The organism is Blastococcus sp. DSM 46786 (assembly GCF_900109665.1).
GTDB lineage: Bacteria > Actinomycetota > Actinomycetes > Mycobacteriales > Geodermatophilaceae > Blastococcus > Blastococcus carthaginiensis.
The window spans coordinates 367,970-415,331 of record NZ_FOAO01000001.1 but is presented as its reverse complement, the minus strand read 5'-3'; the positions used below and the strand labels follow the sequence as shown (position 1 = coordinate 415,331).

The 47,362-nt window shown below is 70.4% G+C and carries 53 protein-coding genes and 2 pseudogenes (1 of these 55 only partly in view); 53 read left to right on the top strand and 2 right to left on the bottom strand.

The window, feature by feature from the left end; genetic code table 11:
- The 16 genes from BMW62_RS02035 to BMW62_RS01960 all read left to right on the top strand — a co-directional run.
- The coding region (locus tag BMW62_RS02035; RefSeq protein ID WP_139206163.1) for a transposase at nt 1-299 on the top strand (299 nt) is incomplete at its 5' end.
- Nucleotides 300-718: 419 nt separating this feature from the next.
- Nucleotides 719-1,312, top strand: coding sequence for a 50S ribosomal protein L10 (rplJ, locus tag BMW62_RS02030; protein ID WP_091929128.1), 594 nt, complete (start codon nt 719-721; stop codon nt 1,310-1,312).
- Nucleotides 1,313-1,338: 26 nt separating this feature from the next.
- On the top strand, nt 1,339-1,719 hold the full coding sequence (gene rplL / locus BMW62_RS02025) for a 50S ribosomal protein L7/L12 (protein ID WP_348271442.1): 381 nt from the start codon (nt 1,339-1,341) through the stop codon (nt 1,717-1,719).
- Between the two features lie 342 nt (nt 1,720-2,061).
- Complete coding sequence (locus BMW62_RS02020) at nt 2,062-3,198, top strand: ABC transporter ATP-binding protein (RefSeq protein ID WP_091929126.1); 1,137 nt, start codon at nt 2,062-2,064, stop codon at nt 3,196-3,198.
- Nucleotides 3,199-3,227: 29 nt separating this feature from the next.
- On the top strand, nt 3,228-4,010 hold the full coding sequence (locus BMW62_RS02015; protein ID WP_091929188.1) for an MlaE family ABC transporter permease: 783 nt from the start codon (nt 3,228-3,230) through the stop codon (nt 4,008-4,010).
- 74 nt (nt 4,011-4,084) lie between these two features.
- Complete coding sequence (locus BMW62_RS02010) at nt 4,085-4,879, top strand: MlaE family ABC transporter permease (RefSeq protein WP_091929187.1); 795 nt, start codon at nt 4,085-4,087, stop codon at nt 4,877-4,879.
- Nucleotides 4,880-4,964: 85 nt separating this feature from the next.
- Nucleotides 4,965-6,338, top strand: coding sequence for an MCE family protein (locus BMW62_RS02005; RefSeq protein WP_091929125.1), 1,374 nt, complete (start codon nt 4,965-4,967; stop codon nt 6,336-6,338).
- Complete coding sequence (locus BMW62_RS02000) at nt 6,335-7,399, top strand: MCE family protein (protein WP_091929124.1); 1,065 nt, start codon at nt 6,335-6,337, stop codon at nt 7,397-7,399. Before BMW62_RS02005 ends, BMW62_RS02000 begins: the two co-directional genes overlap by 4 nt.
- The gene (locus tag BMW62_RS01995; RefSeq protein WP_091929186.1) at nt 7,399-8,427 is read left to right on the top strand and encodes an MCE family protein; all 1,029 of its coding nucleotides are present in this window, start codon (nt 7,399-7,401) and stop codon (nt 8,425-8,427) included. The genes BMW62_RS02000 and BMW62_RS01995 overlap by 1 nt, the downstream gene beginning before the upstream one ends.
- On the top strand, nt 8,424-9,683 hold the full coding sequence (locus BMW62_RS01990) for an MCE family protein (RefSeq protein ID WP_091929123.1): 1,260 nt from the start codon (nt 8,424-8,426) through the stop codon (nt 9,681-9,683). Before BMW62_RS01995 ends, BMW62_RS01990 begins: the two co-directional genes overlap by 4 nt.
- The gene (locus tag BMW62_RS01985; RefSeq protein ID WP_091929122.1) at nt 9,680-10,951 is read left to right on the top strand and encodes an MCE family protein; all 1,272 of its coding nucleotides are present in this window, start codon (nt 9,680-9,682) and stop codon (nt 10,949-10,951) included. Before BMW62_RS01990 ends, BMW62_RS01985 begins: the two co-directional genes overlap by 4 nt.
- Nucleotides 10,948-12,222, top strand: a complete 1,275-nt coding sequence (locus BMW62_RS01980; protein ID WP_091929121.1) for an MlaD family protein — start codon at nt 10,948-10,950, stop codon at nt 12,220-12,222. Before BMW62_RS01985 ends, BMW62_RS01980 begins: the two co-directional genes overlap by 4 nt.
- 55 nt (nt 12,223-12,277) lie before the next feature.
- The gene (locus BMW62_RS01975; protein ID WP_139206162.1) at nt 12,278-12,886 is read left to right on the top strand and encodes a hypothetical protein; all 609 of its coding nucleotides are present in this window, start codon (nt 12,278-12,280) and stop codon (nt 12,884-12,886) included.
- The gene (locus tag BMW62_RS22410) at nt 12,879-13,697 is read left to right on the top strand and encodes a hypothetical protein (RefSeq protein WP_170852163.1); all 819 of its coding nucleotides are present in this window, start codon (nt 12,879-12,881) and stop codon (nt 13,695-13,697) included. Before BMW62_RS01975 ends, BMW62_RS22410 begins: the two co-directional genes overlap by 8 nt.
- 524 nt (nt 13,698-14,221) lie before the next feature.
- Nucleotides 14,222-17,614 carry a DNA-directed RNA polymerase subunit beta gene (gene rpoB / locus BMW62_RS01965; RefSeq protein ID WP_091929185.1) on the top strand — a complete coding sequence of 1,131 codons (3,393 nt, stop codon included), beginning with the start codon at nt 14,222-14,224 and terminating at the stop codon, nt 17,612-17,614.
- 93 nt (nt 17,615-17,707) lie between these two features.
- On the top strand, nt 17,708-21,613 hold the full coding sequence (locus tag BMW62_RS01960) for a DNA-directed RNA polymerase subunit beta' (protein ID WP_091929118.1): 3,906 nt from the start codon (nt 17,708-17,710) through the stop codon (nt 21,611-21,613).
- A gap of 196 nt (nt 21,614-21,809) precedes the next feature.
- On the opposite strand, the gene BMW62_RS01955 is transcribed toward BMW62_RS01960, so the two are convergent.
- Nucleotides 21,810-22,850, bottom strand: coding sequence for an LLM class F420-dependent oxidoreductase (locus BMW62_RS01955; protein ID WP_091929117.1), 1,041 nt, complete (start codon nt 22,848-22,850; stop codon nt 21,810-21,812).
- 522 nt (nt 22,851-23,372) lie between these two features.
- Here BMW62_RS01955 and rpsL point away from each other — a divergent pair.
- From rpsL to truA, 37 genes and pseudogenes are all read left to right on the top strand, one after another.
- Complete coding sequence (gene rpsL / locus BMW62_RS01950) at nt 23,373-23,747, top strand: 30S ribosomal protein S12 (RefSeq protein ID WP_012950487.1); 375 nt, start codon at nt 23,373-23,375, stop codon at nt 23,745-23,747.
- Nucleotides 23,747-24,217 carry a 30S ribosomal protein S7 gene (gene rpsG, locus BMW62_RS01945; protein WP_091929116.1) on the top strand — a complete coding sequence of 157 codons (471 nt, stop codon included), beginning with the start codon at nt 23,747-23,749 and terminating at the stop codon, nt 24,215-24,217. The genes rpsL and rpsG overlap by 1 nt, the downstream gene beginning before the upstream one ends.
- Before the next feature lie 93 nt (nt 24,218-24,310).
- Nucleotides 24,311-26,410: an elongation factor G gene (fusA, locus tag BMW62_RS01940; RefSeq protein WP_091929115.1), complete on the top strand. Its 2,100-nt coding sequence runs from the start codon at nt 24,311-24,313 to the stop codon at nt 26,408-26,410.
- A 93-nt stretch (nt 26,411-26,503) separates the two neighbouring features.
- Nucleotides 26,504-27,697 carry an elongation factor Tu gene (gene tuf / locus BMW62_RS01935; RefSeq protein ID WP_091929114.1) on the top strand — a complete coding sequence of 398 codons (1,194 nt, stop codon included), beginning with the start codon at nt 26,504-26,506 and terminating at the stop codon, nt 27,695-27,697.
- 149 nt (nt 27,698-27,846) lie between these two features.
- Complete coding sequence (gene rpsJ, locus BMW62_RS01930) at nt 27,847-28,152, top strand: 30S ribosomal protein S10 (protein WP_091929113.1); 306 nt, start codon at nt 27,847-27,849, stop codon at nt 28,150-28,152.
- Between the two features lie 15 nt (nt 28,153-28,167).
- Nucleotides 28,168-28,833, top strand: a complete 666-nt coding sequence (gene rplC, locus BMW62_RS01925; RefSeq protein ID WP_091929112.1) for a 50S ribosomal protein L3 — start codon at nt 28,168-28,170, stop codon at nt 28,831-28,833.
- A complete protein-coding gene (gene rplD, locus BMW62_RS01920; protein ID WP_091929111.1) occupies nt 28,830-29,606 on the top strand; it encodes a 50S ribosomal protein L4 in 777 nt (258 codons plus the stop codon). The genes rplC and rplD overlap by 4 nt, the downstream gene beginning before the upstream one ends.
- Nucleotides 29,603-29,905, top strand: a complete 303-nt coding sequence (gene rplW, locus BMW62_RS01915; RefSeq protein ID WP_091929110.1) for a 50S ribosomal protein L23 — start codon at nt 29,603-29,605, stop codon at nt 29,903-29,905. Before rplD ends, rplW begins: the two co-directional genes overlap by 4 nt.
- Nucleotides 29,906-29,949: 44 nt before the next feature.
- A complete protein-coding gene (gene rplB, locus BMW62_RS01910) occupies nt 29,950-30,783 on the top strand; it encodes a 50S ribosomal protein L2 (RefSeq protein WP_091929109.1) in 834 nt (277 codons plus the stop codon).
- A 31-nt stretch (nt 30,784-30,814) separates the two neighbouring features.
- Nucleotides 30,815-31,096, top strand: coding sequence for a 30S ribosomal protein S19 (gene rpsS, locus BMW62_RS01905; RefSeq protein ID WP_091929108.1), 282 nt, complete (start codon nt 30,815-30,817; stop codon nt 31,094-31,096).
- A gap of 20 nt (nt 31,097-31,116) precedes the next feature.
- Nucleotides 31,117-31,464, top strand: a pseudogene (gene rplV / locus BMW62_RS01900) (50S ribosomal protein L22); the annotation flags it as partial.
- A 119-nt stretch (nt 31,465-31,583) separates the two neighbouring features.
- Nucleotides 31,584-32,525 (top strand): 30S ribosomal protein S3, encoded by a 942-nt coding sequence (gene rpsC, locus BMW62_RS01895; RefSeq protein WP_091929106.1) that lies wholly within the window; start codon nt 31,584-31,586, stop codon nt 32,523-32,525.
- 3 nt (nt 32,526-32,528) lie between these two features.
- Nucleotides 32,529-32,945: a 50S ribosomal protein L16 gene (gene rplP / locus BMW62_RS01890; protein ID WP_014377986.1), complete on the top strand. Its 417-nt coding sequence runs from the start codon at nt 32,529-32,531 to the stop codon at nt 32,943-32,945.
- On the top strand, nt 32,945-33,178 hold the full coding sequence (gene rpmC / locus BMW62_RS01885) for a 50S ribosomal protein L29 (RefSeq protein WP_091929105.1): 234 nt from the start codon (nt 32,945-32,947) through the stop codon (nt 33,176-33,178). The genes rplP and rpmC overlap by 1 nt, the downstream gene beginning before the upstream one ends.
- On the top strand, nt 33,175-33,465 hold the full coding sequence (rpsQ, locus tag BMW62_RS01880) for a 30S ribosomal protein S17 (RefSeq protein ID WP_091929104.1): 291 nt from the start codon (nt 33,175-33,177) through the stop codon (nt 33,463-33,465). The genes rpmC and rpsQ overlap by 4 nt, the downstream gene beginning before the upstream one ends.
- Nucleotides 33,466-33,674: 209 nt before the next feature.
- On the top strand, nt 33,675-34,043 hold the full coding sequence (rplN, locus tag BMW62_RS01875) for a 50S ribosomal protein L14 (RefSeq protein WP_091929103.1): 369 nt from the start codon (nt 33,675-33,677) through the stop codon (nt 34,041-34,043).
- Nucleotides 34,044-34,078: 35 nt separating this feature from the next.
- Complete coding sequence (gene rplX / locus BMW62_RS01870; RefSeq protein WP_091929184.1) at nt 34,079-34,393, top strand: 50S ribosomal protein L24; 315 nt, start codon at nt 34,079-34,081, stop codon at nt 34,391-34,393.
- Nucleotides 34,394-34,428: 35 nt separating this feature from the next.
- Complete coding sequence (gene rplE, locus BMW62_RS01865; protein WP_139206165.1) at nt 34,429-34,983, top strand: 50S ribosomal protein L5; 555 nt, start codon at nt 34,429-34,431, stop codon at nt 34,981-34,983.
- A gap of 19 nt (nt 34,984-35,002) precedes the next feature.
- Nucleotides 35,003-35,188, top strand: coding sequence for a type Z 30S ribosomal protein S14 (locus BMW62_RS01860; protein WP_091929101.1), 186 nt, complete (start codon nt 35,003-35,005; stop codon nt 35,186-35,188).
- Between the two features lie 209 nt (nt 35,189-35,397).
- Complete coding sequence (gene rpsH / locus BMW62_RS01855) at nt 35,398-35,808, top strand: 30S ribosomal protein S8 (protein WP_091929100.1); 411 nt, start codon at nt 35,398-35,400, stop codon at nt 35,806-35,808.
- A gap of 15 nt (nt 35,809-35,823) precedes the next feature.
- Nucleotides 35,824-36,363 carry a 50S ribosomal protein L6 gene (rplF, locus tag BMW62_RS01850; RefSeq protein ID WP_091929099.1) on the top strand — a complete coding sequence of 180 codons (540 nt, stop codon included), beginning with the start codon at nt 35,824-35,826 and terminating at the stop codon, nt 36,361-36,363.
- A complete protein-coding gene (gene rplR / locus BMW62_RS01845) occupies nt 36,363-36,785 on the top strand; it encodes a 50S ribosomal protein L18 (RefSeq protein WP_091929098.1) in 423 nt (140 codons plus the stop codon). Before rplF ends, rplR begins: the two co-directional genes overlap by 1 nt.
- A 49-nt stretch (nt 36,786-36,834) precedes the next feature.
- Nucleotides 36,835-37,449: a 30S ribosomal protein S5 gene (rpsE, locus tag BMW62_RS01840; protein WP_026857030.1), complete on the top strand. Its 615-nt coding sequence runs from the start codon at nt 36,835-36,837 to the stop codon at nt 37,447-37,449.
- A 1-nt stretch (nt 37,450) separates the two neighbouring features.
- Complete coding sequence (gene rpmD, locus BMW62_RS01835; RefSeq protein WP_091929097.1) at nt 37,451-37,630, top strand: 50S ribosomal protein L30; 180 nt, start codon at nt 37,451-37,453, stop codon at nt 37,628-37,630.
- 19 nt (nt 37,631-37,649) lie between these two features.
- Entirely contained in the window at nt 37,650-38,087 is a 438-nt protein-coding gene (gene rplO, locus BMW62_RS01830; RefSeq protein ID WP_280138598.1) for a 50S ribosomal protein L15, read from the top strand.
- Between the two features lie 150 nt (nt 38,088-38,237).
- Nucleotides 38,238-39,548 carry a preprotein translocase subunit SecY gene (secY, locus tag BMW62_RS01825; RefSeq protein WP_091929095.1) on the top strand — a complete coding sequence of 437 codons (1,311 nt, stop codon included), beginning with the start codon at nt 38,238-38,240 and terminating at the stop codon, nt 39,546-39,548.
- Nucleotides 39,548-40,162: an adenylate kinase gene (locus tag BMW62_RS01820; protein WP_091929094.1), complete on the top strand. Its 615-nt coding sequence runs from the start codon at nt 39,548-39,550 to the stop codon at nt 40,160-40,162. The genes secY and BMW62_RS01820 overlap by 1 nt, the downstream gene beginning before the upstream one ends.
- Nucleotides 40,163-40,253: 91 nt before the next feature.
- The gene (gene map, locus BMW62_RS01815) at nt 40,254-41,057 is read left to right on the top strand and encodes a type I methionyl aminopeptidase (RefSeq protein WP_091929093.1); all 804 of its coding nucleotides are present in this window, start codon (nt 40,254-40,256) and stop codon (nt 41,055-41,057) included.
- Between the two features lie 576 nt (nt 41,058-41,633).
- Entirely contained in the window at nt 41,634-41,855 is a 222-nt protein-coding gene (gene infA / locus BMW62_RS01810; protein ID WP_012950459.1) for a translation initiation factor IF-1, read from the top strand.
- Between the two features lie 67 nt (nt 41,856-41,922).
- Entirely contained in the window at nt 41,923-42,036 is a 114-nt protein-coding gene (gene rpmJ / locus BMW62_RS01805) for a 50S ribosomal protein L36 (RefSeq protein ID WP_012950458.1), read from the top strand.
- A 14-nt stretch (nt 42,037-42,050) separates the two neighbouring features.
- A complete protein-coding gene (gene rpsM / locus BMW62_RS01800) occupies nt 42,051-42,431 on the top strand; it encodes a 30S ribosomal protein S13 (protein WP_091929092.1) in 381 nt (126 codons plus the stop codon).
- A gap of 104 nt (nt 42,432-42,535) precedes the next feature.
- Complete coding sequence (gene rpsK / locus BMW62_RS01795; protein WP_012950456.1) at nt 42,536-42,943, top strand: 30S ribosomal protein S11; 408 nt, start codon at nt 42,536-42,538, stop codon at nt 42,941-42,943.
- A 35-nt stretch (nt 42,944-42,978) separates the two neighbouring features.
- Nucleotides 42,979-43,605: a 30S ribosomal protein S4 gene (gene rpsD, locus BMW62_RS01790; protein ID WP_091929091.1), complete on the top strand. Its 627-nt coding sequence runs from the start codon at nt 42,979-42,981 to the stop codon at nt 43,603-43,605.
- Nucleotides 43,606-43,748: 143 nt separating this feature from the next.
- Nucleotides 43,749-44,825: a DNA-directed RNA polymerase subunit alpha gene (locus BMW62_RS01785; RefSeq protein WP_091929090.1), complete on the top strand. Its 1,077-nt coding sequence runs from the start codon at nt 43,749-43,751 to the stop codon at nt 44,823-44,825.
- 185 nt (nt 44,826-45,010) lie between these two features.
- Nucleotides 45,011-45,358 (top strand): annotated as a pseudogene (gene rplQ, locus BMW62_RS23070) (50S ribosomal protein L17); the annotation flags it as partial.
- A 257-nt stretch (nt 45,359-45,615) separates the two neighbouring features.
- Nucleotides 45,616-46,005: a hypothetical protein gene (locus tag BMW62_RS01775; protein ID WP_091929088.1), complete on the top strand. Its 390-nt coding sequence runs from the start codon at nt 45,616-45,618 to the stop codon at nt 46,003-46,005.
- 94 nt (nt 46,006-46,099) lie between these two features.
- Nucleotides 46,100-46,894 carry a tRNA pseudouridine(38-40) synthase TruA gene (gene truA, locus BMW62_RS01770; RefSeq protein WP_244523776.1) on the top strand — a complete coding sequence of 265 codons (795 nt, stop codon included), beginning with the start codon at nt 46,100-46,102 and terminating at the stop codon, nt 46,892-46,894.
- 31 nt (nt 46,895-46,925) lie between these two features.
- On the opposite strand, the gene BMW62_RS01765 is transcribed toward truA, so the two are convergent.
- Nucleotides 46,926-47,362: the 3' portion of an NAD(P)H-binding protein gene (locus tag BMW62_RS01765; protein WP_091929086.1), read on the bottom strand. 229 nt of this gene lie beyond the right edge of the window; 437 of the gene's 666 nt are visible here — the last part of the coding sequence; its start codon lies off the right edge, out of view — the gene reads right to left on this strand; it ends in the stop codon at nt 46,926-46,928.

Below are 47,362 nucleotides of genomic sequence, written 5' to 3'. Positions count from 1 at the left end.
ACTCCGAACCGGCCTTCGCCATGCTCTGCGGCGCCGCCCCCATCCCGGCGTCCTCGGGCAGAACCCACCGCCACCGGCTCAACCGCGGCGGCGATCGCCAAGCCAACGCCGCCCTCTACCGCGTCGCGCTCTGCCGGATGCGCTGGGACCCACGCATCCGTGCCTACGTCGAACGCCGCACTCAAGAGGGACTGTCGAAGAAGGACATCATCCGCTGCCTCAAGCGCATGATCGCCCGCGAGCTCTACTACGTCCTACGCCCCACCCAGTCGCCCGAAAACATCGCCTCGGCCGCTTGACGATCCATAGGAGCATCCTGGTCGTTCCGGGTCCTGGCTCACCGTCGACAGTGAGCCAGGACCCCGCCGGGTGAGCCAGGACGGCCCCGCTGCGCACCCGCGCGGCGGGGCCGCCGGCGTCCCAGGGGCAGTGCAGCGCTCGACGGCGCAGGGTGTGACCGGGACGACGGCCGGCGCGCGAGGGGCGGCATGTATGCTCGTCCCCGTTCCCCCCAAGACCGCTGGTCGTCGCACGTCCGCGTGCGATCGAAGGTCCCGGAGCTCCGGGCGACCCGCGCAGGAGGACGGTTCGATCGGCAGGCGCACGCGCCCGCCCCTCGCCCCGTGCGCCCTGCGCCGGGGCGTTCCTCGTCTCCGGGCCCTCCGTCGCACGCAGTCGTGCAGCGTCCAGCAGTCGCCCGACAGACGAGAGGAGGCCCATGCCCACGCAGGCGAAGGCCGCGGTGATCGACGAGATCACCGAGCGGTTCCAGTCGTCCAGCGCGGCGGTGCTCACCGAGTACCGCGGGCTGACCGTGGCGCAGCTGACCCAGCTGCGCCGTTCCCTCGGTGAGGGCAGCAGCTACGCCGTCGTCAAGAACACCCTGACGAAGCGGGCGGCGGACTCGGTCGGGCACTCCGACCTGGCCCCGCTGCTCAACGGCCCGACCGCGATCGCCTTCATCGAGGGCGACGTCGTCGAGGCCGCCAAGGCCATCCGCGACTTCGCGCGCGCCAACCCGCTGCTCGTCGTCAAGGGCGGCGTCGTCGAGGGCCGAACCGTCGGCCCCGCCGAGGTCACCGCCCTGGCCGACGTCGAGCCGCGCGAGGTGCTGCTGGCCAAGCTGGCCGGCGCCATGAAGGGCAACCTGACCAAGGCTGCCGGGCTGTTCCAGGCCCCGCTGTCGCAGGTCGCCCGGCTCGCCGAGGCGCTCAAGGAGAAGAAGCCCGCCGAGGCGGGCGCTCCCGAAGCCGCTGCTGCTGACACCACCCCCGACGCTGACGCCGCGGACGCCGCGGCCAGCACCGACTGACCCCAGAAGGAGACACCATGGCCAAGCTGTCCACCGCGGAGCTGCTCGACGCGTTCAAGGAGATGACCCTCCTCGAGCTGTCCGACTTCGTGAAGCAGTTCGAGGAGACCTTCGAGGTCACCGCTGCCGCGCCGGTCGCCATGGCGGCCGCCCCGGCCGCCGGCGGCGGCGGTGCCGCAGAGGAGGCCGTTGAGCAGGACGAGTTCGACGTCATCCTCGAGGCTGCCGGCGACAAGAAGATCCAGGTCATCAAGGAGGTGCGCGGCCTGACCTCGCTCGGCCTCAAGGAGGCCAAGGACCTGGTCGACAACGCGCCCAAGCCGGTCCTGGAGAAGGTCGCCAAGGACGCCGCCGAGAAGGCCAAGGCCGCTCTCGAGGGCGCCGGCGCCACCGTCACCGTCAAGTAGAAGGACCCCGGCGCCCCCCAGCCCTCGCTCCGCTCGGGCCGGGTCCCTGCGCCGGGGCCGTTCCATCGCGTCACCTCGCGGCTACGCCGCAGCAGGGGCCGTCCTCCTTCGGGGGGACGGCCCCTGTCGCATGTCCGGGTGGTTTCGACCGTCACAGGGAGACCCGGGTCACCGGAACTCCGTGACACACGTAACCTTCGCCCCGCGTGATCGTTACTGACCGGTAGTGACGCGGTGCGATCCCTCCCTAGCCGGAGGGTTCGAGGAGCAGCGCACTGCCGGGGCCCGCCGACGCGGCGGGGTGGGGAACCGGTGGGCAACCGGGACGGGAGGCAGGGACACGTGGGCGTCGCAGTCGAGGTCTCGGGGCTGACCAAGTCGTTCGGCAGCCAGAACATCTGGAGCGACGTCACGCTCACCCTCCCGCCCGGGGAGATCTCGGTGCTGCTGGGTCCGTCCGGCACCGGCAAGTCCGTCTTCCTCAAGTCGCTGGTCGGCCTGCTCAAGCCCGAGCGCGGCTCGATCGTCATCTCCGACACCGACATCGTCACCTGCCGGGAGCACCGGCTCTACGAGGTCCGGAAGCTGTTCGGCGTCCTCTTCCAGGACGGCGCCCTGTTCGGGTCGATGAACCTGTTCGACAACATCGCCTTCCCGCTGCGCGAGCACACGAAGAAGAGCGAGTCGGAGATCCGGCGGATCGTCCTCGAGAAGATGGACATGGTCGGCCTGCAGGGCGCCGAGGGGAAGCTGCCGGGGGAGATCTCCGGCGGGATGCGCAAGCGCGCCGGCCTGGCCCGCGCCCTGGTGCTCGACCCCGAGATCATCCTGTTCGACGAGCCCGACTCGGGCCTCGACCCCGTCCGCGTGGCCTACCTCAACCAGCTCATCGTCGACCTCAACGCCCAGATCGACGCGACGTTCCTGATCGTCACGCACGACATCGGCACCGCGCGGACCGTGCCCGACAACCTCGGCCTGCTCTTCCGCCGCCACCTGGCGATGTTCGGCCCGCGCGAGCAGCTGCTGACCTCCCAGGAGCCGGTGGTCCGCCAGTTCCTCAACGGCCGGCGCGAGGGCCCCATCGGCATGAGCGAGGAGAAGGACGTCGCCCAGGTCGAGGCCGAGATGGCGGCCCTGGAGGCCCGCGGCGGGGACCAGCACAACGGCATCGGGCCCAAGGGCGCCAGCGGTGGCGACGCCGTACCGCCGCAGCTCGACCCCTCCCCGGGCCTGCCGGAGCGCCAGGCGGTGCGCCGTCGGCAGGAGCGGGTCGCCCGGATGCTGCACGAGTTCGACCCGGCCACCGCTGAGGCCATCCGCGCGTCGCTGCCGCACGACCTGCTCGCCCAGGCCGATGCCGGCGCCTTCACGCCGACCGCGGCTGCCGGTGGCCGGCACTGGGCGCCCGGGCCGGACGCGGTCCCGGCCGGCTCCGCGGCCACCGCCGTCCTCCCCCGGTCGGCGGGTGAACCGTGACCGCCACCGGACGACCGAAAGCGCCGGGTCTGCTCGACGGGAAGTTCTCACCCACCCGTCCGCTCGCCGCCAGCGGCAACCTGTTCGCCTTCGCGCTCGACGTGCTCCGGGCGCTCCCCAAGCGGCCGTTCCAGCTGCGCGAGTTCATCCAGCAGACGTGGTTCGTCGCGAGCGTCACCATCCTGCCGACGGCGCTGGTGGCCATCCCGTTCGGCGCGGTCATCGCCCTGCAGCTGGGCTCCCTCACCCGGCAGCTGGGCGCCCAGTCCTTCACCGGGTCGGCGTCGGTCCTGGCGGTCCTCCGCGAGGCGAGCCCCATCGTGACGGCTCTGCTGATCGCGGGCGCCGGCGGATCGGCCATCTGCGCCGATCTCGGTGCGCGCAAGATCCGCGACGAGATCGACGCGATGGAGGTCCTCGGCATCAGCCCGATCCAGCGGCTGGTGGTGCCCCGCGTGCTGGCGTCCATGCTGGTCGCCGTTCTGCTCAACGGGCTGGTCAGCGTGGTGGGCGTGGCGGGTGGCTACTTCTTCAACGTCGTCCTGCAGGGCGGCACGCCCGGCGCCTACCTCGCGTCGTTCAGCGCGCTGGCGCAGGTCGAGGACTTCTGGTCCGGGGAGATCAAGGCGCTGGTCTTCGGGCTCATCGCCGGGATCGTGGCCTCGTACAAGGGGCTACGCGCCGGTGGTGGGCCCAAGGGGGTCGGGGACGCGGTGAACCAGGCCGTCGTCATCACCTTCCTGCTGCTGTTCGCCGTGAACTTCGTGATCACCGCGATCTACTTCCAGCTCGTGCCACCGAAGGGGCAGTGATGGCGCTGCTCTCTCCGACCGACCGGATCCGGGTCGGGGCCCGCCGGCTGGGCCAGACCGTGTACCGCCGGCCGATGGACGCCCTCGACGACCTCGGCGACCAGCTGAGCTTCTACGGACGCGCTCTCGGCTGGGTGCCGCGGGCGCTGCGCCGCTACAAGCGCGAGACGTTCCGGTTGCTGGCGGAGGTGACGTTCGGGACCGGCGCCCTGGCGGTCATCGGCGGCACCGTCGGCGTCATCGCCTTCCTCTCGTTCTTCACCGGCACGGAGGTCGGGCTCCAGGGGTACGCGGCCCTCGACCAGCTCGGCACATCGGCCTTCACGGGCTTCCTCTCGGCCTACTTCAACACCCGGGAGATCGCGCCGCTGGTGGCCGGCCTGGCGCTGTCGGCCACGGTCGGCTGCGGGTTCACCGCCCAGATCGGTGCCATGCGGATCAACGAGGAGATCGACGCTCTCGAGGTCATGGGGGTGCCGTCCCTGCCGTTCCTCGTGACCACGCGCATCGTCGCCGGCTTCGTCGCCGTCATCCCGCTGTACGTGCTGGGGCTCCTCACGAGCTACTTCGCGACGCGGACCATCGCGACCCAGGCGTACGGCCAGTCCGAGGGCACCTACGACCACTACTTCAACCTCTTCCTGCCGCCGCAGGACGTGCTGTGGTCGTTCCTCAAGGTGCTGGTCTTCGCCGTGGTGATCATCCTGACCCACTGCTACTACGGGTACCGCGCGAGCGGCGGTCCCGCGGGCGTCGGTCTGGCCGTCGGACGGGCGGTCCGCTTCTCGATCGTCGCCATCAACGTCATCGACCTGTTCCTGTCCCTGGCCATCTGGGGATCGACCACGACTGTCCGGATCGCGGGGTGACGGCGGTGCCGAGAACGAGGACGCGGGTGCGCCTGGCGCGCACCGGCCGGGCCGGCGCGGAGCCGGGTGCGCCGGGAGGAAGGCGATGAGGGGCCGGGGCGCGGTCATCGGCCGGCGCCTCCAGGGCCTGGCGTTCCTCGTCGTCCTGGTGCTCCTGCTGGGGCTGTCGGTGGCCGCCTACAACAAGGCGTTCACCGAGGTCGCCCGCGTCACGCTGGAGACCGACACCGCCGGCAACCAGCTGCAGGAGGCCTCGGACGTCAAGGTCCGCGGCGTCATCGTCGGCGAGGTGCGGGAGGTCCGGGCCGACGCCGACGGCGCGACCATCGAGCTCGCGATCGCACCCGAGCACCTCGAGCACATCCCGGCCGACGTGACCGCCCGGCTGCTCCCCAAGACCCTCTTCGGCGAGCGCTACGTCGCCCTGCAGGTCCCCGAGGAGGCGGGCGAGGAACGACTGGCCGACGGCGACGTCATCGGGCAGGACCGCGCCAGCAACGCCATCGAGCTGCAGCGCGTCATCGACGACACCCTGCCGCTGCTGCGCGCCGTGCATCCCGACGACCTGTCGTACACCCTCGGCGCCGTCGCCGACGCGCTGCGGGGCCGCGGCGACGAGCTCGGCGCCAACCTGGCCGCCACCGGCGAGTACTTCGGCCGGCTCAACACCGTGCTCCCGGAGCTCCAGGCCGACATCTCCGGACTGGCCGACTTCGCCGAGACCTACGAGGGCGCCGCGGACGACCTGCTGGCGGTCCTGGACAACCTCGCGCTGACCAACGCGACGGTGGTCGACCAGGCCGAGATGCTGCGCCGGACGTTCACGGTGGGCGCGGGCTCGGCGGCCGTGACCGCGGACTTCCTCGAGCGCAACGAGCGCAACCTGATCTCCCTGGCGGAGACGTCGCGGCCGGTGCTGGGCCTGTTCGCCGAGTACTCGCCGGTCTACCCGTGCCTCCTGGAGGGCCTCAGCCGCTCGGTGCCCAGGATCGGTGAGACGTTCGGCGCCGACGGCGACCCGTCGCTCAACCTGAACATCCAGTTCACGTTCCCGCCCCGCAGCCCCTACGCGCCCGGGGACCAGCCGGTGTACGCGGACACCGCGCCGCCGGACTGCCGCGGCCTGGACGCCATCGACCGCGAGATCGCCGAGGCGCAGGCGGGGGAGTACTACTGCCCCTACCCGCCCGCCGACGGCATCGAGTCCCCGGAGAGCGCGGAGCGCCCCGAGCCGGCCTGCTACCGCGCAGGAGCGGATGACGGCGGGAAGCCGGACAACGTGCCCGGTGCGCGGGCCGGGAACGCGCTGCCCGACGTGCTGGCCGGCTCGACCGCCGAGCTCGATTTCGTCCGCAGCATCCTCGCCTACCAGACCGGCGCCCAGGCCGCGGACGTCTCCGAGCTCGGCGCCGCGACCCTGGCTCCGTTCCTGCGCGGCAAGACGGTGATGCTGCGATGAGCGGGCAGCTGAGAGGCCTGACCGGGCCGTTGGTCAAGCTGGTCGCGTTCGGGGTCGTGACCGTGCTCGCCGCCTATGTCCTCGTCAGCACCATCACCAACGCCGGCTACGGGGATCAGGTGACCTACCGGGCCCAGTTCACCGACGTGGCCGGCCTGGTCGAGGGTGACGAGGTCCGCATCGCCGGGGTGCGCGTCGGCCAGGTGGTCGCCATCGGGCTCGGAGAGGGGACCGAGCGGCCGTCTGCCGAGGTGGAGCTCGAAGTGAGCGCCGACGTCCCGCTGCCCGAGGCGGTGGAGGCGACGATCCGCTACCGCAACCTGGTCGGCCAGCGGTACATCGCGCTCACCGAGGGGGAGGGATCCCAGGGGCGGACGCTCGACGAGGGCGCCGTCATCCCCCTGTCCCGGACGACGGACGCACTGGACCTCACGGTGCTCTTCGGCGGGTTCCAGCCCCTGCTGCAGGCCCTCTCACCGGCGGACGTCAACCGGGTGTCCTTCGAGATCATCCAGGTCTTCCAGGGCGAGGGCGGGACCGTGGAGAGCCTCCTGGCGCACGTCGGTTCGCTGACCAACAGCCTCGCCGACCGCGACCAGGTCATCGGCAGCGTCATCGACAACCTGACCACCGTGATGGGCACGCTGGCCGACCGCGACCAGCAGCTGTCCGGCCTGGTCGTCAGCCTCCAGCAGTTCGTCACCGGGCTCGCCGGTGACCGCGAGGTCATCTTCGACTCCCTGGACACGATCGACCAGCTCGCGCTCGCCACCAGCGGCTTCCTGGAGGACGCACGGGCGCCGCTGGCCGCGGACATCAAGGCCCTCGACGCCCTGGCGGGCAACCTGGCCGACACCGGTGACGTGGTGGAGCGCTTCCTGCAGACCGCTCCGGTCAAGCTGGACCTCACCACCCGCACCGCCATCAACGGCAGCTGGTTCAACTTCTTCATGTGCCGGGCCGGCGGGACGGTCACGCTCCCGGCCACGGAGCTCGACCCGGGCGGGCGGCCGGTCGCCCGCCCGTTCGAGTTCGAGAGCGGTGCGGAGGGGTGCAGCTGATGGCCCGCACCTCCACGAACTTCCGCGACCGCAACCCGGTGACCATCGGCGCGGTGAGCCTGACGGTCATCGCGGTGCTGGTGCTCCTCGCCTTCAACGCCCAGTCGCTGCCGCTGATCGGTGGGGGCACCGTCTACGAGGCGCAGTTCTCCGAGGCGGCGGGGCTCAAGGAGGACGACCCGGTGCGGATCGCCGGGGTCAAGGTCGGCACTGTCGAGAGCCTCCGCCTGGAGGACGGCGCGGTGACGGTCGCCTTCCGGGTGAAGGACGCCTTCGTCGGCGACCGCTCGGAGGCGGCCATCAAGATCGAGACGGTGCTGGGCGCCAAGTACGTCGCCCTCGTCCCGCGGGGATCGGAGCCGCTGGACCCCGACGCGCGCATCCCCCGCGAGCGGACGGCCTCGCCCTACGACGTCGTGGAGGCCTTCGCCGACCTGTCCTCGACGGTGCAGGAGATCGACACCGGGCAGCTCGCGTCGAGCTTCGAGGTGCTGGCCGAGACCTTCGCCGAGACCCCGGAGGAGGTGCAGACGTCGCTGCAGGGCCTCGCCCGGCTGTCGGACACCATCGCCTCGCGGGACGCCCAGCTCCGGGAGCTGCTGGGAGCGACCCGTCAGGTGACCCAGGTGCTCGCCGACCGCAACGGTGAGTTCACCCGGCTGATCCTCGACTCGAACACGCTCCTCGCCGAGGTGCAGGAGCGGCGGGAGCTGATCGACGCGATCCTGACGAGCACCCAGGAGCTGGCCAGGCAGCTCTCCGGCCTGGTCGACGACAACCGCGAGACGCTGACCCCCGCCCTGCAGCAGCTGTCCCGGGTCACCGACATCCTGTCGCGCAACCGGACCGCGCTGGCCGAGACGGTGCAGGAGCTGGCTCCCTTCGTCCGGGTCTTCACCAACACCCTCGGCAGCGGCCGGTGGTTCGACAGCTTCGTCAACGACCTGCTGCCCACGGTCGTCGGCGCGGCCGCCTGCACGGCCGCCACCACGCCGGTGACCGGTTGCACCCAGGGAGGACAGGAATGAGCGGCACGCTGCAGCGCGGTGTCGCGCTGGGGGCAGCGCTGGTGCTGCTCGCCGCGCTCGGCTGGACGGTCCTGCGCCCGGCCGGCGAGTACCGGGTGACGGCCTGGTTCACCGAGACCGTCGGCCTCTACCCCGGCTCCGACGTGCGGGTGCTCGGCATTGCCATCGGCACCATCGACGACGTCCAGCCGCTCGGCGACAAGGTGCGCGTGGAGATGAGCATCGACGACGACTACGACGTGCCCGCCGACGCCTCCGCGATCGTCCTGGCACCGTCGCTGGTGTCCGACCGGTACGTGCAGTTCGCGCCGGTCTACGACGGCGGCCCGACCCTGCAGGACGGTGCGGAGATACCGCTGGAGCGCACCGCCATCCCGGTCGAGCTCGACGCCGTCTACGGCGCCCTGGACGAGTTGTCGGCCGCCCTCGGCCCCGACGGGGCGAACGCCGACGGGGCGCTGTCCGACCTCGTCGACGTCGGCGCGGCCAACCTGGCCGGCAACGGCCAGGCGCTCAACCGCACCCTCACCGGCTTCTCCCGCGCTGTGCAGACCCTCGCCGAGAACCGGGACGACCTGTTCAGCTCGGTAGAGAACCTGCAGACCTTCACCACCGCGCTGGCCACGATCGATGCCCAGGTCGGCCGGTTCAACACGAACATGGCCGCCGTCGCCGGCCTGCTCGCCGACGAGCGGGCGGACCTGCAGGAGGCGGTCGCGCTGCTCACCGACGCGCTGGGCGACGTCGCCGGCTTCGTCCGGGACAACACCACCCTGCTCACCACGAACGTCGACCGACTGGCCGACGTGACCCTGGTGCTGGTGCAGCAGCGGGCGAGGCTCGCCGAGGTGCTCGATGTCGCACCGGCCGCGCTGGGCAACCTCGCGCGCGCCTACAACCCCGACTTCGGCACCCTCGACACCCGGGACAACGGCCTCGGGTCGCTGCACGCGGAGGTCGTCGTCTGCGGTGTGCTCGCCCAGGTGGGCCGGATCGACCTGGCGGTCGACCTGCCGCTGCCGGTCGACTCGGCCGCGCCGCTGCGCGACGCCACGGAGCAGATCTGCGCGCGGCTGCTCTCCGGGGACGCGAACGCGGACGGCAGCCTCGACGACCTCAACGCCAACGGCATCCCCGACTACGAGGAGCTGCGCCGGGCACTGCTGGGCGGCGGCGTCGCCGGTGGCGGTGGCGGTGGCGGTGGCGGCGGACTCCTGCCCGGGCTCGTGCCGGTCCTCCCCGTGGGTGACCGGTGAGCCGGCGGGTGCAGCGGGCCGCTGCGCTCGCGGCCGCGACGCTGCTCCTCGGCGGCTGCGGGTTCCGCGGTGCCTACTCCTTCAGCCTGCCCGGTGGGGCCGACCTCGGCGACGCTCCGTACACGGTGGAGATCGAGTTCCTCGACGTCCTCGACCTGGTGCCGCAGTCCGGTGTCCGGGTCGCCGACGTGCCGGTCGGCCGCGTCGAGTCGATCGCGCTGGACGCGGAGGACTGGACGGCGGTCGTCACCGTCTCCGTGAACGGCGACGTCGAGCTCCCGGCCAATGCCGTCGCGGCGATCCAGCAGTCGTCGCTGCTCGGCGAGAAGTACGTCGAGCTGGCTCCCCCCGGGAACGAGACGCCGGAAGGCCGCCTGGGCGAGGACTCCCGGATCCCGCTCGACCGCACCAACCGCAACGTCGAGGTCGAGGAGCTGCTGGGGGCTCTCTCGCTGGTGCTCAACGGCGGTGGGCTGGCCCAACTGCAGACGATCAACCGCGAGCTCGGGAACGCGCTGGAGGGGCGGGAGGCCGAGATCAGGAGCACCCTGCAGCAGCTCGACACCTTCATCGGGGGGCTCGACGCACAGAAGGCCGAGATCAACCGAGCCCTCGACCGCGCCGACGAGCTGGCCACCACCCTGGCCGAGCGGACGGCGACGATCGAGAACGCCCTGGACGCCATCGGTCCGGGCCTCGACGTCATCGACGAGCAGCGCGGCCTGCTGGTCTCGATGCTCGAGGGCCTCGACCGCCTGGGCCGCGTCGGCACGCGGATCATCGACCGGTCGGCGGCCAGCACGGTGGAGGACCTGGAGCTGCTGCAGCCGATCCTGAGCCAGCTGGCCGCCGCCGGCCCGGACCTCGCGAACTCGCTGGAGCTGCTGCTCACCTACCCGTTCCCCGACAGCTCGCTCTCGGCGCTGAACTACCGGCAGGCGCAGTCCGGCGGCACGGCGCTGTTCACGAACATGACCGCCACGGTGGACATGGACCTCACCCACCTGCTGTGCCGGTACGTCGTCGACCAGAGCGGCGCGCTGCGAGAACTGCCGTTGGAGGAGGCCCTCACCCAGGGCAGGTGCGGCACCGAGGGAGCGACGGGGCAGGCCAGCGGTTCCGCCGGCGGAACGCCCGTCACGACGTCCGCCGCCGACCGCCCGTCGGGGCTCGGCGGCATCCCGGGACGAGTCCTGGACCAGGCCACCGGGACCGACCAGCCGGCGGGCCTCCTCGGCCTGCCCCCCGTGCCGGAGGTGGGGCCGTGATCACCCGCAGCACCAAGCTCAAGCTGCTGGCCTTCGCCACCCTGGCCGTCGTCGGGATGGCCTACCTGGGGTTCAAGTACGTCGGGCTGGACCGCGCGCTCCTGGGCGGTGGCTACGAGGTGGCGGCGGACTTCCGGGACTCCGGCGGGATCTTCGTCAACGCCGAGGTCACCTACCGCGGCGTCGCGGTCGGCCGGGTGACGGACATGCAGGTCATCGACGACGGCGTCCGGGTGGTGCTCCGCATCGACCCCGACGCCGAACCCATCCCGGCCGACACCGACGCCGCGGTCGCCACCCGCAGCGCGGTGGGGGAGCAGTACGTCATCCTGCGACCCACCGGCGCGGGCGAGCCGTACCTGGACGACGGGGCGGTCATCCCGCAGGAGCGCACCAGCACCCCCGTGCCGGTGGAGCAGATGCTCCTCAACCTCGACGAGTTCGTGGGCTCGATCGACCAGGAGAACCTGCGGATCGTGGTCGAGGAGCTCGGACGCGCCTTCGAAGGGGCCGGGGAGGACCTGGGGCGCCTGATCGACAACGGCGACCTGCTCCTGGCCCGGGCTCAGGAGTCGCTGCCGCAGACCCTGCAGCTCATCCGGGACGGTCAGACCGTCCTCGACACCCAGCGGGCGAGTCGCACGGCGATCCGCCAGTGGGCGGCGGACCTGCGGTTGTTCACCGACACGCTGGTCGAGATGGACCCGGACCTGCGCAGCATCCTGACCAACGCGCCCGACGCGGGGGAGGCGCTGCAGGGCCTGGTGGAGGACGCCGGTCCGGGGCTCGGCTCCCTCGTGCGCAACCTGGACATCCTCAACGGGGTGCAGATCCCCCGGCTGGACGGGATCCGGCAGATGCTGGTCACCTATCCCGACGCGGTCACCGGTGGCTTCACCGTCGTCCGCCGCGACGAGGACGGCGTGCTGCGCTCCCACTTCGGCTTCGTGCTGAACGCCGGGGAACCGCACGCCTGCACGTCGGGCTACGTCGCCAGCGCGAGCACGCCCACCCGCGGTGCGGTCGAGAACGTGGACACCGACGCGATCCACTGCCAGGTGGTGGACGGTGTCGACCCCCGGCCGGCTGACGGCTACGACGAGAACGGCAGCACCATCCGCGGCGCGCAGAACATCGGCCGGGACGGTGGGCGCGGGCTGACGACCCCCCAGGAGGAGATCGGGAACGGCGGTGCGCCGCCGGCGGGTGCGCTCAGCGAGGTGCTCAGCGGGCTCCTCCACGCCAGCCCGATCGCCACGATTGCCGGTTGAGACCCGGCATGCCGCCGTCCCACACGGAGCCAGGACAAGGAGAATCGCCCGCGTGATGAGCGAAGCGCAGGTAGCCGCACGGGAGGACCTGACCTCCCCGGCTCCCGGTGACGGGCCCACCGGCGCACCGCGCAGCGGGCGCGACGGCGAAGGCGACCGCCGCACCCGGCCGTCCCTCCCGCTGGTCCCGACGCTGGCGGTGCTGCTCCTGGCGCTCCTCGCCGCGATCGCCGTGCTCTGGTCCACCCGCCCCGGGGAGTCGGCCGTCAGCACCGACGACTACGCCGAGGCGCTGCAGGCGGCGCGCTCGGGGGTCGTCGACCTGACCTCGTTCGACCACCTGACGCTCGACGACGACATCGAGCAGCTCAGGCAGATCACCACCGGGGACCTCCGCGAGGAGTCGGTGGCCGAGCTCGACGGCCGGCGGGAGGAGCTCACGGACCTGCAGGCCGTGGTGAACACCGAGGTCGTCGGGGCCGGGGTCACCCGGGCCGACGACGACGAGGCGACGGTGCTGATGGTCATCCAGTCGACGCAGGAGAGCACCGCGAACCCGCAGGCCCAGGTCACGCGGTACCGCATCAAGGTGGACCTGGCCAAGGTGGACGGGCGCTGGCTCCTGTCCGGGATCGCGGGGACGGGGAGCGCCGGCGATGAGTGACGCCCGGGACGACCGCGCCGTGGGCGACCGGCCCAGCCCCTCGCCGAGGACCCGGTCGGTGGCCGGCGCCCGCCCCTCCCCGCGGCCCCGCGTCGCGGGGAGCCGGCGCGAGCGCAGCGGGGGCGAGCCGGTGGCGGAGGCCGCGACGCCGACGACAGGGGGCGTGGCGGCGCCCGCGGCGGACCCCGGCCGTTCCCCGTCCACGGCGCGGCCCCGGTCGCGACGGGCAGCGGGCGCACCCGGCGCGGCCGCGGGCCCGGCCGTCCGGCCGGCCCGGCGGCGGATCCCCGCGACCGTCCTGGCTCTCGCGCTGCTGGCAACCGTGGCCGCGGCGGGGATCGGGGTGCTCCTGTGGCAGCGATCGAACCCCGCCCACGTCGATCCGTCGATCTTCGCCGCCGCGCGCAGCGGCATCGAGGCCGTCTACGCCTACGACCACGAGGACTCCGAGGGCAGCGTCCAGCGCAAGCTGGACGCCCTGACCGGCGATCTGCGCGAGCAGTACGAACGCGACCTCTCCCAGGGCGGCATCATCGACACCTACGAGCAGGTGTCGGCGACGACCCGCTACGAGGTTCTCGACGTCGGGCTCCAGCAGGTCAACGACGCCCAGGACACCGCGACGCTCGTCGTCTTCGGCCAGTACGTCGTCGAGTCGGTCAACAGCGGCACCCAGCCGGCCCCGGAGGGGTCGGAGTGCCAGGTGACGCCCGAGGGTGCGCAGTCCTGCGTCCAGACGGTGCAGGTCCGCCTGGTCCAGGTGGACGACGACTGGAAGATCAGCGAGCTGACGCTGCTCACCACCAGCTGACGGCCCCGCCCAGCGGCCCGCGCCGAGCGTGCGAGGCGTGAGAAGGGTGGGGGTCCTCCTGGGCGTGGCGGTCCCACGGAGGCGGCGCCGCTGTCATCATGGGTGCGGCGCCCGGCCCCGTCCCGAGGCTCGCCGCGAGCTCGCGAGCGGTGAGGAGGACGGGGTCCTTCGACCCGACGTGGACACCGCGCTCCGGTAGGGGTAGGGTCTCCTGTTGCGCTGCCCTCTGACTGCCTGCCCGCCGAGACGGGTCACGACGGGTGCCCGGGAATCACCCGGGCCACGCCCGCGCTGACCTGTCCGGCGAGCGATCGCGGCCGTCGCGGACAGCCTCGCCATCACCGACGACGACCCAGGACGACCCCGCAGCCCACCGCCCGCACGTCGTGAGGTCCTTGGAAGGACGCATCTTGGCAGGCTCTCGCCCCACCAGCATCACCCCCGGCACCACCGAGTCCGGCACCACCCAGACGACCCCGGCCACGCAGGACGGTCCCCGCACCGGCGAGGCCGACCAGCAGAAGATCCCCGGCGCGCCGCTGCGCGTCTCGTTCGCCAAGATCTCCGAGCCTCTCGAGGTCCCCGACCTCCTCGCGCTCCAGACGGCTTCCTTCGACTGGCTCGTGGGCAGCCCCGAGTGGCGGGCCACGCTCTCGCCCGAGGAGCAGGCCGAGGCCGTCGGCGGGCTGGCCGAGATCCTCGAGGAGATCTCCCCGATCGAGGACTTCAGCGGCTCGATGTCGCTGTCCTTCTCCAACCCGCGCTTCGAGGACGTCAAGGCGTCCCTCGAGGAGTGCAAGGACAAGGACATGACCTACGCGGCGCCGCTGTTCGTCACCGCCGAGTTCATGAACAACACCACCGGCGAGATCAAGTCGCAGACGGTGTTCATGGGCGACTTCCCGATCATGACGAACAAGGGCACCTTCGTCATCAACGGGACCGAGCGCGTCGTCGTCTCGCAGCTGGTCCGCAGCCCGGGCGTCTACTTCGACAAGACCCTGGACAAGACGTCGGACAAGGACGTCTTCAGCGCCAAGGTCATCCCCAGCCGCGGTGCGTGGCTGGAGTTCGACGTCGACAAGCGCGACACCGTCGGCGTCCGCATCGACCGCAAGCGCCGCCAGCCGGTCACCGTGCTGCTGAAGGCGCTGGGCTGGACCGAGGACCGCATCCGCGAGCACTTCCAGTGGTCGCCGACCGTCCTCGCCACCCTGGAGAAGGACCACATCGCCGGGCAGGACGAGGCCCTCCTCGACATCTACCGCAAGCTGCGGCCGGGCGAGCCGCCGACGCGCGAGTCGGCGCAGGCGCTGCTGGAGAACCTGTTCTTCAACCCGAAGCGCTACGACCTGGCCAAGGTGGGCCGCTACAAGGTCAACAAGAAGCTGGGCGTCGACGTGCCGCAGAGCACCAGCACGCTGACCGAGGACGACATCGTCGCCACCATCGAGTACGTGGTGCGCCTGCACGCCGGCGAGCCCGACCACGGCGTCGACGACATCGACCACTTCGGCAACCGCCGCCTGCGCACCGTCGGCGAGCTGATCCAGAACCAGATCCGGGTCGGCCTCTCCCGCATGGAGCGCGTGGTCCGCGAGCGCATGACCACGCAGGACGTCGAGGCGATCACGCCGCAGACGCTGATCAACATCCGGCCGGTCGTCGCCTCCATCAAGGAGTTCTTCGGCACCAGCCAGCTGTCCCAGTTCATGGACCAGACCAACCCGCTCGCGGGCCTGACCCACAAGCGCCGCCTGTCGGCGCTGGGCCCCGGTGGTCTGTCCCGTGAGCGGGCCGGCATGGAGGTCCGCGACGTCCACCCGAGCCACTACGGCCGCATGTGCCCGATCGAGACGCCGGAAGGCCCGAACATCGGCCTGATCGGCTCGCTGTCCTCGTTCGGCCGGGTCAACGCGTTCGGCTTCATCGAGACGCCGTACCGCAAGGTCGAGAACGGTCAGGTCACCACCCAGATCGACTACCTGACCGCCGACGAGGAGGACCGCTTCGTCGTCGCGCAGGCCAACAGCCCGCTCGACGCGCAGGGCCGCCTCGCCGAGGAGCGCGTCCTGGTCCGCACCAAGGGCGGCGAGGTCGACTACCTCTCGCCCGAGCAGGTCGACTACATGGACGTCTCGCCGCGGCAGATGACCTCGGTCGCGACGGCGATGATCCCGTTCCTCGAGCACGACGACGCCAACCGCGCCCTCATGGGCGCCAACATGCAGCGCCAGGCGGTGCCCCTGCTCCGCAGCGAGGCCCCGCTGGTCGGCACCGGCATGGAGCTGCGCGCCGCCGTCGACGCCGGCGACGTCGTCGTGGCGGAGAAGGCCGGTGTGGTCGAGGACTCCACCGCCGACTACGTCACCGTCATGGCCGACGACGGCACCCGGCAGACCTACCGCCTGCTGAAGTTCCGCCGCTCGAACCAGGGCACCTCGATCAACCAGACCCCCGTCGTCGACGAGGGCCAGCGGGTCGAGGTCGGCCAGGTCATCGCCGACGGTCCCTGCACCGACCAGGGCGAGATGGCGCTGGGCAAGAACCTGCTCGTCGCCTTCATGCCGTGGGAGGGCCACAACTACGAGGACGCGATCATCCTGTCGCAGCGCCTCGTGCAGGACGACGTCCTGTCCTCGATCCACATCGAGGAGTTCGAGGTCGACGCCCGCGACACCAAGCTCGGTGCCGAGGAGATCACCCGGGACATCCCGAACGTCTCCGAGGACGTGCTGGCCGACCTCGACGAGCGCGGCATCATCCGCATCGGCGCCGAGGTCGTCCCCGGCGACATCCTCGTCGGCAAGGTGACGCCGAAGGGCGAGACCGAGCTGACCCCCGAGGAGCGGCTGCTCCGCGCGATCTTCGGCGAGAAGGCCCGCGAGGTCCGCGACACGTCGCTGAAGGTCAAGCACGGTGAATCCGGCAAGGTCATCGGCGTCCGCGTGTTCTCGCGCGAGGACGGCGACGAGCTACCCGCCGGCGTCAACGAGCTGATCCGGGTCTACGTCGCCCAGATGCGCAAGATCTCCGACGGCGACAAGCTCGCCGGGCGCCACGGCAACAAGGGCGTCATCTCGAAGATCCTGCCGCAGGAGGACATGCCGTTCCTCGAGGACGGCACCCCGGTCGACATCGTGCTCAACCCGCTGGGCGTGCCCGGCCGGATGAACGTTGGCCAGGTGCTGGAGACCCACCTCGGGTGGATCGCCAAGCAGGGCTGGCAGGTCAACGGCGACCCGGACTGGGCGAAGAACCTGCCCGAGGCCGCGAAGTCGGCGGCCCCGGGGACCCGGACCGCGACGCCGGTGTTCGACGGTGCCAAGGAGGACGAGATCATCGGCCTCCTCGGCGCGACGACCCCGAACCGCGACGGCAACCGGATGGTGCAGCCGACCGGCAAGGCGCGGCTCTTCGACGGCCGCTCCGGCGAGCCGTTCCCGGAGCCGATCTCGGTGGGCTACGTCTACATCCTGAAGCTGCTGCACCTGGTCGACGACAAGATCCACGCCCGCTCGACCGGCCCCTACTCGATGATCACGCAGCAGCCGCTGGGTGGTAAGGCGCAGTTCGGTGGCCAGCGCTTCGGTGAGATGGAGTGCTGGGCGATGCAGGCCTACGGCGCGGCCTACGCGCTGCAGGAGCTGCTCACCATCAAGTCCGACGACATCCTCGGCCGCGTCAAGGTGTACGAGGCGATCGTCAAGGGCGAGAACATCCCCGAGCCGGGCATCCCCGAGTCGTTCAAGGTGCTGCTCAAGGAGCTGCAGTCGCTCTGCCTCAACGTCGAGGTGCTCTCCGGCGACGGGCAGGCGATCGAGCTGCGCGACACCGACGACGAGGTCTTCCGGGCCGCGGAGGAGCTGGGCATCGACCTGTCCCGCCGCGAGCCGTCCTCCGTCGAAGACGTCTGATCGGCCGCCGGCCGGCCCTGATCAGTCGGGGTCGGCCGGCCACCAACTCCAAGTCATGGAAGCGAAGCACTAGCCCCTGAAAGGGGTCACACCTTGCTCGACGTCAACTTCTTCGACGAGCTCCGCATCGGGCTGGCCACCGGCGACGACATCCGCCAGTGGAGCCACGGTGAGGTGAAGAAGCCCGAGACCATCAACTACCGGACCCTGCGTCCGGAGAAGGACGGTCTCTTCTGCGAGAAGATCTTCGGTCCCACCCGGGACTGGGAGTGCTACTGCGGCAAGTACAAGCGCGTCCGGTTCAAGGGCATCATCTGCGAGCGCTGCGGCGTCGAGGTCACCCGCGCCAAGGTGCGCCGTGAGCGGATGGGCCACATCGAGCTGGCCGCGCCGGTCACCCACATCTGGTTCTTCAAGGGTGTGCCGTCCCGGCTGGGGTACCTGCTCGACCTGGCGCCCAAGGACCTCGAGAAGATCATCTACTTCGCGGCCTACATGATCACCTCGGTCGACGACGAGGCGCGCCACCGCGACCTCCCGACCATCGAGGCCGAGATCAGCGCCGAGAAGTCGAACCTGGAGAACCGGCGCGACGCCGACGTGGAGGCCCGCCAGCAGAAGCTGGAGGCCGACCTCGCCGAGCTCGAGGCGGAGGGCGCCAAGTCCGACGTGCGCCGCAAGGTGCGCGAGGGCGGCGAGCGCGAGATGCGCCAGCTGCGCGACCGCGCCCAGCGGGAGATCGACCGCCTCGACGAGGTGATGGACACCTTCCGCAAGCTCGAGGTCAAGCAGCTCATCGCCGACGAGGGGCTCTACCGCGAGCTGCGCGACCGCTTCGGCGAGTACTTCGAGGGCGGCATGGGTGCGGCGGCGCTGCAGAAGCTGCTCTCGGGCTTCGACCTCGACGCCGAGGCCGCCTCGCTGCGCGAGACCATCCGCAGCGGCAAGGGCCAGCGCAAGCTGCGGGCCCTCAAGCGGCTGAAGGTCGTCGCGGCGTTCCAGCAGACCCGCAACTCGCCCATGGGCATGGTGCTGGACTGCGTGCCGGTCATCCCGCCGGACCTGCGCCCGATGGTGCAGCTCGACGGTGGCCGCTTCGCGACCAGCGACATGAACGACCTGTACCGCCGCGTGATCAACCGGAACAACCGGCTGAAGCGTCTGCTCGACCTCGGCGCGCCCGAGATCATCGTGAACAACGAGAAGCGGATGCTCCAGGAGTCCGTGGACGCGCTGTTCGACAACGGCCGTCGCGGCCGGCCGGTCACCGGCCCGGGCAACCGCCCCCTGAAGTCCCTGAGCGACCTGCTCAAGGGCAAGCAGGGCCGGTTCCGCCAGAACCTGCTGGGCAAGCGCGTCGACTACTCTGGCCGCTCGGTCATCGTGGTCGGCCCGCAGCTGAAGCTGCACCAGTGCGGTCTGCCCAAGCAGATGGCCCTGGAGCTGTTCAAGCCCTTCGTCATGAAGCGGCTGGTCGACCTCAACCACGCGCAGAACATCAAGTCCGCCAAGCGGATGGTGGAGCGCGCGCGCCCCGTCGTCTGGGACGTGCTGGAGGAGGTCATCACCGAGCACCCGGTCCTGCTGAACCGGGCGCCGACGCTGCACCGCCTGGGCATCCAGGCCTTCGAGCCGCAGCTGGTCGAGGGCAAGGCCATCCAGATCCACCCGCTGGTCTGCACCGCGTTCAACGCGGACTTCGACGGTGACCAGATGGCGGTGCACCTGCCGCTGTCGGCCGAGGCCCAGGCCGAGGCCCGGATCCTGATGCTGAGCTCGAACAACATCCTGAGCCCGGCCGACGGTCGCCCGATCACCGCGCCGACCCAGGACATGGTGCTCGGCCTGTACCACCTGACCACCCTGGTGCCCAGCCGGCACGAGGCCGATGGCGGCAAGCCCGCGGCCTACGCCTCGGCGGCCGAGGCGCTCATGGCCTTCGACATGGGCGCCCTGGCGCTGCAGGAGCGGGCCTGGATCCGCCTCGACGAGGTCTTCGGCGTCGACAACGGCAAGGTCAACGAGCCGTGGGAGCAGCCGGAGGACTGGACGCCGGGTCAGCCCGCGGTCGTCGAGACCAGCCTGGGCCGGGTGCTGTTCAACGAGGCCCTGCCCGAGGACTACCGCTTCGTCAACTACCAGGTGCCGAAGAAGGAGCTCGGGGCGATCGTCAACGACCTCGCCGAGCGCTACCCCAAGGTGCAGGTCGCGGCGACGCTGGACGCTCTCAAGGCGGCCGGGTTCCGCTGGGCCACGCGGTCGGGCGTCACCATCGCCATCGACGACGTCGTCACGCCGCCGGCCAAGCAGGAGATCCTGGAACGGCACGAGGCCGAGGCGCTGAAGATCGAGAAGCAGTACGAGCGCGGCGTCATCACCGACGCCGAGCGTCGTGGCGAGCTGATCGAGATCTGGACCCGCGCGCGGGCCGAGGTCAGCCAGGCGATGGTCGACAACTTCCCGACCACCAACCCGGTCTGGGTCATGGTCAACTCGGGTGCCCGGGGCAACATGATGCAGATCAGCCAGATCGCCGGTATGCGCGGTCTGGTCGCCAACCCGAAGGGCGAGATCATCCCGCGGCCGATCAAGGCCAACTTCCGGGAGGGTCTGACCGTGCTGGAGTACTTCATCTCCACGCACGGTGCCCGCAAGGGTCTGGCCGACACCGCGCTGCGGACCGCCGACTCCGGGTACCTCACCCGTCGTCTGGTGGACGTCTCGCAGGACGTCATCATCCGCGAGGAGGACTGCGGCACCGACCGCGGCGTCCTCATGCCGATCGGCACGCTGGTCGACGGCGTGGTCACCCGTGACGCGCACGTGGAGACCAGCGTCTACGCCCGCGCCCTCTCCGCCGACGTGGTGGCCGAGGACGGGACGGTCATCGCCCCGGCCAACGCCGACCTGGGTGACGTGCTCATCCAGACGCTGGTCGACGCCGGCGTCGCGGAGGTCAAGGTCCGTTGCGTCCTGACCTGCGAGTCGCTGCTCGGCACCTGCGCCACCTGCTACGGCCGGTCGCTCGCGACCGGCAAGCTGGTGGACGTCGGCGAGGCGGTCGGCATCATCGCGGCCCAGTCGATCGGTGAGCCCGGCACCCAGCTGACGATGCGCACCTTCCACACCGGTGGTGTCGCCGGTGAGGACATCACCCACGGTTTGCCGCGTGTGGTGGAGCTCTTCGAGGCCCGCGTCCCCAAGGGCAAGGCCCCGATCGCCGAGCTGGCCGGCACCGTCCGGATCGAGGACGGTGAGCAGTTCCGCAAGCTCACCATCACCCCGGACGACGGCTCCGACGAGGTCGTCTACGACAAGCTGTCGCGTCGTTCGCGGCTGCGGGTCGAGGACGGCGCCCACGTCGAGGTCGGCGAGCAGCTCACCGAGGGTGCGGTCGACCCGCACGAGGTGCTGCGGATCATGGGCCCCCGCGAGGTGCAGCTGCACCTGGTCCGCGAGGTCCAGGAGGTCTACCGGTCGCAGGGTGTGTCGATCCACGACAAGCACATCGAGGTGATCATCCGCCAGATGCTGAAGCGGGTGACGATCATCGACTCGGGCGCGACGGAGTTCCTGCCCGGCGCGCTCGTGGAGCGGACGATCTTCGAGACCGAGAACCGCCGCGTCGTCGCCGAGGGCGGCGAGCCGGCCTCGGCCCGTCCGGTGCTCATGGGCATCACCAAGGCCTCGCTGGCGACCGAGTCGTGGCTGTCGGCCGCCTCCTTCCAGGAGACGACCAAGGTGCTCACCGACGCCGCGATCCAGGGCAAGAGCGACAGCCTGCTCGGGCTCAAGGAGAACGTGATCATCGGAAAGCTGATCCCGGCGGGTACGGGCATCAGCCGCTACCGCAACATCACGGTCGAGCCGACCGAGGAGGCGCGCGCCGCCGTCTACACCATGGCCGGCTACGAGGACGGGCAGTACTACAGCCCGGACGTCTTCGGCCAGGGCACCGGCGAGGCCGTCCGCCTCGAGGAGTACGACTGGCGGGGCTGAGCCCTAGCTGACAGAAGAGCCCCGCAGGCGACACCTGCGGGGCTCTTCTGTATTCGGTGACGGACCGGCACAGCGGGGACGGCAGCGAGTTGGAGCGGACCGGGTGCGGGGCCCGGAGGGTCCCCACCCGGGACATGGGCTACGGCTCAACGGCGGTCGGGACGGCTCCTGGCTGCGGTTGGAGCCCGGAGGGCGACTAGGTGCACAGGCGCTTCATCGTCTCGACGGTGCGCAGGCGGGCCTCGCGGCCGCCGTCCAGCGGCTGCAGCATCAGCGTCGTGACCCCGGCCTCGGCGAAGGCGGCGATCCGCTCGGCGACGTAGCCCTCCGGGCCGATGAGCGACGACGCCCGCACGAGCTCGTCGGGGACCGCGGCAGCCGCCTCGTCCTTCTTGCCGTCCAGGTAGAGGTCCTGGATCGTCTTCGCCTCGGCCTCGTAGCCGTACCGGACGGCGAGGTCGTTGTAGAAATTCTTGCCGCGGGCGCCCATGCCGCCGACGTACAGGGCGAGCGCGGGCCGCACGAGGTCCAGTAGCGGTTCGACGTCGTCGCCGATCGCCACGGGCACCCCGGTGATTACCTGCAGGTCGCCCAGCGCGGCGTCGCGCTTGGCCTTGCCGGCCGCCAGCGAGTCACCCCACACCGACGCGGCCTTCTCGGGCACGAAGAAGATCGGCTCCCACGCCTCGGCGATCTCGGCGGCCAGCTCGACGTTCTTGGGGCCGAGGGCCGCGAGCATCACCGGGATCCGCTCGCGGACCGGGGTGTTGATCAGCTTGAGCGGCTTGCCCAGGCCGGTGCCCTGCTCGGCCGGCAGCGGGATCGAGTACTTCTTCCCCTCGTGCTGCAGCCGCTCGCGGCGCCACACCTGGCGGCAGATCTGGACGATCTCCCGGGTGCGCTGCAGCGGCGCGTCGTAGGGCAGGCCGTGCCAGCCCTCGATGACCTGCGGGCCGGAGGCGCCCAGGCCGAGCGTGAACCGGCCGCCGGAGACGAAATCCAGCCCGGCCGCGGTCATCGCCGTGAGCGCCGGGGTGCGGCTGTAGATGGGCAGGATGCCGCTGAGCAGCTCCACGCGCTCGGTCACCGCCGCGAGGTAGCCCAGCTGGCTCACCGCGTCGAAGGTGTAGACCTCGGCCACCATGGCGAGGTCGAGGCCGGCGGACTCCAGGTCGCGGATCTCCGCCGCCGTCTCCTGGAAACCGCCGCTGTAGCTGGCCTGGATGCCGATCCGCACGTGCGCTCCTCTGCTCCGCGGCGCCACCGTTGGCGCCCACCGCACGGTAGCGGTCGCCGCGCGGGGGAGCGGGGGAGCTGTCGCGGCCTCCCGGACGGCGGTAGTCTCCCGTCCACCCCGGCCCGCGCCGGTCCCTCCGGTCGACGTGTCGACCGGTGTGAGGGACCCGGCTTTGACCACCTGTTCGGGCACGGGTATCGTGGTCAGCCGTGCCCAGGGTGTCCTGGGCCTGCTCCCGTTCGCGGTGCGCCTGGGTGACCAGAGGTGGCAAACCTCCTGGTCGCCGGGGACCACCTCCCGGCCCGGCCGGAAGGTGGCGGCGCCGGGGTCGCGAGGGGCAACCGAACTCGGTCTGACATCGGACCGGTCCGGGGGAGGGCAACACGCCCGACCGCGTGGACCGGACGTGGAACACGACCGGGGTCGGGGAGGTTCCGATCAGGGGCCGGCACCCCAGCACCACCCGCAGAGCAGCAAACAGACGAGCACCACCCCAGCGCAGGTAGGAGATCCAGGCCACCCATGCCCACGATCAACCAGCTGGTCCGCAAGGGCCGCGAGGACAAGGTCGAGAAGACCAAGACCCCGGCGCTGAAGGGTTCGCCCCAGCGTCGCGGAGTCTGCACGCGCGTGTACACGACGACGCCGAAGAAGCCGAACTCGGCGCTGCGCAAGGTCGCTCGCGTCCGCCTGACCAGTGGCATCGAGGTGACCGCCTACATCCCGGGCGTCGGCCACAACCTGCAGGAGCACTCGATGGTGCTCGTGCGCGGCGGCCGCGTGAAGGACCTGCCCGGCGTGCGCTACAAGATCATCCGCGGCTCGCTGGACACCCAGGGTGTCCGCAACCGCAAGCAGGCTCGCAGCCGCTACGGCGCGAAGAAGGAGAAGAGCTAATGCCGCGCAAGGGCCCCGCGCCGAAGCGTCCGCTGGTCGCCGACCCGGTGTACCAGTCGCCGCTGGTCACCCAGCTGGTGAACAAGGTGCTGGTCGACGGCAAGCGCTCGGTCGCCGAGGCGATCGTCTACGGCGCCCTCGAGGGTGCCCGCGCCAAGACCGACACCGACCCGGTCGTCACGCTCAAGCGCGCGCTGGACAACGTCAAGCCGGCCCTCGAGGTCCGCAGCCGCCGCGTCGGTGGTGCGACCTACCAGGTCCCGGTCGAGGTTCGCGCCTCGCGCAGCACCACGCTCGGCCTCCGCTGGCTCATCCAGTACAGCCGCGCCCGCCGCGAGAAGACGATGACCGAGCGCCTGATGAACGAGCTGCTCGACGCGAGCAACGGTCTGGGTGCCGCCGTCAAGCGGCGCGAGGACACCCACAAGATGGCCGAGTCGAACAAGGCCTTCGCGCACTACCGCTGGTAACCACCAGCGCCCGCCGTCGGCGGGACTACCGGGGCGCTTCTGGATGTCGTAGCCCCGGCACCCGCACACGGACCTGATCCAAGAGGAGAAGCAATGGCCAGCAACGAGGCCCAGCTCCGCAAGACCCGCAACATCGGGATCATGGCGCACATCGACGCCGGCAAGACGACCACCACCGAGCGCATCCTCTTCTACACCGGTATCACGTACAAGATCGGTGAGGTCCACGACGGCGCGGCCACGATGGACTGGATGGAGCAGGAGCAGGAGCGCGGCATCACCATCACGTCCGCCGCGACGAAGTGCTCCTGGAACGGCCACGACATCAACATCATCGACACCCCCGGGCACGTCGACTTCACCGTCGAGGTGGAGCGCTCCCTGCGCGTGCTCGACGGTGCGGTCGCCGTCTACGACGGTGTGGCCGGTGTCGAGCCGCAGACCGAGCAGGTGTGGCGGCAGGCGGAGAAGTACGGCGTCCCGCGCATGTGCTTCGTCAACAAGCTCGACCGCACCGGTGCGAACTTCTTCCGCTGCGTCGACATGATGGTCGAGCGGCTGGCCGCCAACCCGCTGGTGCTGCAGCTGCCGATCGGCGCCGAGGCCGACTTCATCGGTGTCGTCGACCTGGTGACGATGAAGGCCCTCACCTGGCGCGGTGAGACCAAGATGGGTGAGGACTACGCCATCGAGGAGATCCCGGCCGAGCTCGCCGACCAGGCCGCCGAGTACCGCGAGAAGCTGCTCGAGAACATCGCGGACTTCGACGACTCGCTCATGGAGGACTACCTCGGTGGCGAGGAGATCTCGGTCGACCGCCTGAAGGCGGCCATCCGCAAGGCCACCATCGGCGGTCAGGTCAACCCGGTCCTCACCGGCACCGCGTTCAAGAACAAGGGCGTGCAGCCCCTGCTCGACGCCGTCGTGGAGTACCTGCCCAGCCCGCTGGACATCGAGGCCATCGTGGGCACCGCCCTCGACGGTGAGACCGAGGTCCTCCGGCACGCCGACGAGGACGAGCCGTTCTCGGCGCTGGCGTTCAAGATCCAGACGGACCAGCACCTGGGCAAGCTGACCTACATCCGGGTCTACTCCGGTCGGCTCGACGCGGGTTCCCCCGTGCTGAACAGCACGAAGGACCGCAAGGAGCGCGTCGGGAAGATCTACCAGATGCACGCCAACAAGCGCGAAGAGCGCGCGGGCGTGGGCGCCGGCCAGATCGTCGCGGTCAACGGGATGAAGCAGACCACGACCGGTGACACCCTCTGCGACCCGCAGAAGCCGGTGATCCTCGAGTCGATGAGCTTCCCCGCTCCGGTCATCTCGGTCGCCATCGAGCCGAAGACCAAGAGCGACCAGGAGAAGCTCGGCACCGCGATCCAGAAGCTCGCCGAGGAAGACCCGACCTTCCAGGTGAAGCTGGACGAGGAGACCGGTCAGACGGTCATTTCCGGCATGGGGGAGCTCCACCTGGAGATCCTGGTCGACCGCATGCGCCGTGAGTTCAACGTCGAGGCGAACGTCGGCAAGCCGCAGGTGGCCTACCGCGAGACGATCCGCAAGGCCGTCGAGCGCTACGACTACACCCACAAGAAGCAGACCGGTGGCTCGGGCCAGTTCGCGAAGGTGCAGATCGCCATCGAGCCGCTCCCCACGGGTGGCGACTCGGCGACCTACGAGTTCGAGAACAAGGTCACCGGTGGTCGTGTCCCGAAGGAGTACATCCCCTCGGTCGACCAGGGCATGCAGGACGCCATGCAGTACGGCATCCTGGCCGGCTACCCCATGGTGGGCGTCAAGGCCAGCCTGCTCGACGGCCAGTACCACGAGGTCGACTCCTCGGAGATGGCCTTCAAGATCGCCGGCTCGATCGCCTTCAAGGAGGCCGCGCGCAAGGCCGACCCGGCCCTGCTGGAGCCGCTGATGGCGGTCGAGGTCACGACGCCCGAGGACAACATGGGCGACGTCATCGGCGACCTGAACTCCCGCCGCGGGATCATCCAGGCGATGGAGGAGCGCTCCGGCGCCCGCGTCGTCCGGGCCCTGGTCCCGCTGTCGGAGATGTTCGGCTACGTGGGCGACCTGCGCAGCCGCACCCAGGGACGGGCGAGCTACTCGATGGTGTTCGACTCGTACGCCGAGGTCCCGGCCAACGTCGCCAAGGAGATCATCGCCAAGGCGACCGGCGAGTAACCGGAATGCGGGTGGTCACGCCCGCGCTCCCCGAGCACAGCCCGCAACCCCCAGAGCACGCACCACCTGCGTAACCACGAGGAGAGGAACCCAGTGGCCAAGGCCAAGTTCGAGCGGACCAAGCCGCACGTCAACATCGGCACCATCGGGCACATCGACCACGGCAAGACGACGCTGACCGCGGCGATCACCAAGGTCCTGCACGACAAGTACCCGGACCTCAACGAGGCGTCCGCCTTCGACCAGATCGACAAGGCGCCCGAGGAGAAGGCCCGCGGCATCACGATCTCGATCGCGCACGTCGAGTACCAGACGGAGAACCGTCACTACGCGCACGTCGACTGCCCCGGGCACGCCGACTACATCAAGAACATGATCACCGGTGCGGCGCAGATGGACGGCGCGATCCTCGTGGTCGCCGCCACCGACGGCCCGATGCCGCAGACCAAGGAGCACGTCCTCCTGGCCCGTCAGGTCGGCGTCCCCTACATCGTCGTCGCGCTGAACAAGGCCGACATGGTCGACGACGAGGAGATCCTGGAGCTCGTCGAGCTCGAGGTCCGCGAGCTGCTCTCCGAGTACGAGTTCCCGGGCGACGACGTCCCCGTGGTCCGCGTCTCGGCGCTCAAGGCCCTCGAGGGCGACGCCGCGTGGGGCGACAAGCTCATGGAGCTGATGAACGCCGTCGACACCGCGATCCCGGAGCCGGAGCGCGAGATCGACAAGCCGTTCCTCATGCCCGTCGAGGACGTCTTCACCATCACCGGTCGTGGCACGGTCGTCACCGGCCGCGTCGAGCGCGGCATCGTCAAGGTCTCCGAGGAGATCGAGATCGTCGGTATCCGCGAGGGTTCGACGAAGACCACCGTCACCGGTGTCGAGATGTTCCGCAAGCTGCTCGACCAGGGCCAGGCCGGCGACAACGTGGGTCTGCTCCTCCGCGGCATCAAGCGCGAGGACGTGGAGCGCGGCCAGGTCGTCGTGAAGCCCGGCTCGATCACCCCGCACACCAACTTCGAGGGCTCGGTCTACATCCTCTCGAAGGACGAGGGTGGCCGTCACACGCCGTTCTTCAACAACTACCGTCCCCAGTTCTACTTCCGGACGACGGACGTGACGGGCGTCGTGACCCTGCCCGCCGGCACCGAGATGGTCATGCCCGGCGACAACACCGAGATGACGGTGGAGCTGATCCAGCCCATCGCCATGGAGGAGGGTCTGCGGTTCGCCATCCGCGAGGGTGGCCGTACCGTGGGCGCCGGGCGCGTCACCAAGATCAACAAGTAGCACCCTGACGGGCGGCGGCCGGGGATCCGGCCGCCGCCCGGCCATGGCTTCGCGGCACGACGCCGGAGCCACCCCCGGGTCGTCAGGCCCACCGGGTCAGCAGACCCACATGATCTTTCACAACCGATCGGCAGGAGCGAGAACAGGCGATGGCGGGACAGAAGATCCGCATCCGGCTGAAGGCCTACGACCACGAGGCGATCGATGCCTCGGCGCGGCGCATCGTGGACACGGTGACGAAGACCGGAGCGCGCGTCGTCGGCCCGGTGCCGCTGCCGACGGAGAAGAACGTGTACGCCGTGATCCGGTCTCCGCACAAGTACAAGGACTCCTTCGAGCACTTCGAGATGCGGACCCACAAGCGGCTCATCGACATCCTCGACCCGACGCCGAAGACGGTCGACGCGCTCATGCGCATCGACCTGCCGGCCTCGGTCGACGTCAACATCCAGTAAGGGCAGTCAGCAGACATGGCGAGCACATTCCGTGGTCTCCTCGGCGAGAAGCTGGGGATGACCCAGGTTTTCGACGAGAACAACCGCCTCGTGCCGGTGACCGTCGTCAAGGCGGGCCCGTGTGTGGTGACCCAGGTGCGCACCCCCGAGGTCGACGGCTACTCCGCCGTCCAGCTCGGGTTCGGTGACATCGACCCGCGCAAGGTGAACCGGCCCGAGGGCGGGCACTTCACCAAGGCGGGCGTGACGCCGCGGCGCCACCTGGTGGAGCTGCGCACCTCCGACGCGGGGAGCTACACGGTCGGCCAGGAGCTGACCACCGAGGTGTTCGACGGCGTCGCGAAGGTCGACGTCATCGGCACGAGCAAGGGCAAGGGCACCGCCGGCGTCATGAAGCGTCACGGCTTCAAGGGCCTCGGCGCATCGCACGGCACCCAGCGCAAGCACCGGTCGCCGGGCTCCATCGGTGGCGCCTCGACGCCGGGCCGGGTCTTCAAGGGCCTGCGCATGGCCGGCCGCATGGGCGCGGTCAAGACCACGACCCTGTCGCTGGTCGTCCACAAGGTGGACGCCGAGCGCGGTCTGCTGCTGATCAAGGGCGCCATCCCCGGTCCGAAGGGCGGCCTCGTGCTCGTCCGTTCGGCCGTCAAGGGCGGTCCCGTGGGGAGTGACGACAAGTGACCTCATCGACCGAGACGCGCACCGACCGCCAGGTCGACGTCCGCACCCCGGCGGGGGAGACCTCCGGCAGCGTTACGCTGCCCGGTGAGCTCTTCGACGCCAACGCGAACGTCTCTCTGATGCACCAGGTGGTCGTCGCGCAGCTGGCTGCCGCCCGCCAGGGCACGCACGCCACGAAGACGCGGGGCAAGGTCCGCGGTGGTGGCGCCAAGCCGTACCGCCAGAAGGGGACCGGTCGCGCCCGCCAGGGCTCGACGCGTGCGCCGCAGTTCGCCGGTGGTGGCACCGTCCACGGCCCGCAGCCGCGCGACTACGAGCAGAAGACCCCGAAGAAGATGAAGGCCGCCGCCTTGCGCGGTGCCCTCTCGGACCGGGCCCGCGAGGGCCGGGTGCACGTGGTCTCCGCGTTCGTCGACGGCGACGCCCCCAAGACGAAGGCCGCCCTGGCCACGCTGAACGCCGTCACCCAGGCCAAGCGCGTCCTCGTGGTCCTCGACCGCGACGACGTCCTCAACTGGGTGAGCCTGCGCAACGTGCCCGAGGTGCACCTGATCGAGGCCGGTCAGCTCAACACCTACGACGTGCTCGTGTCCGACGAGGTGATCTTCACCGAGACGGCGCTGGCGGAGTTCGTGGCGGGCCCGGCCAAGGGCAAGCGCTCCGGCGCCGACCTGCCCGACCTCGCCACCCACGAGATCCCGGGTGGCATCCCGTCCATCGCCCCCGCCGCCGGCGAGGGCACCGTCGAAGAGACCACCGAGGAGAAGGCATGAGCGTCCGCGACCCCCGGGACGTCCTGCTCGCCCCGGTCATCTCCGAGAAGAGCTACGGCCTGCTCGACGGCAACCAGTACACGTTCATCGTGCGGCCGGATGCCAACAAGACGCAGATCAAGATCGCGGTCGAGCAGATCTTCAAGGTGAAGGTTCTCGGCGTGAACACGATCAACCGCCAGGGCAAGCGCAAGCGCAGCCGCGGCGCGCAGATGGGCAAGCGCAAGGACACCAAGCGCGCCATCGTCTCCGTGGCTGCCGGCGACCGCATCGAGATCTTCGGTGGTCCCGGCGCCTGACGCGCCGGAACCGTTCGGACCAGAGATAGAGGACTGAGTCAGCAATGGCTATCCGCAAGTACAAGCCGACGACGCCGGGCCGCCGCGGCTCCAGCGTCGCCGACTTCGCCGAGGTCACGCGAGACCACCCCGAGAAGTCGCTGGTCCGACCGCTGCACGGTCGTGGCGGGCGCAACGTGCACGGAAAGGTCACCGCTCGTCACCAGGGCGGTGGTCACAAGCGCGCGTACCGGGTGATCGACTTCCGCCGGGCCGACAAGGACGGCGTGCCGGCCAAGGTCGCGCACATCGAGTACGACCCCAACCGCACGTCGCGGATCGCGCTCCTGCACTTCGCCGACGGCGAGAAGCGCTACATCATCGCGCCGGCGCGGCTGAAGCAGGGCGACCTGGTGGAGTGCGGCCCCGCCGCCGACATCAAGCCCGGCAACAACCTGCCGCTGCGGAACATCCCGGTCGGCACCGTGGTTCACGCCATCGAGCTCCGTCCCGGTGGCGGCGCGAAGATCGCCCGTTCCGCGGGGACCAGCGTCCAGCTGGTCGCCCGTGAGGGTCGCTTCGCGCAGCTGCGCATGCCGTCGGGCGAGATCCGCAACGTCGACGTGCGCTGCCGCGCCACCGTCGGCGAGGTGGGCAACGCCGAGCAGTCGAACATCAACTGGGGCAAGGCCGGCCGCATGAGGTGGAAGGGCAAGCGCCCGACCGTCCGCGGTGTCGCCATGAACCCGGTGGACCACCCGCACGGTGGTGGTGAGGGCAAGACCTCCGGTGGTCGCCACCCGGTGAACCCGAAGGGCAAGCCGGAGGGCCGGACGCGCAAGCGGAAGGCCAGTGACGCCCTGATCGTGCGCCGCCGGCGCGCCAACAAGAAGCGCTGAGCCCGGGTAACCGGCGGTAGAGGAGAGCCGAATGCCACGCAGCCTGAAGAAGGGCCCGTTCGTCGACGACCACCTGCTCAAGAAGGTGGACGCACAGAACGAAAAGGGCACCAAGAACGTGATCCGTACCTGGTCGCGCCGCTCGACGATCATCCCGGACATGCTCGGCCACACCCTCGCGGTGCACGACGGCCGCAAGCACGTCCCGGTGTTCGTCACCGAGGCGATGGTCGGGCACAAGCTCGGGGAGTTCGCGCCCACGCGCACCTTCCGCGGGCACGTCAAGGACGACCGCCGCTCGCGGCGGGGCTGACCAGGTAGAGAGAGATTCAGATGACTTCCCAGTTGGGACAGGAGGCGCCGGTGGCCCGGGCTACGGCCCGGTTCGTCCGCGTGACCCCGATGAAGGCCCGCCGCGTGGTGGACCTGATCCGCTACCTGCCGACCGACGAGGCGCTGGCGCTGCTGCGCTTCGCCCCGCAGTCGGCCAGTGAGCCGGTCGCCAAGGTCGTCGCCAGCGCGGTGGCCAACGCCGAGCACAACCTGCAGCTGGACCCGGCTGCACTCGTGGTCAGCGCGGCGTACGTCGACGAGGGCCCGACGCTCAAGCGGATCCGTCCGCGTGCGCAGGGCCGGGCGTTCCGCATCAACAAGCGGACCAGCCACATCACCATCGAGGTGAGCGAGGTGGCCAGCAGCGCCGTCCTCGCGCAGAAGTCGCGCAAGGCGCGCCGGGACACCGGCCAGTCGGGCCCGGCCACCCAGCAGTCCACCAGCAACACGAGGGGAGGGACCCGATAGTGGGTCAGAAGGTCAACCCGCACGGGTTCCGACTCGGGATCACCACCGACTACAAGTCCCGGTGGTACGCGGACAAGCTGTACAAGGACTACGTCAAGGAAGACGTCGCGATCCGCAAGCTCATGTCCAAGGGCATGGAACGGGCCGGCATCTCCAAGGTGGAGATCGAGCGCACCCGTGACCGGGTCCGCGTCGACATCCACACCGCCCGCCCGGGCATCGTCATCGGCCGCCGCGGCGCCGAGGCCGACCGCATCCGCGGCGAGCTCGAGAAGCTCACCGGCAAGCAGGTGCAGCTGAACATCCTCGAGGTCAAGAACCCGGAGTCGGATGCGCAGCTGGTCGCCCAGGGCGTCGCCGAGCAGCTCTCCAGCCGGGTCAGCTTCCGCCGCGCGATGCGCAAGGCCATGCAGTCGGCCCAGCGCAGCCCGCAGGTCAAGGGCATCCGGGTGCAGTGCTCCGGTCGCCTCGGCGGTACGGAGATGAGCCGGTCGGAGTTCTACCGCGAGGGCCGCGTGCCCCTGCATACGCTCCGCGCGAACATCGACTACGGCATCTACGAGGCCCGCACGACCTTCGGTCGCATCGGCGTCAAGGTGTGGATCTACAAGGGCGACGTCAGCGGCTCGCGCGCCGAGCGGGAGGCCCTCGAGGCCCTCGCCCAGCGTCAGCAGCGCCGTGAGCGCGCTCAGCGGCCCCAGCGCCGCTCGGGCTCCTCGGGCACCACCGCGGGTGGCACCGAGGCCGGGCGCGCCGCCGTCGAGTCCTCCACCGGGCCGGTCGCCGACACCACGACGGCGGCTGCCGAGAGCACCGTCGCGCAGACCTCCGGCGAGGCCGCGTCCGAGCAGACCATCGCTCAGGCCGCGGGTCCCGAGGCCACTGCGGCCGCCGAGACCACGGCTGCCGACAACACGGCGACCGAGAACACGGAGAGCTGAGCCATGCTCATCCCACGGCGCGTCAAGCACCGCAAGCAGCACCACCCGAGCCGCTCCGGCCGGGCCAAGGGCGGCACCGAGATCAACTTCGGTGAGTACGCCATCCAGGCCCTGGAGCCGGCCTACGTCACGAACCGGCAGATCGAGTCGGCGCGTATCGCGATGACCCGGCACATCCGTCGTGGCGGGAAGGTGTGGATCTCGATCTACCCCGACCGTCCGCTGACCAAGAAGCCCGCCGAGACCCGCATGGGTTCCGGTAAGGGCTCGCCCGAGTGGTGGGTGGCCAACGTCAAGCCCGGCCGTGTGCTGTTCGAGCTGTCCGGTGTCGCCGAGCCCGTGGCCCGCGAGGCCATGCGTCGCGCGATCCACAAGCTGCCGATGAAGTGCCGCTTCATCACGCGTGAAGGAGAAGTGTGATGGCCGCTGGTCTGACCGCTCCCGAGCTGCGCGAGCTCTCCGTCGATGAGCTCGCCTCGCGGCTGCGCGAGTCGAAGGAAGAACTGTTCAACCTGCGGTTCCAGGTGGCCACCGGCCAGCTGGACAACAACCGGCGACTGCAGACCGTCCGCCGCGACATCGCCCGGATCTACACGATCATGCGCGAGCGCGAGCTGGGTCTCTCGGTCGCCCCGAACGAGGGTGTGGCATGAGCGAGACCCAGCAGTCGTCCGGCCCCGGCCTGGCCGGCCGTGGCTACCGCAAGGTCCGCGAGGGCCTCGTCGTCAGCGACAAGATGGAGAAGACCATCGTCGTCGAGGTCGAGGACCGCGTGAAGCACGGCCTGTACGGCAAGGTCATCCGCCGGACCAGCAAGCTGAAGGCCCACGACGAGCAGGGGGTCGCCGGCGTCGGTGACCGCGTGCAGATCATGGAGACCCGGCCGGCGTCGGCCACCAAGCGGTGGCGGCTGGTCGAGGTCATCGAGAAGGCCAAGTAAGAGGCGGCCCTCCGGGGCCGCGACGGGTAGGAGTACCCTGGGCGACTGGCGCGCACCTCATCGCTGTCGAGGTGGTCGCGCGCCGCATCCCGGTACCCGTGCTTCGGACGCACCGGCGGCAGCAGCCGCCGGTGCGTCCGCACGCGAGTGCCGGACAGCCGGTTCACCGTTCCGGCCCGGCTGTCACCACAAGTATTGGGGAGTAGGACGTGATCCAGCAGGAGTCGCGGCTGCGAGTCGCCGACAACACCGGTGCGAAGGAGATCCTCTGCATCCGGGTTCTCGGTGGCTCCGGGCGACGCTACGCGGGCATCGGCGACGTCATCGTCGGCACCGTGAAGGACGCGCTGCCGGGTGCCGGCGTCAAGAAGGGCGACGTGGTCAAGGCCGTCGTCGTCCGCACGGTGAAGGAGCGGCGTCGTCCCGACGGCTCCTACATCCGCTTCGACGAGAACGCCGCGGTCATCATCCGCGACAGCGGCGACCCGCGCGGTACGCGCATCTTCGGGCCCGTCGGCCGGGAGCTCCGCGACAAGCGCTTCATGCGGATCATCTCGCTCGCCCCGGAGGTGCTGTGATCATGGCTGCCGCCAGCAACGGCAAGACGCCGTCGATGAAGGTCAAGAAGGGCGACACCGTCCTGGTCCTGTCCGGCAAGGACAGGGGCGCGAAGGGGCGTGTCATCGCCGCCTACCCCAAGCTCCAGCGCGTGCTGGTCGAGGGTGTCGGCCGCGTGCGCAAGCACACCCGCATCAGCTCGAACCAGCGCGGCGCCCAGCAGGGCGGGATCGTCACGCAGGAGGCGGCCATCCACGTGAGCAGCGTGATGGTGGTCGACTCCGAGGAGAAGCCGACCCGGGTCGGCTACCGCAAGGACGAGGAAGGCCGCAGCATCCGGGTCTCGCGGCGCACCGGTAAGGACCTCTGAACCTCATGAGCGCACCCACCCGTGAGCTGCCCCGCATGCTCGCCCACTACCGCGAGACGATCGTGCCCGCCCTCCAGTCGGAGTTCGGCTACGAGAACGTCATGCAGATCCCGCGCCTGACGAAGATCGTCGTCAACATGGGCGTCGGCGAGGCCACCCGCGACGCCAAGCTGATGGACGGCGCGGTCCGCGACCTCACCGCCATCACCGGTCAGAAGCCGGCCGTCGTCCGGGCCCGCAAGTCCATCGCGCAGTTCAAGCTGCGCGAGGGCATGCCGATCGGCGCAAAGGTCACCCTCCGCGGCGACCGCATGTGGGAGTTCCTCGACCGCCTGCTGTCGCTGGCCCTGCCCCGCATCCGCGACTTCCGCGGTCTGAACGCCAAGCAGTTCGACGGCAACGGCAACTACACGTTCGGCCTGACCGAGCAGTCGATGTTCCGCGAGATCGACGTCGACAGGATCGACCGTCCCCGCGGCATGGACATCACCCTGGTCACCACCGCGACCAACGACGAGGAGGGTCGCGAGCTGCTCCGCCAACTCGGCTTCCCCTTCGCCGGCCAGCCCGTCATCACGACCGTCCGCTGAGCCGGGCAGGAGAGAAGAGATGGCCAAGAAGGCGCTGATCAACAAGGCAGCTCGCACCCCGAAGTTCAAGGTGCGCGGCTACACCCGCTGCCAGCGGTGCGGACGCCCGCACTCGGTCTTCCGCAAGTTCGGCCTGTGCCGGATCTGCCTGCGGGAGATGGCCCACGCCGGGGAGCTCCCCGGCGTGCGAAAGTCCAGCTGGTAGAAGGACCCGGCTGCTCCCCGTGACACGCTTCGCGCGCCACGGGGCCCTGCAGCCGGGCCGTTCCAGGCCCTCACCAACGGGGCCGGCGCGGGTGCGACACGCACAGCAGTAACTGTCCACTAGGCACCACCGATCGCCGAGAGGCCCGGCGCCAAGTCCCTGAGACCCGGCGCACGAGGAACCGCGGCGAGAGAGGCACCACTCACGTCATGACGATGACCGACCCGATCGCAGACATGCTGACGCGTCTGCGCAACGCCAACCAGGCGTACCACGACTCCGCGGTCATGCCGTCGTCGAAGCTGAAGACGCACATCGCCGAGATCCTCCAGCAGGAGGGTTACATCGCCGGCTGGCGCGTGGACGACGTCGACAAGGACGGCAACCCCTTCAAGCAGCTGGTCGTCGACCTGAAGTACGGCCCCAACCGCGAGCGGAGCATCGCCGGGGTCCGCCGGGTCTCCAAGCCCGGTCTGCGGGTGTACGCGAAGTCCACCGCACTGCCCAAGGTGCTCGGCGGGCTCGGCGTGGCGATCATCTCGACCTCGACCGGGCTGCTGACCGACAAGCAGGCGAACAAGAAGGGCGTGGGTGGGGAAGTCCTCGCCTACGTCTGGTAAGAGGAGCGAGCGAAGATGTCACGGATCGGACGACTCCCGATCGCCGTGCCCGGTGGTGTGGACGTCGCCATCGACGGTCAGACGGTCAGCGTGAAGGGACCCAAGGGCGCGCTCAGCCACACGGTCGCCGCGCCGATCACCGTCGAGCGCGACGAGGACGGCACGCTGCGGGTGCAGCGCCCCAACGACGAGCGGCAGAACCGCGCCCTGCACGGGCTCTCGCGGACTCTGATCGCCAACATGATCACCGGCGTCACCGAGGGCTACACCAAGACCCTCGAGATCGTCGGTGTCGGTTACCGCGTCCAGGCTCGCGGCTCGGACCTCGAGTTCGCCCTGGGCTTCAGCCACCCCGTGCCGGTGAAGGCCCCGGAGGGCATCACGTTCGCGGTCGAGTCCCCGACCCGTCTGCGGGTCAGCGGCATCGACAAGCAGCTGGTCGGTGAGGTGGCGGCCAAGATCCGCAAGATCCGCAGGCCCGACCCGTACAAGGGCAAGGGTGTGCGGTACCAGGGCGAGGTCGTCAAGCGCAAGGTCGGGAAGACGGGTAAGTGATGGCTCAGGCAACTGCTCCCAAGAACGGGAAGACCGCCGGCGGCCGCAAGCCCGTCGGCACCGACATCAGCACGGCGCGCCGCACCTCGCGGCTGCGTCGGCACAACCGGCTGCGCAAGCGGGTCTCCGGCACGCCGGAGCGCCCGCGTCTGGTGGTCAAGCGCAGCTCGCGCCACATCCACGTGCAGATCGTCGACGACACCGTCGGTCGCACCGTGGTGAGCGCCTCCACCATGGACGCCGGCCTGCGCGGCGCCGAGGGCGACAAGTCCGCCCTGGCCCGTCAGGTGGGTGCCCTGGTGGCCGAGCGCGCGAAGGCCGCCGGCATCACGGCGGTCGTCTTCGACCGCGGGGGCAACCGCTACGCCGGGCGCATCGCCGCCCTGGCCGACGGTGCCCGCGAGGGTGGGCTGGACTTCTGATGACCACCTACCCCACCAGCACGAGCGAGCAGATCGAGAGGGACGTCTGATGCCAGGACCACAGCGACGCGGCGGCGGCGCCGGCGGCGGCAACGACCGCCGGGACCGTCGTGACGGCGGGCGGGGCCCCGGAGGCGCGCCCGCCGAGAAGAGCAACTACATCGAGCGCGTGGTGGCCATCAACCGCGTGTCCAAGGTCGTCAAGGGTGGTCGGCGCTTCAGCTTCACCGCCTTGGTGATCGTGGGCGACGGTGACGGCACCGTGGGCGTCGGCTACGGCAAGGCCAAGGAGGTGCCCGCGGCGATCGCCAAGGGCGTCGAGGAGGCCAAGAAGCACTTCTACAAGGTGCCCCGCATCGCCAGCACCATCCCGCACCCCGTGCAGGGTGAGGCGGCGGCCGGCGTGGTGCTGCTGAAGCCGGCCAGCCCCGGTACCGGTGTCATCGCCGGTGGCCCGGTGCGTGCCGTCCTCGAGTGCGCCGGGATCCACGACGTGCTCTCCAAGAGCCTCGGTTCGTCGAACCCGATCAACATCGTGCACGCCACCATGCAGGCGCTGAAGGACCTCGTCCGCCCCGAGGAGATCGCGGCCCGCCGCGGGCTGCCCCTCGAGGACGTGGCCCCGGCCGCCATGCTGCGTGCGCGTGCGGGCCAGGGGGTGTGACGTGGCGCAGATCAAGGTGACCCAGATCAAGTCGGCCATCGGCACCAAGCCGAACCAGCGCCAGACGCTGCGTTCGCTCGGGCTGAAGCGGATCAACGACTCGGTCGTCCAGGAGGACCGTCCCGAGATCCGCGGGATGGTCGCGACGGTGCCGCACCTGGTCACCGTCGAAGAAGTCTGAGGAAAGACTCGCTATGACACTGAAGGTCCACCACCTGCGGCCGGCCCCCGGCGCCCACACCAAGAAGACCCGCGTGGGTCGTGGTGAGGGTTCCAAGGGCAAGACGGCCGGGCGCGGTACCAAGGGCACCGGCGCGCGGGGCACCGTCTCCCCGCGCTTCGAGGGCGGGCAGACCCCGCTGAACATGCGGCTGCCCAAGCTCTCGGGCTTCAAGAACAACAACAAGGTCGTCTTCCAGGTCGTCAACCTCGACCGGATCGCGGCCCTGTTCCCGCAGGGCGGTCCGGTCAACCCGGACACGCTGGCCGAGGCCGGCGCCGTGCGCCGCGGCCAGCCGGTCAAGGTGCTCGGCACGGGCGACCTCGGCGGGGTCAAGGTCGACGTGCACGCGAACGCCTTCTCCGCCTCCGCGGCCGAGAAGATCGCCGCGGCCGGAGGCAGCACCACCCGCATCTGACAGCAGAAGGACCCCCCTGCCCCTCAGGTCCCCTCGCCGGGGCCGCCGCGAGCACGCGAGCGGTGAGGGGCACGGGGGTCCTTTTGCCGCCTCGCACCAGTGCGGGGCGGGCCGATTGCTAACCTGACTCGACCGACAAGGGGAGGGCACGTGCTGCAGGCGTTCGCCGCGGCGTTCCGGACGCCAGACCTCCGGCGCAAGCTGCTGTTCTCCCTGGCGATCATCGCCGTCTACCGGCTGGGGGCCGCGGTCCCCGGGCCCGGTGTCTCGGTGGAGGCGATCAACAGCTGCCTGGAGCAGGCGCAGGCCTCGGACCAGCGCGACCTCTACTCGCTGGTGAACCTGTTCTCCGGCGGGGCGCTGCTGCGGCTCTCGGTGTTCGCGCTGGGGATCATGCCGTACATCACGGCGAGCATCATCGTGCAGCTGCTGGTGGTGGTGATCCCGCGCTTTGAGCAGCTGAAGAAGGAAGGGCAGTCGGGTCAGGCGAAGCTGACCCAGTACACCCGGTACCTCACCATCGCGCTGGCCGTGCTGCAGAGCACCGGCATCATCGCGCTGGCACGCAGCGGACAGCTGTTCCCGAACTGCTCCGAGGAGATCATCCCCTCGGATTCCGTCTGGACGACGGTGGTCCTGGTCATCGCGCTGACCGCCGGTACCGCGCTGATCATGTGGCTCGGCGAGCTGCTCACCGAGAAGGGGATCGGCAACGGCATGTCCGTGCTGATCTTCACCTCGATCGCGGCGCGCATCCCGGCCGAGGGTGGCTCGATCCTGCAGACCCGCGGCGGCATCGTCTTCGCCGTCGTCTGCGCCTTCGCGGTCGTCATCATCGGCACGGTCGTCTACGTCGAGCAGGCCCAGCGGCGCATCCCGGTCCAGTACGCCAAGCGGATGGTCGGGCGCCGCATGTACGGCGGGACCTCGACCTACCTCCCGCTGAAGGTGAACCAGGCCGGCGTCATCCCGGTCATCTTCGCCTCGTCGCTGCTGTACCTGCCGCAGTTGATCGTGCAGCTCCAGGGCACCGAGACCGGTGGCGTCCGCCAGTTCTTCGAGACGTACATCATCGACCAGAGCAGCCCGGTCCACATCGCGGTCTTCTTCGGCCTGATCGTCTTCTTCACGTACTTCTACGTGTCGATCACGTTCAACCCGGAGGAGCGGGCCGACGACATGAAGCGCTACGGCGGCTTCATCCCGGGCATCCGCCCCGGCCGGCCCACCGCCGAATACCTGCAGTACGTGCTGTCCCGGATCACCCTGCCCGGGTCGATCTACCTGGGTGTGGTCGCCGTCCTGCCCAACTTCTTCCTGGCCGTCACGCAGGAGGGGCAGAACCAGAACTTCCCGTTCGGCGGCGTCGCCGTGTTGATCATGGTCGGAGTGGGGTTGGAGACGGTGAAGCAGATCGAGACGCAACTGAACCAGCGGAACTACGAAGGGTTCCTGAAGTAGTGCGCGTCGTCCTCCTGGGGCCGCCCGGAGCGGGCAAGGGCACCCAGGCGCAAATCATCGCCGGCAAGCTCGGGGTCCCCGCGATCTCGACGGGTGACATCTTCCGGGCGAACGTGAGCGGGCAGACGGAGCTGGGCCGCAAGGCCAAGGTCTACATGGACGCCGGCGACCTCGTCCCCGACGAGATCACGGTGGCCATGGTCAAGGGTCGGCTGGCAGAGGCCGACGCCACGGGTGGCTTCCTGCTCGACGGCTTTCCCCGCACCATCGCGCAGGCCGAGCAGCTGCGGTCCTCCCTCCAGGACCTGGGGCACGGGCTGGACCGGGTCCTCGAGCTGGTCGTCGACGAGGACGAGCTGGTCCGCCGCCTCTCCGGCCGGCGGATGCTCGTCGACGGCCAGATGGTCCAGCGGGACGACGACAAACCCGAGACCGTCCGGCACCGGCTGAAGGTGTACCGGGAACAGACCGCACCGCTGTCCGGCTTCTACGAGGGCGAGGGACTGCTCGCGCCGATCGACGCGATCGGCTCCGTCGAGGAGGTCACCTCGCGCGCGATGCGCGCCCTGGGCGTCCACGGCGACGGCGAGGCCGGTCAGCCGGCCGCCGTCTGATCCGGCGGCCGGGCGCGGTGGAGAGGCGACGCGGCAGATGACGGCAGGAATCCTCGGCCGCCTTCCGTTGCTCGCGAAGTGGAGTGGACGCATGATCCAGATCAAGACGCCGCACGAGATCGAGCTGATGCGGGGGGCCGGGCTGGTCGTCGCGGGGGCGATCGCGGCGGTCCGCGCCGCCATCCGGCCGGGGGTGACCACCGGCGAGCTCGACGCGATCGCCGAGGACCACATCCGCAGCGCGGGGGCGGTGCCCTCGTTCCTCGGGTACCACGGGTTCACGGGCAGCATCTGCGCGTCGATCAACGACGAGATCGTGCACGGCATCCCGCGCAAGGACCGGACGCTGGCGACCGGTGACAACATCTCGGTCGACTGCGGCGCCATCCTGGACGGGTGGCACGGCGATTCGGCCGTGACGATGACCGTCGGCGAGCCCTCGGCCGAGGATGCCGCACTCATGGCCGTCACCGAGCGCTCGATGTGGGCCGGTCTCGCCCGGGCGGTCGCGGGGGGGCGGCTCACCGACATCAGCTCTGCCGTGGAGCAGGAGATCCGCCGCGAGCAGCACCCGTACGGCATCGTCGACAACTACGGCGGCCACGGCATCGGCACCGAGATGCACCAGGACCCGCACGTGCTGAACTACGGGCGTCCCGGCCGCGGGCCCAAGCTCGTCCCCGGGTTGGCGCTGGCGATCGAGCCCATGGTGACGGTGGGGGACCCGGCGACGGTCGAGCTCGAGGACGGCTGGACCGTCGTCACCAAGGACGGGTCGCGCGCCGCGCACTTCGAGCACACGGTGGCGATCACGCCGGAGGGCCCGTGGGTCCTCACCGCCGAGGACGGTGGCGTCGCCGGCCTCGCCCCGTTCGGCATCACGCCGCGCACCTAGAAGGAGCCTCGTTCTCCCCACCACTCGCTCCGCTCGCGGCGGGACCCTGAACGAGGGCCGTTCCAGTGCGTCACCTGCTCGCGGCGGGACCCTGAACGAGGGCCGTTCCAGTGCGTCACCTGCTCGCGGCGGGACCCTGAACGAGGGCCGTTCCAGTGCGTCACCTGCTCGCGGCGGGACCCTGAACGAGGGCCGTTCCAGTGCGTCACCTGCTCGCGGCGGGACCCTGAACGAGGGCCGTTCCAGCACGTCACCTGCTCCCGCCGGACCCCTGCGACGGGGGAGTTCCAGCACGTCATCGGGGCCGATCCAGCACGTCACCGCGGCCGTTCCGGCTCGCCACCCCGGGGTGCGGGCCGTCACTCCCGGGGCGGGTTGGTGACTCGTGGGACACCGGGGTACGATCTTCTGTGGCGCTAGCGCCGTTCCATGGTCGTGCTGTGGCCGCATGACCCGGAGCGCCCTCTGCGAGAGCGTCAGCACCACCCGATCTGCAATCTCCGAGCGCGTCCAGCCGGGTACCGGCGCGGGCGCACGAGGATCCAGTACCACCGAGTCAAGGAGTGCGTGTAGGGCATGGCGAAGAAGGACGGGGCCATCGAGGTCGAGGGTCGCGTCGTCGAGCCGCTGCCCAACGCGATGTTCCGGGTCGAGCTGCAGAACGGGCACCGGGTGCTCGCCCACATCAGCGGCAAGATGCGTCAGCACTACATCCGCATCCTGCCCGAGGACCGCGTGGTCGTGGAGCTCTCGCCCTACGACCTGACCCGCGGTCGCATCGTCTACCGCTACAAGTGACCGTCGCGGACCCGCACGTCCTGCGGGGTCCCGGCACATCGATTTCGAGGAATGAGGGGCGGCACCGGTGAAGGTCCAGCCGTCGGTGAAGAAGATCTGCGACAAGTGCAAGGTGATCCGCCGGCACGGCCGGGTCATGGTCATCTGCGACAACGCCCGGCACAAGCAGCGCCAGGGCTGAGGGAGTACCAGAACATGGCACGACTGGCTGGCGTCGACCTGCCCCGCGAGAAGCGGATGGAGATCGCGCTCACCTACATCTATGGCATCGGCAAGCACCACGCCAAGGAGACCTTGGCCGCGACGGGCGTCAACCCCGACCTGCGTGCCAAGGACCTCAGCGACGAGGACCTGCTGAAGCTGCGCGACTACATCGACGAGCACTTCCGCGTCGAGGGTGACCTGCGCCGCGAGGTGGCCGCCGACATCCGTCGCAAGGTGGAGATCGGTTGCTACCAGGGCCTGCGGCACCGCCGTGGCCTCCCGGTGCACGGTCAGCGCACCCGTACCAACGCGCGCTCGAGCAAGGGCCCGCGCAAGACCATCGCCGGCAAGAAGAAGGCCGGCAAGAAGTAGACGCTCGGGGGGCTCCGCCCCCCGAGTGCCCCCCGGCTCGGCTTGCGGCCCGTACGCAGCCTCACCGGATCCAGGCCACGAAAGACAAAGGATTCGACAGACATATGCCTCCCAGGGCTCGCGCCGCGGCCGGTGCCAAGAAGGTCCGCCGCAAGGAGAAGAAGAACGTCGCTCACGGTGCTGCGCACATCAAGAGCACGTTCAACAACACGATCGTCTCGATCACCGACCCGACCGGGAACGTGATCAGCTGGGCCTCCGCCGGCCACGTCGGCTTCAAGGGCTCGCGCAAGTCGACGCCGTTCGCCGCGCAGATGGCCGCCGAGAACGCCGCCCGCAAGGCGCAGGAGCACGGCATGCGCAAGGTCGACGTCTTCGTGAAGGGTCCCGGCTCCGGCCGCGAGACCGCGATCCGCTCCCTGCAGGCCACCGGCCTCGAGGTCGGGCAGATCCAGGACGTGACGCCGCAGCCGCACAACGGCTGCCGCCCCAAGAAGCGCCGCCGGGTCTGACCGGCCACCGACGAGATCGAACGAGGTAGATAGACGTGGCCCGTTACACCGGAGCCGACTGCCGCCTGTGCCGGCGCGAGAAGATGAAGCTGTTCCTCAAGGGCAGCAAGTGCGAGTCCCCGAAGTGCCCGATCGAGATCCGGCCGTATCCGCCGGGCGAGCACGGCCGGGGTCGCAGCAAGGACAGCGAGTACCTGCTGCAGCTGCGCGAGAAGCAGAAGGCCCGCCGCATCTACGGCGTGCTCGAGAAGCAGTTCCGCGGCTACTACGAAGAGGCCAACCGCAAGACCGGCAAGACCGGTGAGGTCCTGCTGCAGATCCTCGAGTCGCGGCTGGACAACGTGGTCTACCGGGCCGGCTTCGCCGAGTCCCGCGACATGGCTCGCCAGCTGGTGCGCCACGGCCACATCCGGGTGAACGGCCGCAAGGTCGACATCCCGTCCTACCGCGTCAGCGAGAACGACATCGTCGAGGTCGCCGAGAAGTCGCGCACCATGATGCCGTTCGAGGTGGCGCAGGCCCGTGCCGGCGAGCGTCCCGTGCCGCCGTGGCTGGAGGTCATCAGCAGCCAGCTGCGCGTGCTCGTCCACAGCATCCCGGCCCGTCAGGTGATCGACACCCCGGTCCAGGAGCAGCTGATCGTGGAGCTCTACTCCAAGTAGCAGTTCGTCCCCAGGTGCCGGGATCCCCGATCCCGGCACCTGGGGTCACGGCTCCGTCGGGCGGACAGATGCCCGCGCGGAGCCAGCACCACCACCTCACGGCGTCATATGGCGGGTGCCGGAGGACCTGAAGGAGAAACGCAATGCTCATCGCACAGCGCCCCACGCTGACCGAGGAGACCATCACCGAGCAGCGCTCGCGGTTCGTCATCGAGCCGCTCGAGCCGGGTTTCGGGTACACCCTCGGCAACTCCCTGCGGCGCACGCTGCTGTCGTCCATCCCCGGTGCCGCTGTCACCAGCATCCGCATCGAGGGCACCCTGCACGAGTTCACCACCGTGCCGGGCGTCAAGGAGGACGTCACCGAGATCATCCTGAACCTCAAGAGCCTGGTCGTCAGCTCCGACTCCGACGAGCCGGTGACGATGTACCTGCGCAAGCAGGGCCCGGGTGAGGTGACCGCCGCGGACATCGCGCCGCCGGCCGGCGTCGAGGTGCACAACCCCGACCTCCACATCGCCACCTTGAACGGCAAGGGCCGCCTGGAGATCGAGCTCGTCGTCGAGCGCGGTCGTGGCTACGTGCCGGCCCCGCAGAACAAGCAGCCCGGCCAGGAGATCGGCCGCATCCCCGTCGACTCGATCTACTCGCCGGTCCTCAAGGTCACCTACGCCGTCGAAGCGACCCGTGTCGAGCAGCGCACCGACTTCGACCGCCTCGTGGTCGACGTCGAGACCAAGCCCTCCATCGCTCCGCGCGATGCCATCGCGTCGGCCGGGTCGACGCTGGTGGAGCTGTTCGGCCTGCTGCGCGAGTTGAACATCGACGCCGAGGGCATCGAGGTCGGGCCCAGCCCGGCCGAGGCCGCCGACATCGCGAACTTCTCGATGCCGATCGAGGACATGGACCTCACCGTCCGGTCCTACAACTGCCTCAAGCGCGAGGGTGTGCACACGGTCGGCGAGCTCGTCACCCGTTCCGAGGCCGACCTTCTCGACATCCGCAACTTCGGGGCCAAGTCGATCGACGAGGTCAAGATGAAGCTGGCCGCCATGGGCCTGGCGCTCAAGGACAGCCCGCCCGGGTTCATCCCCACCTCGATCGAGAGCTACGACGAGGGGTACGAGACCGACGCCTACCAGGGCACCGGCGAGTACGCCGCGGGTTACGACCAGGCGCAGTACGACGACGGCTCCTACCAGGAGACCGAGCAGCTCTAAGAGGATCCCGTCCTCCCCACCCTTCGCGAGTTCAGGGTGGGCCCCGGGACGGGGCCAGCCGGGCGGCGGGGCGACCCGCCGTCCGGCGCAGCCGTTCGACACGCAACACTGGACGAGCACCACAGACGCTTTGCACCACGGATGCAGCCGGCACCGAGCGCCCGGCCGCCTGAGGAAGGACCGACATGCCCACCCCCACCAAGGGCCCCCGTCTCGGCGGGTCCCCCGCGCACGAGCGGCTGATGCTGGCGAACCTGGCCACCTCGCTGTTCGAGCACGGGCGGATCACCACCACCGAGGCGAAGGCCAAGCGGCTCCGTCCGCTGGCCGAGAAGCTGGTGACCTTCGCGAAGCGCGGTGACCTGCACGCCCGTCGTCAGGTGATGACGACCATCCGTGACAAGGACGTCGTCCACACCCTGTTCGCCGAGATCGGTCCTCGCTACGAGAACCGCCCGGGCGGCTACACCCGTATCACCAAGGTCGGCCCGCGCAAGGGCGACAACGCCCCCATGGCGGTCATCGAGCTGGTCGAGGCCCTGACCGTGGGGCAGCAGGCCGTCGGCGAGGCCGAGCGTGCCCGTGGCACCCAGTTCGCCACCGGCGCCGGTGCGGCCGCGGCCGCCGGCGAGGTCACCGCCGACGCGGTCGAGCCGGCCGACTCCGCCGACTCCGTCGACAGCCCGGAGTCCGCCGACAGCGCCGGCTCCGTGGACAGCGCCGACTCCCCGGACGAGGTCGCCGCCGAGGCGCCCGCCGCGGATGCCGACGCCGAGGGCACGGACGCCCGATGAGCGAGCCCCAGGACGTCCCGGGTGCGGGCGCGGCCGGCGTCTCCGCCGGTGGCGGCGACCAGGGGGCCACGTTCGAGGGTGAGACCACCGGTCCCGGCGGCGACACCTCGCCGGCCGTCACCGAGTCGTCGCCCGCCCACCCGAGCGTGAGCGACGAGGCCCAGGAGGTCGTCACCGACCTCTACAACCCCGACGACGAGCGCCACGACGACGGCGACGTGACGCCGCAGCCGCAGCGCGAGAACGCCGCCGTCGTGGAGGACCCCGCGCTCTCGCCGGAGGTGGCCCGCGCCGCTGCGGCGGAGGTCGAGGCCGCCGAGCTCGGCGACGCGGCGACGGCCAGCGAGCAGTACCAGGGCGGCGACGCCGCGCCCGACCCGCAATGACACTCGAGAACGCGACCGGCCGCTGATCACGCATCAGCCGCAGGACGAGCCCGCCACCGACCCCGGTGGCGGGCTCGTCCGTCTCCGGCTGGCCGTGCAGTACGACGGCACCGGCTTCCACGGCTGGGCCCGCCAGCCGGCGGTGCGGACCGTGCAGGAAGAGTTGGAGCGCGGTCTCGCGACGGTGCTGCGCCGGAACGTCGACCTCACGGTGGCCGGCCGCACCGATGCGGGCGTGCACGCCACCGGCCAGGTCGTGCACTGCGACGTGCCGCAGGGGGTGTGGACCGAGCAGCACGCGAAGCTGGTCCGCCGGCTGCGGGGCGTGCTGCCGCCGGACGTCGTGGTCCGCTCGGTCACCGAGGCGCACCCGGACTTCGACGCGCGCTTCGGTGCCCTGGCCCGCCACTACGCCTACCGGCTGACCGACGACCCGGCCGGATCGCCGCCGCTGCGCCGCACCGACACGGTGGCCTGGCCCCGCCGGCTCGACGCCGCCGCCATGGACCTCGCCGCCGGGCTGCTCCTCGGCGAGCACGACTTCGCGGCGTTCTGCAAGCGGCGGGAGGGGGCGACCACCATCCGCACGCTGCTGCGGCTGAGCGTCTCGCGCGTGGCGGAGGACGCCGGCGTCGAGGTGGTCCGCATCGACGCCTCGGCCGACGCCTTCTGCCACTCCATGGTGCGCAGCCTCGTGGGCGGGTTGATCGCGGTCGGCGAGGGGCGGCGCCCGTTGGACTGGCCGGCCGGCCTGCTGCAGCGCACCGGCCGCGCCAGCGAGGTGCCGGTCGCCCCCGCCCACGGGCTGACGTTGATCGATGTCGACTACCCGCCGGACGCCGGGCTCGCCGCCCGGACCGGCGTCACCCGGGCCCGCAGGAACGGGTGACGCCGGGGCCGGCGGGCGTCGCCCGGGTCGATCACGGCACCGCGGCGACCGCCTCCGCGATCGGCGTCCCGCCCGCGACCAGCTCGACGACCGCACCGTCGCGCGGGTGGTCCAGGAACTCCAGCAGGACGGCGGCGACGTCGTCGCGCGGGATCTCCCCCCGCTCGACGTGCCGGTCGAGGGTGACCTGGCCCGTGCCGGCGTCGTCGGTGAGCCCGCCCGGTCGCAGCACGGTCACCGCCAGCCCCGGACGCGCGAGGAGGTCCTGCTCGGCGGCCAGCTTCGCGCGCAGGTAGGCGGCGAACACGTCGTCGAGGCCCTCGGGCGTGCCGCTCCCGGCCACGAGGTCGGTGCCCATGGAGGAGACCAGCAGGTAGGGGCGCACGCCCGCGCGCTCGGCGGCGTCGGCGAGCAGCACCGCGGCGCCCCGGTCGACGCTGTCCTTCCGCTCGGCCCCGCTGCCCGGGC

Bases quoted from the DNA above. Each gene is read 5' to 3' on its own strand.
- rplJ (WP_091929128.1), top strand. From the start codon at position 719: ATGCCCACGCAGGCGAAGGCCGCGGTGATCGACGAGATCACCGAGCGG.
- BMW62_RS02010 (WP_091929187.1), top strand. From the start codon at position 4,085: ATGGACGCCCTCGACGACCTCGGCGACCAGCTGAGCTTCTACGGACGC.
- BMW62_RS02005 (WP_091929125.1), top strand. From the start codon at position 4,965: ATGAGGGGCCGGGGCGCGGTCATCGGCCGGCGCCTCCAGGGCCTGGCG.
- BMW62_RS02000 (WP_091929124.1), top strand. From the start codon at position 6,335: ATGAGCGGGCAGCTGAGAGGCCTGACCGGGCCGTTGGTCAAGCTGGTC.
- BMW62_RS01995 (WP_091929186.1), top strand. From the start codon at position 7,399: ATGGCCCGCACCTCCACGAACTTCCGCGACCGCAACCCGGTGACCATC.
- BMW62_RS01990 (WP_091929123.1), top strand. From the start codon at position 8,424: ATGAGCGGCACGCTGCAGCGCGGTGTCGCGCTGGGGGCAGCGCTGGTG.
- BMW62_RS01975 (WP_139206162.1), top strand. From the start codon at position 12,278: ATGAGCGAAGCGCAGGTAGCCGCACGGGAGGACCTGACCTCCCCGGCT.
- BMW62_RS22410 (WP_170852163.1), top strand. From the start codon at position 12,879: ATGAGTGACGCCCGGGACGACCGCGCCGTGGGCGACCGGCCCAGCCCC.
- rpsL (WP_012950487.1), top strand. From the start codon at position 23,373: ATGCCCACGATCAACCAGCTGGTCCGCAAGGGCCGCGAGGACAAGGTC.
- rpsG (WP_091929116.1), top strand. From the start codon at position 23,747: ATGCCGCGCAAGGGCCCCGCGCCGAAGCGTCCGCTGGTCGCCGACCCG.
- fusA (WP_091929115.1), top strand. From the start codon at position 24,311: ATGGCCAGCAACGAGGCCCAGCTCCGCAAGACCCGCAACATCGGGATC.
- rpsJ (WP_091929113.1), top strand. From the start codon at position 27,847: ATGGCGGGACAGAAGATCCGCATCCGGCTGAAGGCCTACGACCACGAG.
- rplC (WP_091929112.1), top strand. From the start codon at position 28,168: ATGGCGAGCACATTCCGTGGTCTCCTCGGCGAGAAGCTGGGGATGACC.
- rplW (WP_091929110.1), top strand. From the start codon at position 29,603: ATGAGCGTCCGCGACCCCCGGGACGTCCTGCTCGCCCCGGTCATCTCC.
- rplB (WP_091929109.1), top strand. From the start codon at position 29,950: ATGGCTATCCGCAAGTACAAGCCGACGACGCCGGGCCGCCGCGGCTCC.
- rpsS (WP_091929108.1), top strand. From the start codon at position 30,815: ATGCCACGCAGCCTGAAGAAGGGCCCGTTCGTCGACGACCACCTGCTC.
- rplP (WP_014377986.1), top strand. From the start codon at position 32,529: ATGCTCATCCCACGGCGCGTCAAGCACCGCAAGCAGCACCACCCGAGC.
- rpmC (WP_091929105.1), top strand. From the start codon at position 32,945: ATGGCCGCTGGTCTGACCGCTCCCGAGCTGCGCGAGCTCTCCGTCGAT.
- rpsQ (WP_091929104.1), top strand. From the start codon at position 33,175: ATGAGCGAGACCCAGCAGTCGTCCGGCCCCGGCCTGGCCGGCCGTGGC.
- rplX (WP_091929184.1), top strand. From the start codon at position 34,079: ATGAAGGTCAAGAAGGGCGACACCGTCCTGGTCCTGTCCGGCAAGGAC.
- rplE (WP_139206165.1), top strand. From the start codon at position 34,429: ATGCTCGCCCACTACCGCGAGACGATCGTGCCCGCCCTCCAGTCGGAG.
- BMW62_RS01860 (WP_091929101.1), top strand. From the start codon at position 35,003: ATGGCCAAGAAGGCGCTGATCAACAAGGCAGCTCGCACCCCGAAGTTC.
- rpsH (WP_091929100.1), top strand. From the start codon at position 35,398: ATGACGATGACCGACCCGATCGCAGACATGCTGACGCGTCTGCGCAAC.
- rplF (WP_091929099.1), top strand. From the start codon at position 35,824: ATGTCACGGATCGGACGACTCCCGATCGCCGTGCCCGGTGGTGTGGAC.
- rplR (WP_091929098.1), top strand. From the start codon at position 36,363: ATGGCTCAGGCAACTGCTCCCAAGAACGGGAAGACCGCCGGCGGCCGC.
- rpsE (WP_026857030.1), top strand. From the start codon at position 36,835: ATGCCAGGACCACAGCGACGCGGCGGCGGCGCCGGCGGCGGCAACGAC.
- map (WP_091929093.1), top strand. From the start codon at position 40,254: ATGATCCAGATCAAGACGCCGCACGAGATCGAGCTGATGCGGGGGGCC.
- infA (WP_012950459.1), top strand. From the start codon at position 41,634: ATGGCGAAGAAGGACGGGGCCATCGAGGTCGAGGGTCGCGTCGTCGAG.
- rpsM (WP_091929092.1), top strand. From the start codon at position 42,051: ATGGCACGACTGGCTGGCGTCGACCTGCCCCGCGAGAAGCGGATGGAG.
- rpsK (WP_012950456.1), top strand. From the start codon at position 42,536: ATGCCTCCCAGGGCTCGCGCCGCGGCCGGTGCCAAGAAGGTCCGCCGC.
- BMW62_RS01785 (WP_091929090.1), top strand. From the start codon at position 43,749: ATGCTCATCGCACAGCGCCCCACGCTGACCGAGGAGACCATCACCGAG.
- BMW62_RS01775 (WP_091929088.1), top strand. From the start codon at position 45,616: ATGAGCGAGCCCCAGGACGTCCCGGGTGCGGGCGCGGCCGGCGTCTCC.